The organism is Burkholderia sp. SR8, assembly GCF_052851275.1.
Window position 1 is genome coordinate 57,672 of sequence record NZ_JAULUC010000013.1, and the last position, 56,741, is coordinate 114,412.

Consider the following 56,741-nt stretch of genomic DNA (forward strand, 5'->3'; position numbering starts at 1 on the left):
CGCGCGGCGGATTGTAATGATTTTGTAGATTAACATGCTAAGAAATCCGAAAAAAATGGCGATTGATACGTTTGCGCGATATGATCGTCGCCGGCATGCCGGCCGCAACCTTTTCAGGTGTGCAAAGCGATAGATTCCCACTATTTCATACTGTTGTCATACGACGGATGACATGGAAAGGGTTTCATTACGTGTTTCAGGCTTGCGGCCGCATCACGCACATCCCGGTGACGCCACACCGGTATCGCTCGACGTACAAGAAAACCGGAGAACGACACGATGACGAGCAGGATCGCAGCAGTTCTGGATGAACCATTTGCGCGGCACGCGCTGCGCGTTGCGGTGTTCGCAACGCTCGGATGCGCGGGCCTGTCCGCAATGCCGGCCACCGCCGTTGCGGCGACGGTCGGCACGCAGTGGGGCACCGTCAACGAGCCGGTGCTGCCGACGAGCGTCTGCGCGACCGTCGCCGCGCAGCTGACGCCCGTCGGCGGCTCGGTCGACGCGCTCGACGCGACCGCGTCGAGCGCCGAGCACGACACGACGCGCATCCAGAACGCGATCGCGCAATGCGCGGCCGGCTCGGCCGTCCACCTGACGGCCGGCGCGAACGGCGAGACCGCGTTCATCAGCGGGCCGCTGACGCTCCAGTCGGGCGTGACGCTGTGGATCGACAAGGGCGTCACGCTGTTCGCGTCGCGCAATCCGGCGCTGTACGACAACGGCGTCGGCACCTGCGGCACCGCGACCTCCAGCAGCAAGAAGTCGTGCAATCCGTTCATCAGTGCATCGGGCACCGCGAACGCGGCCATCGTCGGCGACGGCGTGATCGACGGCCGCGGCGGCAGCCTGCTGACGAGCGGGCCGAACGCCGGACTGCGCACATGGTGGGACGTCGCGTACCAGAACAAGACGCAAGGGCTGAACCAGCAGAACCCGCGGCTGCTGGAAGTGAAGGGCGGCAGCAACTTCACGCTGTACCGGATCACGCTGCAGAATTCGCCGAACTTCCACGTCGTGACGAACGGCGTGACGGGCGTGACCGCGTGGGGCATCAAGATCGTCACGCCGAGCGCGGTGTATACGAAGAGCGGCTACGCATGTCCGGCCGGCACGCAGCCCAACGAGACGACGCCCGCGACCTGCTTCACGCCCGACACGGTGAAGAACACCGACGGCTTCGATCCCGGACAGTCGAGCCAGGTGCTGCTCGCGTTTTCCTACATCAGCACCGGCGACGACCACGTTGCGGTGAAGTCGAGCGCATCGCCCGGCGTGAAGCAGGTGACGATCGCGCACAACCATTTCTACTACGGCCACGGGATGTCGATCGGCAGCGAAACGAATGCGGGCGTGTCGGACGTCGACGTGCGCGACCTGACGATGGACGGCTTCGACAGCCCGAACGGCAACGGTCTGAGGATCAAGTCGGACTCGTCGCGCGGCGGGCTCGTGACCAACGTGCGGTTCCGGCAGGTGTGCATGCGCAACGTCGCGCGTCCGCTCGTGTTCGACCCGTTCTACAGTTCGTCGACCGGCACGCTGTACCCGGACTTCACGAACATCACGGTGCAGGATTTCCATTTCACCGGCAGCGCGAAGTTCGGCGGCGGCAAGGTCACGTTCTCCGGCTACGAAGCGAACGGGCAGCACTTTCCGCTCGGCATCGCGCTGAACAACGTCGTGTTCGACGGCACACAGCCGACCTTCGAAAAGGACACCGCGACGCACTACACGCTCGGGCCGGGCGCGGTGAGCTTCTCCGGCTCGATTGTCACGTCGAGCGCGAACGACGTGACGGCGACCGGCACGCCGGGCACGTCCACGCCGTACGACTGCAGCGCCGCGTTCACGACGCTGAAGTCCGTCGCGCCGACTTCGCCGATCTGAACGGCGCGGGTTGGGCGGCTTCGCGTCGCGCTGGATGCGGGTGGCGGGCGTGGTGCATTCCATGCCGCCGCCTGCGATGCATTCGACCGCAAGCCGCACGGTGAACGACCCTGGCCCGTGCGTTGCGAGCCCGCGCACGTTTGTTTTTCTAAAGACCGCGCAACGTTCGGCCGATATCATTCAGGCGCTCGAAAACGACGCTATTCATCGACGTGCACCGAATTCGTGCGCGACAGCCCCGCAAGACCGCCCAGCCCGGCAATGAAGCAAACACCGGGCACGCGGCACGACGCACGAACGCAGCACGACGGAGAGTATCGAAACGATGGGAATGGCGACAGGTTCGGTGCGGCGCGCAATCGCGCTCGCGGCCGGGGGGGCGTTGAGCGTGGCGAGCGCCGGTGGCGCGCACGCGCAGGCATCGAACGCGGCAGCGGCGCCGCCGGCCGACGCGGTGGCGCTGCTGCCGAAGATCGACGTGACGGGCCAGGCCGGCCGTGCGTCGCTCGGGCTGGTCGGGTTACGCACCGCGATCGCGACGAAGACCGACACGCCGATCGCCGAGATCCCGCAGACGACCAACGTCGTGACCGCGCAGCAGATCGAGATGACCGGCGCAACCGACCTGAACCAGGCGTTGCGCTACGTGCCGGGTTTCGCGACGTTCGGCGCCGACAGCCGGACCGACTGGTACGCGGCGCTGCGCGGCTTCACGCCGACGCTGTATGTCGACGGCGTGCCGGCGCCGAACACGGCCGTTATCGCGAACTGGCGCGTCGATCCGTACACGATCGACTCGATCGCGGTGCTGCGCGGCCCGACGTCGGTGCTGTACGGCGCGGGCGAGCCGGGCGCGATCGTCGACGCGCATACGAAACTCGCCGACGGCGAGCGTATCCGCGAAGCCGGCGTGCAGCTCGGCAGCCACGCGCGCAAGCAGACGATGCTCGACGTCGGCGACACGCTCGATCCGGACGGCCGCTATGCGTACCGCTTCGTCGGCGTCGCGCGCGACGGCAATGCGTGGACCGGCCCGAACGCCGACCGGCGCGTCGCGCTCGCGCCGTCGTTCCGCTGGCGGCCGACGGCCGACACGTCGCTGACGGTGTCGGCAACGTTCCTGCAGGACCATGGCGACATATCGTCGAACTTCCTGCCGGCGTCGGGCACGGTATTGCCCAACCCGAACGGGCGTCTGTCGCAGGACATCTACATGGGCGATCCGGCGTTCAACGACTACCGGAAGAAGCAGTGGTCGCTCGGCTACGCGCTCGAGCAGCGCGTGAATTCGATCTGGACGCTGAGCCAGGACGTGCGCTGGTCGCACCTGTCGCTCGACGATGCGACGGTGTTCGGCAACGGGCTCGTGCCCGGCAGCACGACCAACATGCTGCGCACCGCCGGGCTGTTCCAGTTGAACTACAGCCGGCTCGACATCGACAATCGCGCGCAGGCACGCTTCGCCACCGGCCCGCTCGAACACACGCTGCTGCTCGGCCTGCAGTTCGACCGGCAGACGACGACCAATAGCGTATGGCTCGCGCTCGCGCCGTCGCTGAACCTGTATCACCCCGTCTATCGTCCGGTGACCGCCGCGATCTTTTCGGGGCGCACGTCGCTCGGGCACGTCGATCAGTACACCGCGATGAATACGCTCGGTGCGTACGCGCAGGACCAGATCCGCTGGAATCGCTGGACGCTGACGCTCGGCGGCCGCGAGGATCGCGTGAACGCGCGCTACGACAACCGCGCCGTCGGCACCGGCGCGCAGCAGGACGTCAGCGCGTTCTCCGGTCGCGTCGGGCTCACTTACGAGGGCGATGCGGGGCTGTCGCCTTACGTCAGCTACTCGACGTCGTTCGATCCGGTGATCGGCGTGCGCATGTACGGCGGCGGCCTGCCGCAACCGACGCGCGGCAGACAGATCGAGGCCGGGCTGCGCTGGCAGCCGCCGGGCCGCAACCTGATGCTGGGCGCGGCCGTGTATCGAATCGACCAGACCAACGTCGTGACGCCGGCGCCGCCGAATCTCGATCCGACCGGCACGTCGTCGGTGCAGACCGGCAAGGTGCGTTCGCGCGGCATCGAACTGAGCGCGCTTGGGAAGGTGACACGCGAACTGTCGATCGTCGCGTCGTACGTCTATCAGGACGTCAAGAACGTGCAGGCAAACGATGCGTCGCTGAACAACTGGCCGGTGGCCGTGCCGCTGCCGCGGCAGATGGCATCGCTATGGACGGACTGGACCTGGCATACCGGTGCGCTGTCGGGCGTCGGGATCGGTGCGGGCGTGCGCTACCAGAGCGCGCTGGCCGGCGCGCCGGACAACCGGCTGAGCGTGCCGAGCGTCACGCTGTACGACCTGGCGCTGCACTACGACGTGCGTCGCTGGCGGTTCGCGCTGAACGCCGCGAACGTGTTCGACCGGCGTTATGTCAGCGGCTGTCAGTCGTACGCGGTATGCGTGTTCGGCAACGAGCGGACCGTACTGGCGAGCGCGAAATACAACTGGTGAGCGCGACTTCGCTGTGCTGCCGGCTGCACATGGCTACGCATCGCGCTGCGGCTTCCCGGCCGCAGCGCGCCCGGCCGCATAGCGCTGTCGCCGCCACTCGGTCGGCGTGATGCCGAAGCGTTCGCGGAACGCGGTGGCGAAATTCGCCGGCGTGGAAAAGCCGATCTCCTTCGCGATGCTCGCAATGCTGAGCGACGTCGAATCCAGCAAATCCTGCGCGATCCGCAGGCGCTCGTGCCGCAAGTACTCGAACACCGTCTGCCCGAGGTTGTCGCGAAACGCGCGCGACAGCCGCTTCTCGTGCGTGCCGACCGCGCGCGCCAGCTGCTCGACCGTCGGCGGATCGTTCAGCGAACGCGACAGATGGCGAATCGCCGCGCGCACGATGATGTCGTCGTCCTTGCCGGCCGTGAACGGCGCACGCGCATCCTGGGCATCGGCCGGCAACGGGCGTTCGGTCCGCTTCAGCTGCACGCGAATGCGTGCGATGACTTCGGCCGGCTCGAACGGTTTCACGACATAGTCGACGCCGCCGATTTCGAGCCCCTCGATCCGCTCGTGCAATTCGCCGGCCACCGTCAGGAAAATCACCGGGATCCTGCTCGTCAGCGGATCGGCGGCCAGCCGCCGGCATGCGGTGAAGCCGTCCATGCGCGGCATGCGCACGTCCATCAGGATCAGGTCGGGCACGAGCGCCTGCGCGCGCTGGCACGCCTGCACGCCGTCGAACGCGATGCTGATCCGGCACCCCGTGCCGCGCAGGATATCGATCAGCAGGCGCAACTGCTCGGGCTGATCGTCGACGATCAGGATATCGGTGTGGCTCAATGCGGAGCTCGGTGGAGGCATCGTGCACCTGTTCGGGAAAGGCTGCGGGTAGCGTTCCAGTGCGGAGGCGATTCCGGGTCGGGAAAAGCATCGGCAGCCGCGATACGACTTCGCGAAAGCGCATGGCACGCTCGCATCGACAAGCGGGGGTCGCCGGGCTGCACGGCAGGCAGGGTGTCGGCGCAATACCCGGCGTTCGTTGTTCTGATCACTGGCCGATAAAGGCGCGGATGATTGCCGGTGCCGGAATCGATGCGAGCGGAATTGTAGGGCGATATTTTGATTTCCGCCATATCGCGAGCCTCTATTCTTCCAATTTATATTTTCTCGATGATGGCGGGACGTTATCGTTTTCGGCCGATTTTTTCGTCGTTGCGATTCGCTTCGGTGCGCGAATTTCACTGCTATCCGGCGCATCTCGCAGTGCTGGAGGGTGGTCTTTGAAAAATATATTCAAATCACCCAATGGTGCGGTCCGCTTCGGCAAAGCATTTATCCGTCCAGGAAAACATTTTTATTAAGCACAAATATAGTAAATCGTTTGCGAGGACGGCCAATTTTACGCAAGCCATTGAAAATACGGGAATTTACAATCTATAAAGAATGCCGCCTTCTCTAACGCGGGAGCGTGTCTCATAATTCGCCCGAACTTTGGATGACGGGCGAATCAGGCAGGTGCAATGCACGGAACACCGTGACGGACGTTGCTGGATTCGAGTGCCGGACATCAATCGATGCATGTGTCGCCGGGTATTCGCCGCACGCAACATTGCGCCGGCATTACCGACGTAAATCACGCCGCCACGCGATGCCATCGCATCGGGCGGTGCAGGAAAGCAGCCGCTCAAGCAAACGAAAAGTGCGGTCGAGAAACAGTCCATTCAGTGACGGACATGAAATAAGAAAGACGGGGTTGGTCGCGGTCAGCGCGACAGCGAATTCGGAATGTTCAGCGTGACGGGTCGAATCGAAAGATTCGACCGGGGGCGAACTCGTCCTTGCAGTTCAATCTGCATTCCTAATGGGTTGATCGAATGAGCGGAACGGGCCGGCAATCGTGCGGGCTGCCCGATGGACGCGTGCGTCCTGTCGACCTGAGCGGTGGATCTGGATCGCCAGGGGCGTGACGCAAGCGCAGCGCAGGGACAGCACGTTCCGCACCGAAGTCGAAGTTGGAGTCGAAGCTGAAGTTGTGAATAAACGTAAGTAGTCCGTATTCAAACCAAACGCAAAAAACGGAGCAAAAAAATGAAGAGGAACCAGATTTCGGCGCTCGTCGCCGCCATGTTCGCAGGCGCAGGGGTGCTGGTCGCGGGGGCCGCACATGCGGACAACTTCGTCGATCGCGGCAACCCGGACAACGCGCTGAACGGGCAGTGCATCGACGGGACCAATCCCGCCTGTATCGCGACGAAGAGCGGCACCTTCGTCGCGACCAGCACAACGAACTTCACGTCGGGCACGAACGCGAAGGCCAGCTCGAGCGGCATCGCGATCGGCGACCAGTCGAACGCGGGCAGCCAGAGCGGCGGCAGCAGCGGCGGCGGGATCGCGATCGGCGTCGGTGCGCAGGCACTCGCGAACTCGTCGATGGCGATCGGCACGGTCGCGCTCGCGCAGGGCAATACGGCGCTCGCGATGGGTCGCCAGTCGGCCGCGATCGGCGATTTCTCGATGGCGCTCGGCAACGTCGCGGATGCCCATGGCACGAGCTCGATCGCACTCGGCCACTCGGCACTCGCAAGCGGCGATCGCTCGATCGCGATCGGCGGCGCGAATCCGACCACGAGCGACGGCGTATCGAACGGCGCATCGTACGACGCGGCCACGCAGACGCGTGCCGGCGGCACGCAGTCCGTCGCGATCGGCGCCGGTGCGCAGACGAACGACAACAACCAGGTCGCGATCGGTTCGGGCAGCGTCGGTGCGAACAACGGCGGCACGCCGGTGTTCGGCGGCACCGCGGCACCGGTCGGCGGCGCCGTGTCGTTCGGGTCACTCGGCCACGAGCGCCAGATCAGGAACGTCGCGGCCGGTGCGGCCGATACGGACGCGGTGAACGTCCAGCAGTTGAAGAACGTCAACAGCACGCTCAGCACCGGCATTGCGAACGTCGATGCACGCGTGACGTCGGTCGGCAATACGCTGTCGACGTCGATCGCGAACGTCGACCAGCGCGTGACGACCGTCGGCAACAGCCTGAGCACGAGCATCGTGACGGCGACGCAGAACGTCGTCAAATACACCGACGACACGCATGCGGCGATCGCGCTCGACGGCGCCGGCGGCACGACGATCCGCGGTGTCGCGACCGGTGTCGCCGATACCGACGCAGTCAACGTCGGGCAACTGAAGGGCAGCGTCGCACCGCTGCAGACGTCGCTGTCGACGGCCGCCGCGAACATCGCGAACCTGCAGAACAACGTGACGGGCCTGAACGCATCGCTGAGCACGGCCGCATCGAACATAGGCAGCCTGCAGGCGGCCGATGCGCGCAACGTGAAGTACGACGGCGCGAGCGGCTTCGACTCGGTCACGTTCGCCGGCCCGAACGGCACGACGCTGCACAACGTCGCGGACGGCGTCGCCGCGCACGACGCAGTGAACGTCGGTCAGCTGGGCAGCGGCCTCGCGTCGCTGAGCACGAGCGTGTCGAACAGCGTCAACACGACGATCGGCAACCTGAGCACGTCGATCGCGAACCAGATCGGCAACGCGACGAAGAATGCGGTGCAGTACGACGACGATGCGCACGGCGGCGTGACGCTCGGCGGCCAGGGCGCCGCGGCACCGGTCGGCCTGCACAACGTCGCGGACGGCGTTGCCCCGACCGACGCGGTGAACGTCGGCCAGCTCGGCAAGGCGACCGACTCGCTGAACCAGTCGATCGCGAACGTCGGCAACAGCGTGACGAAGCTTGGCGACCAGGTCACGACGAATACCGGCAACATCGCGGCGCTGCAGCAGGACGCGCTGCAATGGAACGCGAACCTCGGCACCTACGACGCGAGCCACGGCGGCAACGGTCCGCAACGCATCGGCAATCTCGCGGCCGGCCAGAACGGCACCGACGCGGTCAACGTCGACCAGCTGAATGCGGCGATCCACGACGGCACGAGCCAGCTCGACGCGCTTGCCGTGAAGTACGACGATCCGAGCAAGCGTCAGGTATCGCTCGGCGCGGGCAACGGCGGGGTGCCGGTGCGCGTGACCAACGTCGCGGAAGGCAACGTCGCGGCCGGCAGCACGGACGCGGTGAACGGCGCGCAATTGCGTCGCACGGTCGACGCGACGGCTGCCGCGCTCGGCGGCGGCGCGACCGCGAATACGGATGGCTCGATCACGGCACCGTCGTACAAGATCGGCGGCGATTCGTTCAACAACGTCGGCGACGCGCTGACGAACCTCGACGGCCGCGTCGGCAGCAACACGACGACGCTGCAGAACCACGAGACGCGGATCGGCAACGCCGAAACCAATATCGCCGTCAATACGACCGCGATCGCCGGGCTGCAGAAGGACGCGCTGCAGTTCGACCCGACGCTCGGCGCGTACAGCGCCGCACGCGGCGGCATGGCGACGAAGGTGACCAACGTCGCCGACGGCAACGTCGCGGCAGGCAGCACGGACGCCGTGAACGGCGGCCAGTTGTACGGCGTGAAGTCGGATCTCGAGCAGCAGATCACGCAGGTGTCGAACCAGACGGGCGAGGCCGTGAAGAACGTCGTCAAGTATGACGTCGACGGCAGCGGCAACCGGCTGAATTCGGTGTCGCTGGTCGGCGGCAACCCGAACGCGGCGGTCGTGCTGAAGAACGTCGCGGCCGGCACGGACGACACGGACGCGGTGAACGTGAAGCAGCTGAAGTCGGTGCAGTCGAACCTCGACCAGCTCGGCGCGCTCGCAGTGCAGTACGACGACGCGTCGAAGGGCTCGATCACGCTCGGCGGCGCGGGCGGCACGCGCATCACCAACGTGAAGGCAGGCACGCTCAGCGCAACGAGCACGGATGCCGTGAACGGCTCGCAGCTGTACGCGACGAACCAGCAGGTGGCAAAGAACACGACCGATATCTCGAACCTGCAGAGCAATGTGACTAACATCGCGAACGGCAAGGCCGGGCTCGTGCAGCAGCAGGACGCGAACGGCGCGATCACGGTCGGCAAGGACTCGGGCGGCACCAGCGTGAACTTCTCCGGCACGTCGGGCGACCGCGTGCTGACCGGTGTCGCGGCCGGCGTGAACGCCAACGACGCGGTCAACATGGCGCAGTTCAACGATGCGCTGAAGACCGCGGCGGCGAACGACAGGATCCGCACGGCGGCCACCGATGCGAACACGACATGGATCGCGCGTGCCGATGCGGGTGCGATCGGCTCGACGGCGACCGCGACCGGCAAGAACGCGGTGGCGGTCGGCGCGGGTTCGGTCGCGGATCGCGACAACTCGTTCTCGGTCGGCGCGAAGGGCAGCGAGCGGCAGATCACCAACGTCGCGGCCGGCACGGCGCCGACCGACGCGGTCAACGTGCAGCAGCTGAACGACAACATCGGTGCGGCGTCGACGCAGGCGAAGGGCTACACCGACCAGCGGATCGGTCAGGTGTACAACTCGTTCAGCGACCTGAAGAAGGACATGTACGGCGGCGTCGCGTCGGCGATGGCGGTGGCCGGCTTGCCGCAACCGACGGGCGCGGGGCGCTCGATGGTGTCGGCGGCAACGTCGAACTATCACGGCCAGCAAGGGTTCGCAGCCGGGTACTCGTACGTGACGGAGAGCAACCGCTGGGTCGTCAAGGCGTCGGTGACGGGCAATACTCGGTCGGACTTCGGTGCGGTGGTCGGTGCCGGCTATCAGTTCTGACGGTCGCTGAACGGCGTTGAAAGACGGGAGGCGGTGGGCATGCAGAGATGATCGTCGCTTCCGCTACGCTTACGGCCCGGGGTCGCCAGTCGACCTCGGGCCGCTTCGTTTTGCATGAATACGCGCATCGCTGTCGCGCGCCGTCGTCATGCACGCTACTCCACCACCGTGAACACGCGATTCTTCGCGATCACGCCGGCTTTCGGCAATTTGCCGTCGTCGTCAGCGGCGGGCCGCAGATGCCGATCGTCGAGTGTCGGCCCCGTATAGCGGCTGCGCGGCCGGATCACCTTGCCGACGCGCAGCTGTTCGATGCAATGTGCGAGCAGTCCGACGCTGCGCGCGATCGAGAACAGCCCGAACGCCGCATCGCGCGGCAACTGAAGCTGCACCGACAGCATCGCGAGCGCGACATCGATGGTCGGGCGCTGGCCGGTGAGCGTCGTGACCTTGTCGACGAAGTGCGCGAGCTCAGGAGGCGGATCGAGCCGCGCGAGCAGCGCGGCCGCGCGCGGATCACCGTCGGGATAAAGATGATGACCGAAACCGGTAATCGGGATCGCCGACTTCAGGTGATGGTCGACGACACGCTCGGCCCCCAATCGTTGCACGTCGTCGAACACCGCGCGCACGCGTCCCGACGCGTCGCCGTGCAGCGGCCCCGACAACGTCGCGAGTCCCGTCAGCAGGCAGCCTGCCAGCGACGCGCCGGTCGATGCGGTGATGCGCGCGGCGAATGCCGAACTCGTGATCTCGTGATCGGCGACCAGCACCATCGCGCGGCGCAGCAGGTCTGCGCCATGGCTGTCGAGGCCCCAACCGGCCGCGAGCCGCTGATGCGTGTGAAGCGGGCTTGCGCCGGCATCGTCGTGCGCGCCGAACGCGCGCGACACGATCGCGACGAGCTGCCCTGCCTCGGTGTGCAGCGCGCTGTCGAGCCGGCCGAGCGTCGAATGGCCATGCGCGGCCAGCGTCGCGAGCATCGTGAACGCACATTGCCGGTCGCGCTCGCCGGGCGGCAGCACGATCGCCGGCGCGTCGAACGACACCGGCGCGGTGGCCTGCCAGAGCAGCGCAGCCGTTTCCTCGAGCGTCGCGGTATCGGCGAGTTCAATGCTGTCGCGGCCGCGATACCATGCGCGGCCCTTCGAGAACGTGGTGATGCCGCTGTAGATGCACGGCTCGGCACCAAAGATCGTGCTGGCCGCGAGCGCGGCCCGCTTGCGGCCGACCTGTTTCTTGCGGCACAGCGCGACCACGTCCTCGGCGCGATACAGGCTCTTGCGCGGATCGTCGGGATCCTGCATCACGGCGATGCTGCCGCGGCTCGCGTACGCATAGACGGTCTGCGCCCGCACGCCGAGCCGCCGCGCCGCTTCCGTCAGGGTGATCCAGTTCTGCATGGGGAGTCGTGATGAGGATGCGGCCGGTGCGCAGCCGCTTGCGCCGACTATAGACCGGGTTCAGCTGAATGTCATCTCGGCCGGGCGCCGCTCGAGCACCTCGACGAGGATGTCGCCGGGCGCGCGCACGAAACAGCCGCGCACGCCGGCGCGGATCCGCGTGACGGGCTGGACGATCTCGGCGCCGTTGTCGACCAGATGCGCGTAAGCCGCATCCAGATTCTCGACCAGCACGCCGAAGTGGTCGATGCCTTGCATGCGCGTGCCCTCCGGCACGATCGCCTGACGCGCGTCCGCCAGCGCCATGATGAACAGGTTGATCGCGCCGATCCGCAGGTCGACGCGGCCGGGGCGCCGGACGATCTCGGCGTTCAGGCAGCGCGCGAACCACGCGGCGGTCGCTTCGGCATCGGCCGAGCAGAGTTGCAGGTGATCCCATTTGAATTCGATCATGATCGTGTGCGGTACGTGCAGTGGAGCGTAGAAGGGGGCGAACGGGGTCACAGCTCGATACGCGACAGCCTGCCGAGCAGCACCGAGTACGACAGCGTGCCGACGAGGCAGATCGCACCCATCAGGTTCAGCGCCCAGAAAAAGTTGCCGGTGTGCTGCGTCACGTAGCCGATCATCAGCGGCGTGGTGACGGCCGCGATATTCGCGGCAAGGCTCGTGATGCTGCTGGTGAGCCCGACATAGCGTTTCGGTGCGATCTCGGACACGGCCGCCCACGACATCGAGCCGATTCCCTGCGCGAAGAACGCGACGGTCAGGATCGCGATCACCAGCGCGTTCGACTGCACGAAGTTGACGAGCACGATCGATGCGCCGAGGAAGGTGCCGATCACGAGCGGCGCCTTGCGCGACGACGACATCGACACGCCGCGCCGGATGCAGAGATCAGACAGATAGCCGGCGATCAGGATCCCGAGCGTCGCGCCGATGAACGGCATTGCCTGGAAGAAGCCGACCTTGATCATCGACATGTGCCGTTCCTCGACCAGGTAGGTCATGAACCAGGTCGTGAAGAACACCAGCAGCGTGTTGTTGCAGAACTTGCCGAGACAGATCGCGAGGATCTGCCGATAGCCGAGCAGGCGCAGCGCCATGCGCCAGTCGAACCGATCGCGCGCGGTCACGACCGCCTGCCCCTCGGTGATGTACTGCAGCTCGGCCGCGTTGACGCGCGGGTGGCGCGACGGATCGCGATAGAGCCGGTACCAGACGACGCTGAACAGGATGCCGAACGCGCCGGTCGCGAAGAACACGCTCCGCCAGCCGAACGCCGACGAGATCCACAGCAGCAGCCCGGTGAAGAGCGGCGTGCCGATGTACTGGCCCATCACATATACGCTCGTCGCAAAGCCGCGCTCCTGGACGGGGAACCACATCGTCACCGCGCGCGCGTTCGACGGAAACGCAGGCGCTTCGAGCGCGCCCATCGCCAGCCGCGAACCGAGCAGCATGTGATAGCCGTGCGCGAGCCCTTGCGTCAGCGTCGCGAGCGACCAGCCGACGAGCGACAGCGCATACGCGACGCGCGAGCCGAGCATGTCGGCGAGCACGCCAGCCGGCAGCAGCGCGATCGAGTACGCGAGGCCGAACACCGCGAACAGCTCGCCCATCTGCACGCGGGTGAGCGCAAGATCCTTCGACAGCGCGGGCGCGACGATGCCGAGCGCCGAGCGGTCGACGTAGTTGAGGATGGTGGCCACCAGCAGCATCGACAGCACGCCATAGCGCACCCGCGATCGTGTTGCGATGCCTGCGTGCGCGTCGAACTCGCGCATGACCGAAACCTGCTCTTCTGCGGTTTTCAATGTCGTCTCCTGTCTCCTGATTGCCGGGCCGGCGCGCGGTTGTCCGCGGTTGTCTTGTACGCCGGCGCTCGTCCGGTCAGCCGCGCCCGACGAACGGCATCGCGCTCGCCATGATGGTCATGTTCAGAATGTTCGCTTCGAGCGGCAGGCTCGCCATCTGCACGATCGCGTCCGCGACGTGCGCAACGTCGACGCGCGGCTCGGGCGCGACGCGGCCGTCGGCCTGCAGTACCCCGTTGTTCATGCGCTCGGTCAGCGACGTGGCGGCGTTGCCGATGTCGATCTGGCCGCACGCGATGTTGAACGGCCGGCCATCGAGCGCGAGCGAGCGCGTGATGCCGAGGACCGCATGCTTCGTGGCCGTGTACGCGACCGTGTTCGGGCGCGGCGTGTGCGCGGAGATCGAACCGTTGTTGATGATGCGGCCGCCTTGCGGCGTCTGGCGCTTCATCTGGCGCCACGCAGCGCGGGCGCACAGGAACACGCCCGTCAGATTGGTCGCGACCACGTCGTTCCAGAACTCGAGCGAATAGTCGTCGAGCGGCACGGCGCCCGCGTTGCGGCCCGCGTTGTTGAACAACACGTCGAGGCGGCCGAAGTCGTGCGCGATCCGCGCGAAGCTCGCGTCGACCGATGCTTCGTCGGATACGTCGGTCGGCATGGCTGCGGCCACGCCGCCGGCCCGCTCGATGATTTCCCGCGTCGCGAGCAGCGGATCGATGCGCCTGCCGAGCAGCGCGACGGTGAAGCCCGCTCGCGCCAGCGCAACCGCCGCTGCCTGCCCGATTCCGGTGCCGGCGCCCGTCACTGCCGCGATTTTTCTCTCTGCCTGCATTTTCACGACCTCGTCGCCAGTCCGTTGAACATGCAAAAAGCATTGCGCGGCGGCGATTCGGCAGCAATCTTGATTCTTTCAATCAATATCAACTGCCCCGTCCAGACGGGCCGGCGTCAGGGTTTTCCTGAGCTCGTCACTGCGCCGTTCGCGCGCCGACGTGGCATCGCGCATGGCTGATGACATGACCGGAATCGTTCGGTCCTCGGGTCGTCGCGTGCTGCGAAGACATGTTGATCGAATCAATCAATATTGACCCGCGCCGACTGCGGTTCGTAGGCTGTGTTCCGTTTTCCGACCCAAGGACGAGACCATGCCTGACAACAATCGCACCCGCCTGCTGGTTGCGCGACGCGTTCCGGCCGCGGTGGCAGCACGCGCCGAAGCCGAATTCAACGCGTATGTAACGGACGCCGACATGGACGCGCCGTCCGTCGTCGAGTTCTGCAACCGCTACCACACGCCGGCGGTGCTGATCGGCAAGAAATCGGGGCTGCAGGCCGAGCACATCGCGGCATTGCCGCCGAGCGTGAAGATCATCGCGAACGCGAGTGCCGGGTACGACCACATGGATGTCGCCGCCGCACGCGCACGCGGCATCGTGGTCAGCAATGCACCCGACGCGCTGACCGACTGCACGGCCGATTTCACGATGCTGCTGATACTCGCCGCGTGCCGACGCGCATCGGAGTACGAGCGTATCGTGCGCGCCGGGTGGGGAAAGTCGTTCGGCATGACCGACATGCTCGGCACGCGCGTGAACGGCAAGACGCTGGGGATCGTCGGCTTCGGCCGAATCGGCCGGGCTGTCGCGCAGCGTGCGCGCAGCTTCGGGATGAAGATCGTCTATACCGACCGGCGGGCTGCGCCGCCTGAGATCGAGGCCGGTGCACGCTATTGCGCGGATCTCGACACGCTGCTGCCGCAGTGCGACATCCTCACGCTGCACGTGCCCGGCTGCGGCACGCCATTGATGACCCGCCGCGAATTCGGCTTGCTGCGCGACGGTGCGGTATTCGTGAATGCGGCGCGCGGCAGTCTCGTCGACGAGGATGCGCTTTACGATGCGTTGACATCGCATCGGCTGTTCGCCGCCGGGCTCGACGTTTACCGGAACGAACCCAACATCGATCCGCGCTTTGCCGCGCTCGACAATGTGTTTCTGTCGCCGCACATGGCGAGCGCGACCATCGAGACGCGCGACCAGATGGGGTTCACCGCGCTCGACAACGTCGCGGCGGTGCTTGACGGGAACGGGGCGCCGAACGCGCTGTGATGATGGCAGGCGAGCGCGCTCGCCCATGCCGGGGTGTCCGATGACGGAAACCCCGGCTTCGACCGCGTCGTTACTTCAGCGCTCCCTCCGCCACCAACACCTCATGCGCGGCCTTGAACGCGCTGAGGCCATGCGGAATACCCGAATAAGCGGTCGCATGCAGCAGCGTTGCCTTGATTTCGTCGACGCTCACGCCGTTGTTGAGCGCACCCTTCACGTGCAGCTTTAGTTCGTTCGTATGCCCGCCGGCAGTCAGCATCGCGAGGTTGAGCAGGCTGCGCGTCTTGCGGTCGAGCGTGTCGTCGCCCCAGGCCCAGCCCCACGCCCACGCGGTGGTGGCGCGCTGGAACGCCATCATGAACGCGTCGGCTTTCTCCATCGATGCATCGACATAGTCGGGGCCGAGGACTTCACGGCGAATCGGTAGACCTTTCTGAAACAGCGCGTCGTCTTCATTCATGATCGATCTCCTTCGTTAATCCAGCGCGCCGGCGCCGGCCGGGCAGCGGTCGCGCATACGCGAACCGTCCTTCGCCGCGAACAGGTAGCACACCAGCGCGGTGGCGGCGAGGCCCACCATCCACGACACGTCCGCGCCGCCGAGAATCGATGCCCATGGGCCGTGGAAGAAGCTCTCTTCCATGAACGGCACCTGCACTGCAATCCCGAACACGTAGATCGCGATGGCCTTGACGTTGAACGCGCCATACACGCCGCCATTGCTGCTGACGATCTCCGCGACCCGGTAATGCCGGTTGTTGGCGAGATAGAAGTCGATGAGGTTGATTGCGATCCACGGCGCGAGCACGATGCGCAGCGCGAAGATCGCGTTCAGGAAGATCGCGATGAAGTTGCTCGACGCCCACAGAGCGGTCGCGGTCGACGCGACCAGCAGCACCGCCGACACGGCGACGCGCACGTTGCGGCCGGGCACCCAGCGCGGCCGGAACGTCTGCGCGGCGGTGATGAACGACAGCACCGCGCCGTACAGATTCATCCCGTTGTGGCCGATGATATTGACGAGGAACAGGAAGATCAGCACGTAGCCGAACGCGCCGGTCTGCTCGCGGACCGCCTGCATCGCGTCGGTCGAACGCCCGGTGCTGACTGCAAGCACGCCGAACAGGAACGCGAAGATCGTGCCGAGAGACGTGCCGAAATACGTGTACGCGAACGTCTTGCCGAATCCGGCCGACGCGGGCAGATAGCGCGAATAGTCGGACGTATAGGGCGCGAAACTGATCTGCCACACCGCGCACAGCCCGAACATCGCGAACCAGTTCGCGAAATCGAAATGCCCGTGCTCGAAGATCCGTGCATCGAGGCTCGGCGCCATCAGCGCGATGCCGACGACGAGTGCGCCACCCATGAACCACGCGCCCACCTTGTTGAAGCGATGAATGAAGTGACAGCCGATCACGCCGACCAGCGTCGCAAGCACCGCGCCGATGACGGTGGCGACCGGCACGGGCACCGCGGGTGCGGCGGTGTGCAACGTCTTGCCCGCGAGAATGATGTTCGACACGAAGAAGCCGAGGTAGATCAGCGTGGTGAACCCCACCACGAGCAGCGACCCGTAGCGGCCGAACTGCGCGCGGCTCTGAATCATCTGCGGCACGCCGACGAGCGGCCCCTGCGCGGAAGTGAGCGCATGGAAGATCGCGCCGAAGAACTGCCCCGCCGCGATCGCGACAATCGCGCTCATCACGTCGAGGTGGAACACGAGTACCGACGTCGCGCCGGAAATCACGGCCAGCGGCGCGACGTTCGTGCAGAACCACAGGGTGAAGAGGTCGGCCGGTTTGCCGTGCCGTGCCTCCGGCGGGACATAGTCGATCGAGTTGCTTTCGATTGCGAGAACGCTGCCGTCGCTTTCCTGCTTTGTCATGCTGTCTCCATCTTTATTGCCGGGGGCCATGCATCGCCGCACGCGCTCGATGACGCGCGCGGCGGCGCACGGCCTCCGCGGGCTTGAATCGATACTGCAGGTGAATGCGTAGCTGTTCAGCGCATCACGAACGGGTCGCCGATCGGATCGTCCGACGTGCGCAGCCACACGGACTTCGTGGTCGTGTATTCGAGCGCAGCGCTCAGGCCGCCTTCGCGCCCGTGTCCGGACAGCCCGAAGCCGCCGAACGGCACGAGCGGCGATACGGCGCGATAGGTGTTGATCCATACGATGCCGGCGCGCACGCGCTTCGACACGCGATGCGCACGCGTCAGGCTGGTCGTGAAGATGCCGGCCGCGAGGCCGTAGGCGGTGCCGTTCGCCTTCTCGATCGCTTCCTGCTCGGTTTCGAACGTGTCGACCGACAACACCGGGCCGAACAGTTCGGTCGTGATGCTGTCGGCTTGCGCGACGCCGGTGCAGTCGAGGATCGTCGGTGCGTAGTAGAAGCCGTCGCGCTCCAGCTGCTTGCCGCCGGCGAGCACCTTCGCGCCCTGGCGCACCGAGTTCGCGACGACCGCCTCGATGTTGCGCAGTTGCCGCTCGGTACACAGCGGGCCGTACTCGGTTTCCCGCTCGTCGGGCGAACCCACGCGGATCCGCGACACGCGCTCGACCAGCAGCGTAAGGAACCTCTCCTTGACGGACGCCTCGATCAGCAGCCGCGAACCCGCGACGCAGCTCTGGCCGCTCGCCGCGAAGATCGCGGCGACCTGCGCATTCACCGCGCTCTGGATGTCGGTATCGGCGAACACGATGAACGGCGACTTGCCGCCAAGTTCCAGCGACACCTTCGCGAGGTTGCTGGCCGTATTGCGCACGATGTGGCGCGCGGTCTCGGGGCCGCCGGTGAACGCGACCTTGTCCACGCCTGGGTGGCTGCTCAGCACCGCGCCGCATTCCGGGCCGAAACCGGTGATCACGTTGACGACACCGGGCGGGAAGCCGGCTTCGTGCACGACGCGCGCGAACTCGAGCAACGGCCCCGGCGCTTCCTCGGACGCCTTCAGCACCACGGTGCAGCCGGCGGCGAGCGCCGGGCCGACCTTGACCGCGGACAGGAACAGCTGGCTGTTCCACGGCACGATCGCGGCGACCACGCCGACCGGCTGCCGCTCGAGCCACACCTGCATGTCGGGCTTATCGACGGGGATGCTGCTGCCCTCGAGCTTGTCGGCGATGCCGGCGTAGTAGCGGTAATACTCGGCGACGTACGCGATCTGGCTCGACGTTTCGCGGATGATCTTGCCGGTGTCGTTCGTTTCGATTTCGGCGAGCCGCGGTGCGGCTTGTTCGACGAGATCGGCGAGCCTGTACAGCAGCTTGCCGCGCGCGGAGGCGGTCAGGCCCGCCCACGCGGGGTCGGTCAGCGCGCGGCCGGCCGCGGCCACCGCGCGGTTCACTTCGTCGGTGCGGGCTTCCGGCATCTGCGCCCATACGGCGCCGGTCGCCGGATTGAGGCTGCCGAAGGTCGCGGCGCCGGGCTCGAACTGCCCGTCGATATACAGCTGAAAATGCGGATTCATGGCATCGTCCCGTTACTGGAAGGCCGGCATCACGTCGCGGATCATCCGCTCGAGCGACGCCTTCTTGCGCTCGAAGCTCATGCCAGTGTCGATCCAGAACGAATACTCGTCGAAGCCGAGCGCTTCGTACGCCTTCAGACGCTCGATGACCTCGGCGGGCGTGCCGATCACGTTGTTCCTGCGCATCGCTTCCGGCGTGTAGAACGGATGCGCGGCGATTTCGTCGCGGCTCAGCGGCTTGATCATCCCGCGGCTCACCGGGCGCTCGTTCTTGAACCACGCGCCGAAGTAGTTGTAGAACACGTTGACTTCGTCGGCGGCCAGTTGCGCATCGTCCTCGCTGCTCGCCACGTAGGTATGACGCAGCAGCATGATCTGCGGGCGCGGCACGTCGCTGAACTTCTCGCACGCGGCGTTGAAGTGGCCGACGAGCTTCTCGACTTCCTCGTCGCCGAGGTGCAGCGGCGTGACCTGCACGTTGCAGCCGTTCGCGACCGCGAATTCGTGGCTGTTCGGGTCGCGCGCGGCCACCCAGATCGGCGGGTGCGGGCGCTGCAGCGGCAGCGGCGACGACGTCGTCGACGGGAATTGCCAGAACTCGCCTTCGTGCGCGTAATCGCCTTCCCACAGCTTCTTCACGGCCGGAATCAGTTCGCGCATGCGCTGGCCCGCGCCCCATGCGTCGAGCCCCGGTGCCAGGCGCTCGTATTCGAACGAGTACGCGCCGCGCGCGATCCCGAGCTCGAGGCGGCCGCCCGAGATGATGTCGGTCATCGCCGCTTCGCCGGCGAGCTTGATCGGATGCCAGAACGGCGCGACGACCGTGCCCGTGCCGAGCCGCACGCGCTTCGTCTTGTTCGCGAGGTCGGCGAGGTTGATGAACGGGTTCGGCGCGATCGTGAAGTCCATGCCGTGGTGCTCGCCGGTCCAGACGGCGTGCATGCCGCCGCGGTCCGCGATCTGGCACAGTTCGACCATCTCGTCGTACAGCTGCTTTTGGCTGGTCTGGTCGGAGACGCGCTCCATGTGTACGAAAAGCGAAAAACGCATGATGTGACCTTTCAGGAAAGAAGCGGGCGGACGGTGCCGGTGCTGTGGTCGCCGAAGTACAGGCCGTAACTCTTCAACTGGCTCTCCTTGCGGTAGCGCTCGAGCATGCTGGCAAGCGCGCTGTCCTGGAACGCGTCGGCGTCGACGTCGTCGAGGCTCACGAATTCGCCGGCGACCGCCGCTTCGTCCGGTGCGCTGCAGAGGAACGAGATGTACTGGTAGTGGGTCTCGGTATTGTTGTAGACCGAATAGATGAAGCTTGCCGACGCGTCCGGCTGGTATTGCCGGAACAGTTCGGCGAGCGCCTTGTCGGCGCCTTCGTTGCCGATTTCGCGGCTGGGCAGCGCCCATTTGCGGTCGGCCGTCTTCACCATCAGCACCTTGTCGTCGCGCGTGATGATCGCGCTGACGATGACCTTCGGTCCGGCGATCACTTCGGCCGACAGCTTCGCCGGCGTGAAATAGCCGCCGCGGTAATAGCCGAGCCCCGCGTAGCCGGCCGAGTGGAACACCTCGACCTTGCCGACGATCAGCGCGTGATCGCCGGCGTCGATCACCGCGTGCGTCGTGCAGTCGAACCACGCGCTGACGTCGTCGATCAGCGGGTTGCGATGCGCGCTCAGGCGCCAGCCGACGTTCGCGAAGCGATCGTCGCTCGGTCGCGCGAACGTGTTCGACAGATCCTTTTGGCCTTCCGCGAGGATATTGATCGCGAAGTGGCCGGTCGTCGAAAACGTCTGGAAATTGCTCGACGTCTTCGCGATGCTGACGAGCAGCAGCGCCGGGTCCAGCGACACCGACGAGAACGAGTTCGCGGTGAAGCCGAGCGGCTGGCCGTCGTCGCGCGCGGTGGTGACGATCGTCACGCCGGTCATGAATGCGCCGAATGCATCGCGCAGCTCCCGTGTGTTGATGATCGGCGTTTCCTGGCTGATTGCTTGGCTCATGTCACACTTCCGATTTCAGGGTTTCCGGCTGCGGCACCGTCTGCAGCCACGCACGCAGCGCGCGGTTGACGGCGTCGGGCGCGGTCAGGTTCACCATGTGGCGCTCGTTCTCGATCACGACGGCCTTGCCGTGTTGCGCGGCCTGCGCCATCTGCCGCGCCATCTCGGGCGTCGAATTCGGGTCGTCGGATCCGGTGAGCACGAGTGCCGGGCACGCGATCCGGTGCCAGCCGTCCGCATAGACATCGTCGCCGTTCGCGAACGCGGTGTACGCGGTCGCGTAGCCTGCGAGGTCGACCGACTGCAGCCACGATTCCACTTTCCGCGCGGCGGCCTGCTGCGCTTCTTCCGCGTTGAACCAGCGCTTGAGCGGCGTATCGACGTCGATCGTGCCCGAGCGCAGCTCCGCGGCACGTTGGAGCACCGCTTCACGCGCCTGTTCGGTTCGGCGGTACACACCGTTCAGGACTGCGACACGCTTGACCAGGTCGGGCCGCGTCACGGCGACACCGGCGGCGATCAGCGAGCCCATCGAGTGGCCGGCCAGGTTGACGGGGCCGACCTTCAGCGCGTCGATGAACTCGATCGCCCACTGCACGAACTGCTGCAGGTCGGCGTCGGTGTCGAGCGCATCGCTCGTTCCGTGGCCCGGCATGTCGACGGAGATCACGCGGAAATCGCGCGACAGGTCGTCGATCTGCGGATACCACGCGCTCGCCTGCATGCCGACCCCGTGAATCAGCACCAGCGGTTCGCCGGCGCCCTGATCGAGATAGTGGGCGGCCCGCTTATTTGACAGCGGCAGGGTTCTTGACGTCATTTCCGAGCTCTGCGAGATCTTTGTAGCGGTCGCCGATGCGGTGATGCGGACGGCCGGCTGTGGCGGCACCGATGGCGATGACGAGTTCGTCGGCGGCCGGCGCATCCGGAATCGAGAACTGCAGCGTCAGGTAGTGCGAGCGGCGGCCTTCGTCGTTCTTGTCCATCATCGGAATCAGCAGCGGCGCATTGGCGGGGCCGCGCGTGTTGTTGAACGCGAGATATGACTTCGCGCCGACAGCCGTCCGGTACGTGTTGCCGAAATGCAGCGTGTGGATCAGCGCGGACGCATGCTCGATTTCACCGTCGAGACCGACGATCGCGCTCTTGCCGAACGCTTCGACGGCATCGCCCGAACCGGCTTCGTCGAGGATCAGCTTCGTCAGGTGTTCGCTCAGTTGCGGCGCGAGCGCGCGAATCTCCGGCGACAGGTCTTCGACGTATCCGCGGCCCGCCCACGGGTTCTTGATCACGGCGACCGCGCCGATCATCTTCAGCGGTTTCGCGGCGACCTTGTCGCCATCCACGTACAGCGTTTCTACGTGGAGGACGGATTTCCGAATCAGGCTCATGACACCTTTCCTTTCATGCGTTGATTGTGGGATTCATTGTGGTATACCATGTTACGGCATGCCATGAGTGTTAACCCGTGTCTCGAAATGGCGCGAAAGCGGAGGTGAAAAATGAGTGCGTACTGGATTGCCCACGTGCAGGTGCTGGACCCCGTGAAATACAAGGACTACACGGACCTCGCGCCGCAGGCGTTCAAGAAGTTCGGCGCCGTGTTCATGGCGCGCGGCGGCGCGTCGCAGACGCTGGAGGGCGATGCGTTCGAGCGCCACGTCGTGATCCGCTTTGCCGACATGGAGACGGCGCTCGCGTGTTATCACTCGCCCGAATACCAGGCGGCGAAGGCGAAGCGGGATGGACATTGCCGGGCGCAGGTCTCAATCGTCGAAGGCCTAGAGGGCTGATCGCTGGGGCGAGCGCGTGTGCGGCCTACGCCGGATGGAAAGCCTGCTGACAGTTAAGTCATAATATGGCATTCCATGTTTGCTGCCGGCTCTCGGCCGGCTGCAGGCCCAAACCGTTTCCAGAGTGCCGCTCATGCAAGACCTGAAAATCGACCGCAATGCCAAAACCCTGCGCGAACTGACGCTCGACAAGCTGCGTGGAGCGATCGTGCAGGGCTATTTCCGGCCGGGTGCGCGGCTCGTCGAGCGCACGCTGTGCGACGAGCTCGGCGTGAGCCGCACGGTGGTGCGCGAGGTGCTGCGCCATCTCGAGACCGAAGGGCTGGTCGAGACCGTGTCGCGGCAAGGGCCGGTGGTCGCGCGGCTCGATCCGGCGCAAGTTGGCGAAATCTACGAGTTGCGCGGCCTGCTCGAAGCCAATGCGGCGCGCGCGTGCGCGGAAGGCGCGACGCCCGAAGTCGTGCGGCAGCTGCGCGACATTCGCGCGGTGATCGAGGATGCGTTCGACAAGCAGGACCTGCCGCGCGTGCTCGAATACACCGAGCGCTTCTATGAAGCGCTGTTCGAGGCGGCCGGCAAGCAGGTGTCGCTGACGGTCGTCAAGACGCTGAACGCGCGCATCAACCGGCTGCGCGCATTGACCATCGCGATGCCGGGGCGCGGCGACGATTCCAATACCGAGATGAATCGCCTGCTCGACGCGATCGAGCGGCGCGACGGCGACGCGGCTTCGGCGGCATCCGCCGCGCACATCAAGCGTGTTTCCGAACTCGCGCTGTCCGCGCTCGCGCAGCAGCAGGACGAAGCGGTCAGCGACAGCTGACGACACGCCGGCGCGGGCGACGACACGCGCGATTCGCCCCGAGAGGCCGCCGGCGTACCTGCCGGCGGCCTTTTGTTTTGTCTGTCGATTCGGTTCGTTCGGGCTCATGGTATTCCATAATACGATGTTCATTGTTGTAGCCCATAAGATGGCATACCATAATCTCATCGACTTACGCAGCGATCACGGGAGAACGCCATGACCGAACCGAATTTCAGCCTGTCGCAGCACGCGTGGTCGGCGGCGGCGCGCGCGCAGGTCGGCGCGATTCTCGAACATCGCGACGGGCTGGTGCTCGTCGATACGCGTGACGGCCTGCGCCTGCCGACCGGCATCCGGCTCGAACCGGCGAGCGATGCGGCGAGCCTGCGCGGCGTGCTCGCGAAGCTCGGGCTCCACGCGCATCTCGACTTCCTGTTCGCCGTGTTCGAATCGGCCGGCGGACGCGAGCCGGGCGTCCATATCTATTACCGCGGCCGGGTGATGCCGACCGGTTCGCCGTGGTTCGACAGCAGCATCCGCATCGTCCCGCTCTGGCAGGTGCCGTGGGACGAGATCGCCGACACCGCCGTGCGCTCGATGCTCGAGCGCTACGTGCGCGAACGCCGGCAGGACGCGTACGGAATCTACGTCGGCGATACGGAAGCCGGCACGGTGCAGCCGCTGGCCGTCGCGTGACGGCATCGGCCGTGCGTGGCGCGCCGCGGTGACGAACGACAACATCGAGAAGTCGGCGCGACGGATGCTGCCGGCCTGAACACGCGTATTCGGATGGCTGCCGCCCCGGTGGCCGCGAGCCGCACCCGTTTCACCTGGAGAGAGACCATGAGCAGCAGAAGCATCCCGCGTTTCGCAGCATCGCGTCTGGCAACGCATCTTGCATGTATCGCACCGTTGGCTGTTGTTTGCGCCGCACCGGCGCTGGCCGCGGACCCGATCGTGTTCACGAGCTGGGGCGGCACGACGCAGTCGTCGCAGCAGAAGGACTGGGCGCAGCCGTTCACGCAGGCAAGCGGCATCAACGTGCTGATGGACGGGCCGACCGACTACGGCAAGCTCAAGGCGATGGTCGACAGCGGCAACGTCAGCTGGGACGTGGTCGACGTCGAGGGCGACTTCGCATATGCGGCGGAGAAGGCCGGGCTGATCGAGCCGATCGACTATTCGGTGGTGAAGAAGGCCGAGCTCGACCCGCGCTTCGCAACGCCTTCCGCGGTGGGCAGCTTCTATTACTCGTTCGTGCTCGGCTACAACAAGGCGAAGTACACGGGCGCTCAGCCGCAGAACTGGGCGGACCTGTTCGATACCAAGCGCTTCCCGGGCAAGCGCACGTTCTACAAGTGGTCGGCGCCGGGCGTGCTCGAGATCGCGCTGCTCGCGGACGGCGTCGCGCCGAACAAGCTGTATCCGCTCGACCTCGATCGCGCATTCAAAAAGCTCGATTCGATCAAGGGCGACATCGTCTGGTGGAGCGGCGGCGCGCAGTCGCAGCAGTTGCTCGCGTCGGGCGAAGCGCCGATCGGGATGTTCTGGAACGGTCGTCTGCATGCGCTCGCGCAGACCGGCGTGCCGGTCGGCATTTCGTGGAACCAGAACCTGACGGCCGCCGACATGCTGGTGATCCCGAAGGGCGCGAAGCACAAGGCTGAAGCGATGAAGTACCTCGCTGCCGCGACAAGCGCGCAGGCTCAGGCGAAGTTCGCCGCGGATACGGGCTATGCACCCGTCAACGTGAAGTCGGCCGCGCTGATGCCGCCGGCGATCGCGAAGACGCTGCCCGACCAGTACAAGAGTTCGCAGATCAACCTCGACATGAAGTACTGGGCCGAGAACCGCGACGCGATCGCGAAGCGGTGGTACGCGTGGCAGTCGAAGTAAGCCCGGCGCGTCTCGACGCACCGACCTGAATGCCGTTCAGCAGGCCGAACCGGATCGAACCGGCGCGGCCGAGCAACGAAACCGCATGGGGCCAGCGGCAACAGGCACTGAAGTGCCGGCGCCGGCCGACAAAGGAGACACCATGCCCAACGTATTGAGTACCGTCGCGCATCCGGGCGCGACGCCGCCGCGCAAGCGGCGTGACTGGCGGAGCATGCGGCTGCTGACGCCCGCGATGCTGCTGCTCGTGATCTTCTTCCTGCTGCCGGTGCTGTCGCTGCTGTTGCGCAGCGTGCTCGAACCGACGCCCGGGCTGCACAACTACGAGCAGCTGCTCGGCTCGACGACGTACGCGCGCGTGTTCGGCAATACGTTCCTCGTCGCGACGGTCGTGACGCTCGTCACGCTGCTGGTCGGTTTTCCGATGGCGTGGCTGCTCGCGATCGCGCCGCGCAAGCTCAGTTCGGTGCTGTTCGCGATCCTGCTGCTGTCGATGTGGACCAACCTGCTCGCCCGGACGTTCGCGTGGATGGTGCTGCTGCAGGGAACGGGGCCGATCAACCGCGCGCTGATGGCGCTCGGCGTGATTCATGAACCGCTGTCGCTGGTGAACAACCTGACCGGCGTGACGATCGGCATGACCTACATCATGCTGCCGTTCCTCGTGATGCCGCTGCATGCGACGCTGCGCGGCATCGACCCGTCGACGCTGCGCGCGGCCGCGGTATGCGGCGCGAGCCGCTGGCAGGCGTTCTGGCGCATTCTCGTGCCGCTCGCGATGCCGGGCGTGGCGTCGGGCGCGCTGATGGTGTTCGTGATGGCGCTTGGCTACTTCGTCACGCCGGCGCTGCTCGGCGGGCCGTCCTACATGATGCTTGCCGAACTCATCGCGCAGCTCGTGCAGGAACTGCTGAACTGGGGCCTTGCCGGCGCCGCGGCATTCGTGCTGCTCGCGGTGACGCTCGCGCTCTATGCGTTGCAGCTGCGCTTTACCGGCAGCGCGCACGCTACTACCGGAGGCCGCTGAGATGCTCCTCGATTTCGATCGCCTGGGCGCGCTGCGCTGGATTCTCGTGGCCGTGGGCGCGGCCGTTGCGCTGTTCCTGTTGTTGCCGATCGTGTTCATCGTCGCGCTGTCGTTCGGCGATTCGCAGTGGCTCATCTTCCCGCCGCCGGGTTGGACGCTCGAGTGGTATCGGCAGCTGTTCACCGACGCCGGCTGGATCGACTCGCTGCTGACCAGTGCGAAACTGGCGGTGATCGTCACGGTGCTGTCGGTCGCGATCGGGTTTCTCGCGTCGCTGGCGCTGGTGCGCGGCACGTTCCGCGGCCGCGAAGCCGTACGCGGCTTCTTCCTCACGCCGATGGTGCTGCCCGTCGTCGTGCTCGCGGTCGCGCTCTATGCGTTCTTCCTGCGCATCGGGCTGAACGGAACGATGACCGGCTTCGTGATCGGCCACCTGATCATCGCGCTGCCGTTCTCGATCATCTCGATCAGCAATTCGCTGGTGAGCTTCGACACGGCGCTCGAAGACGCCGCGCTCATCTGCGGCGCATCGCCGCTCACGGTGAAGCTGCGCGTCACGCTGCCGGCCATCCGGCTCGGCCTGTTTGCCGCCGCGATCTTCGCGTTCCTCGCGTCGTGGGACGAAGTCGTGGTGTCGATCTTCATGTCGAGCCCGACGCTGCAGACGCTGCCCGTACGGATCTGGGCGACGCTGCGGCAAGACCTGACTCCCGTCGTCGCGGCCGCGTCGTCGCTGCTCGTCGGACTCACGACCGTATTGATGCTGGCGGGCGCCGTGGTGCGCCGCGCACGCGCTCACTGAGGTAATACGCCATGACTGCATTCCTGCAAATCCAGCGCCTGCGCAAGACCTACGGCGACGTCGTCGCGATCGATCATGTGTCGCTCGACGTGCGCAAAGGCGAATTCATGACCTTCCTCGGGCCGTCGGGTTCGGGCAAGAGCACGACGCTCTATATCGTCGCGGGCTTCCAGGAGCCGACCGACGGCCGCGTGCTGCTCGACGGCAAGCCGCTGCTGTCGGTCGCGCCGAACCAGCGCAACATCGGGATGGTGTTTCAGCGCTATACGCTGTTCCCGCATCTGACCGTCGGCGAGAACGTCGCGTTCCCGCTGCGCGTGCGCCGCCGGCCCGACGCCGAGGTCCGCGCCAAGGTGGAGCAGATGCTGAAGCTCGTGCACCTGTCCGAATGCCGCGATCGGATGCCGGCACAGCTGTCCGGCGGCCAGCAGCAGCGCGTCGCCATCGCGCGTGCGCTGGCCTACGATCCGCCCGTGTTGCTGATGGACGAGCCGCTGTCCGCCCTCGACAAGAAGCTGCGCGAGGAGATCCAGCTGGAACTGCGCCGCATTCACCAGGAAACCGGCGTAACGATCCTGTACGTCACGCACGACCAAGAAGAGGCGCTGCGCCTGTCGGACCGCATCGCCGTGTTCAACCAGGGCCGCATCGAGCAGGTCGGCACCGGCGAGGAATTGTATGCGAACCCGGCGTCGCGCTTCGTCGCGAGTTTTATCGGCAACTCGAATTTCCTGCCGGTCAAGGTGACGAAGACAAGCGACGGCCGCATGGGCGGCGTGTTCCCGAACGGCCTCGAAATGGCGTCGGACGTGTTCCATCCGACGCTCGCCGCCGGCGACGAAGGCACGCTGATGATCCGTCCGGAACAGATGCGGATCAGCTCGCTCCAACGCGCGAGCGGCACAGCCGCTTCGACCGCCAGCAGCCTTCCGGTGACCGTGCGCGACGTCACTTATCTCGGCGATGCGATGCACTACGCGGTCGCGACGCCGTGGCAGCAGGAGATCTCGATTCGGATGCCGGCCGCCCATCGGTACGACAACGGCATCGTGATCGGTGCGCAGGCGCTCGTCGACTGGGACGCGCGCGACGTGCGCCTGTTCGCGCAAGCCTGACGGCGGCACTCATGAGTCCCGCACTGCCGTCACTGAAAGTCCAGCGGCCCACCGCCACGCTGCGGGAGCTCGCGCTCGAGAAAATGCGCACCGCGATCCTCGACGCGCATTTCCAGCCAGGCGAGCGGCTGGTCGAGCGCTCGCTGTGCGAGATCCTCGGCGTGAGCCGCACCGTCGTGCGCGAGGTCCTGCGGCATCTGGAAACGGAAGGCCTCGTCGATTCGATACCGAACCAGGGGCCGATCGTCGCGATCCTCGATTTCGACACGGCCGCCGAGATCTACGAGATCCGCGCGCTGCTCGAAGGCGAGGCCGCGATGGCCTGCGCGCAGCATGCGGACGCGGCGCTCGTCGCCGATCTGTCATCGTGCATCGACCAGATCCAGCACGCGTTCGACACGCAGGATCATCAGGCGGTGAAGGCGCTCACGTCGGCGTTCTACGAGCGCATGTTCAACGCCGGGAAAAAGCACGTCGCATGGGAAATCGTGCAGACATTGATCGCGCGCATCAACCGGCTGCGTGCGCTGACGATCGCTTCCGACGATCGCGGACACCAGGCGGTCGAGGAGATGCGCGCGATCCTCGCGAGCATCGCGGCCCGCAACGGGATGGCGGCGCGCGACGCGGCCGTCGCGCACGTCGCCCGCGTGGCCGAGATCGCGCGCAAGCTGCTGGCCCATGGCCAGGAGAACGCTTCCTGGCGGCAGGCCGGGTAGCGCAACCCGCGGCGTCGCTGCAGGCCGCCATTCGACATTCACTCTCTTCGCGGCCCGGATCGTGCCCGGGCCGCCTCATGCCTTTTTATCCCCGGAAGGAACGATCGTGGAATTGAACACACTGTTGAAGGATCCGGCGCTCTTGCGCCATCACGCCTATATCGACGGGCAATGGCGCGACGCCGATTCCGGCGAACGCTTCGACGTGCTCGACCCGGCGACGGGCGTCGCGCTGGGCACGGTGCCGCTGATGGGCGCGGCCGAGACGACGCGCGCGATCGACGCGGCGAATGCCGCATGGCCGGCGTGGCGCGCCACGACTGCGAAGGAACGCGCACGCGTGCTACGCCGCTGGTACGAGCTCGTGATCGAGAACGCCGACGATCTCGCGCTGATCCTCACGGCCGAGCAGGGCAAGCCGCTGGCCGAGGCGAAGGGTGAAATCGTCTACGGCGCGTCGTTCATCGAATGGTTCGCGGAAGAGGGCAAGCGCGTGGCCGGCGACACGCTCGCAACGCCCGCGTCGGACAAGCGCCTCGTGGTCGTGAAGGAGCCAGTCGGCGTGTGCGCGGCGATCACGCCGTGGAATTTCCCAAACGCGATGATCACGCGCAAGGTCGGCCCCGCGCTCGCGGCCGGCTGCCCGATCGTCGTGAAGCCGGCCGAAGCCACGCCGTTCTCGGCGCTCGCGCTCGCGGTGCTGGCCGAGCGTGCGGGCGTGCCGGCCGGCGTGCTGAACATCATCACCGGCGACCCGAAGGCGATCGGCGCCGCGCTGACCGGCAACCCCGTCGTGCGCAAGCTGTCGTTCACCGGATCGACCGGCGTAGGGCGTCTGCTGATGGCGCAAAGCGCACCCACCGTGAAGAAGGTGACGCTCGAACTCGGCGGGAACGCGCCGTTCATCGTGTTCGACGATGCCGACCTCGATGCCGCCGTCGATGGAGCAATTGCTTCGAAGTACCGCAACAACGGCCAGACGTGCGTGTGCACCAATCGCTTCTACGTGCATGATCGCGTGTATGACGCGTTCGCCGCGAAGCTGGTGGCCGCGGTGAAGGGTTTGAATGTCGGGCACGGCACCGAGCGCGGCGTGACGTTGGGGCCGCTGATCAACGATGCCGCGGTTCGCAAGGTCGAAGCGCACATCGCCGACGCGCTCGACAAGGGCGCGACGCTCGCTGCCGGCGGCCACCGGCATTCGCTCGGGCATGGCTTCTTCGAGCCGACGGTACTCCTGAATACCACCGCGGAGATGGACGTGGCGCGCGACGAAACCTTCGGGCCGGTCGCGCCGCTGTTCCGCTTCTCGAGCGACGACGAGGTGGTGAAGCTCGCCAACGACACCGAATTCGGGCTCGCCGCCTACTTCTACAGCCGCGATGTCGCGCGCGTATGGCGCGTGGCCGAGCAGCTCGAATACGGGATGGTCGGCATCAACACGGGCCTCATCTCGAACGAGGTCGCGCCCTTCGGCGGCGTGAAGCAGTCGGGGCTCGGCCGCGAAGGGTCGCGTTACGGCATCGACGACTACCTCGTCATCAAGTACCTGTGCATGGCGGTTTGAGCGTCGCGTCGCTCAATTCCGTCTGACATAACGGTCCGACACGACCGCGCGCCGCTGAATCCACGCGAGCGCGAGCTCCAGCGCCTGGTCGCATGCTTCGCGGGTATCGGCGAAGTCTCCATCGACGCCGAGCGTGCGTGTTTCGCCGTCGCGATCGGTCACGATCGCCGTCGCCGAGTAGCGGCCCGCTTCCGTGTCGGTGACAACGGCACGGACCTCGTATCCGCGATGTTCGATGATCTTGTCCGTTTGCATCTGGCACCTCCTGCTGCGAGTTGCTCAATGTTGCGATACGCACCGCTCGCCGCGCGTTTCGCGGGCAGTCCGTGTAGCATCAACCGTACCGCCGGCATGGGCTGCACGGCTTGCGGGCGCCGCCGCACGGGCGGGGCGCCCGGCGATCAAGCCGCGAGCCGCAGCGCGGCCTTCGCTGCGCGTTTGCCCGGCCGCCGCCCGTCGGGCATGCGCGTGGGCCGCGCGTCGCCGTCGCCCGTCGCGAGCGGAACCGCGATGAGCGGCGCGGTGTAAAAGAACGATACGTGATGCAGCACGGGTGCGGGCGTCGACGTCCGCCGGCGTGGGCGCTTCAGGCGCCCGGCTGCAGCGGCCGTCCGCGCGCCGCGCAACGCGAGGCGGTCGCCGCGGTCGCGCAGCGCGACATCGTTCGCCGCGACGCGGCCGACCCAGCGCGGCGCCGAGCGCACCACGTAGCGGCGGGCAGCGACGCCGCGCGTGCGCCGGACGCGGCGAACGCGATGCTCGCGCAGAACTGCCGCGCGCTCGCCGAGACCGCGGCCGGGTGCCGATCGCCGGCGCCGGCGATACACGCCCGCACGTGGCTTGCCAAGCGGCGCGAGCCTTGTTCGCGCCGAACTCGCGAAACGCTTCCAACGCATTCGTTCACCCCGCCGTGACCTCGATGCGTCGCGGCTTCGCTTCTTCGCGGCGCGGAATCTTCAGCTGCAACACGCCGTCGCGCAATTGCGCGTCGATCCGCGACACGTCGAAATCCGCACTCAGCGTGAAGGCGCGCGAGAAGTGCGGGTGGCGCACTTCGCCGTGCTGCAGCCGCAGGCCGGTCGGGGTCGGAATGACGGCCTGCGCTTCGATGCTGAGATTGCCGTCGTGCACGCGCACGTCGAGCTTGTCGCGCGGCACGCCGGGCAGGTCCGCATACAGCGTGATGCCGTGCGCGTCCTCGACGATGTCGACGGCCGGCGCGATACGTGTGCGCGGGGTGTCGCGCTCGGCCGGTTCGCGGTTCGTCACGGCCGTTTGCGAATCGGCCGGCCGCGTCGTCAATTCAGTGGTGTCGCTCATGATGTCCTCCGTCATGCGTTCGTGACGTTGTGCCGGTTACTGAACGGTGATCGCGCGCGGCTTCGACGCTTCGGACTTGCCGACACTGATCGTCAGGCAGCCGTTCGCATAGCGGGCCTCGATCTTGTCGGAGTCCGCCTGCTGCGGCAGCTCGATCACGCGGCGGAAAGTGCCCATGAACCGCTCGTTCGCATAGACGCGCCGCTCGCCGTCGGCCGCGCCGTCGTCCGGCGGCACGCGCTCGCCGCTGATCGTCAGCAGCCGGCGGTCGACCGAGATGTCGATCTTCGCGGGATCGAGCCCCGGCGCGAACGCGACGATCTCGACCGTGTCGTCGGTGCTGCCGATGTTGACCGGCGGGAACGCGCCCGGACGCGGCGCGCGCAGGCTGACCGGAAAGCCGGTGAACATGCCGGCCATCTGCCGTTGCAGGCGGTCGAATTCCGCCAGCAAATCGGAGGGGAAGAGGGGATCGCTCATGACTCGCTCCTGGTTACGCCTCCCGCGGAGGACGAACCGGACCACGCGCTCCCGTTCGTCGATCCGCGAGAGGCTCGCTGACAAACAAATCGAAACACGCAGCGCGGGAAGCCGCGACTGCCTTGAGCGATACATAAAATAGGTCACGCCGAACGAATTTCAAGGGGGCCGGCGCGCGGAAAATTGTCGGGTATCGACGCGGGAAATCGCCATCTTTCCGAAGCGGGCGGATCGCACGCTTGATTTGACCCTATCGGCCGGCGGCCGCCCGGCGCCCGGCCGCATACGACTCCCTCCGGAGTCGTGGTCGTGCGCACGGTGGGTCGGATCGCCTGGGTGCTCGGCTGGCCGGTGTTCGCCGGATACCGGATCGACTGCCGCGCATCGGAGGCCGCCGCAACGCGGCGGGCCGCCCGATGCGGGCAGAAGGCGGAATTTGCAACGACTCCGGAAAAGACACGGCACCGCGTGCGACCGCCGCCGCGCGGCGCCGTTTCCGGCCGCTTAGCGGGACGGGCCGGACGGCGGTTTCACTTCGGACAGGTCGTCCTCGCGAACCTCGGCCTGGCGCACGCTGGTACCGTCGTCGCCGGTCTCGGAAATATCGGTTTCGAAGGTCGACTGCCCGTCGTCGCGTTTCTCGTCGGGTTTCTTGTCACCGGTCTGTTTGCCTGGCTGTTGCTGTTGCTGTTGCTGTTGCTGTTGACTGGTCATCTTGCTCTCCTGATCGCAACGTCCGATGTTGCGCATCTTGCTCGCGAGCAAGGCGCGGGCCGCAAGCGATTCCCCCGGCGTGCAGCCGCGGCGTTACACGTCAGAATCATTTTCCGTCGATGTCCGGCGCGATTGTCGCGCGCCGGCGTATGCCGGCGACGATCGCGCGGGTCGAACGCGACGCCGCACCGCACGAAACAGCATCGCATCGTTCCGCGAGTCGGTTCCCGCCTGCTGCCTCCCATGCGCCACACGTCACGCCGTATCGGCGCTGCAACGTTTTTGGCGCGATTTCCACGTGCCGGGCGCTTGCCGCGGCCGGCGGCCGTCCCGGCAACGCCGTCCCGCGACTGGCACGTTGCTCGCTTGATCGATTGCGGTGAAAACGATGGTTGCCGCGCGTTCGGGAAGGTCCGACGAATCGACGCACATGCGTCGCCGGGCGCGCCCGGAACGCGGCCCGTTCGCTCTCCGCCGCCAGCTGACGGCGCCGCACGGCGCGGATGCCGGCCGCTCAATCACGATGTGGGGAGCGCCGGCCGCAATGTGTTGGCCATCGGCTGCCATCCCCCCTTCGACGGGAGAGCAAAAATGTTGGCCAACTCAAGCCGGATCCTGCGAGCCTTTCTGATCGTCTTCTCCGTTTGCCTGATGACGTTTGCGCCCGGACGGGCGAACGCACTGTCGAACCAGTTGCTGTTGCTGCTGCCGGACAATTTCACGCTGCCGGACCCGCGTGTGTCCGCGTGGCTCGATTCGGCGGCGGAGGAGGGATTGCAGATCTCGCTCATCAGCGACACGCAATTCAAGCAGGGCGGCACGTCGCTGCAGCAGTACCAAGGACTCATCCTGCCCGACCAGGTGCATACGGTTGCCGACGATACGCTCGTGAGCGCGATCCAGACCTACGCGCTGAACGGCGGGCGCGTGATGCTCGTCTATGACTTCGGCGTACTGAATGCGGCGGGATTCTATCCGCCCGGGCAATCGCGATTCAGCTCGATGGCCGGCGTCAACTACGTGCTTTACGACACGCTCGGCGGAAGCATGATCGGCCTCGGTCCGGTGACCGGGATGGGCAGCACGTTGCGCGCGCTGCAGATCCCGCCCGGGAAGTCCATGACGTGGACCGGCACGACGACGACCGCAACGGCGTTGGCCGCCACTCCGTCGACGACGTCGACGACTTCGTCCGGCGCGACCGCGAATCAGCACCTGTTCCTGCAGCCGAGCACGTCGAACCCGGGCGGGCTTGCCGGCTACAACCATCAGGCGTATTTCACGTACAAGTCGGAAGGCGGGCGCATCGCGGGCGTGCCGCTGAATCTCGGGCACGTGCGCAAGGGCGCGAAGGTCAGATCCGGATCGTATTCGCCGACGTCGACGCTGCTGTCGTCGACCTCGTTCAATCGCGCGACGTCGTTCGCCACTGCGTCGCCGTCCACGACGACCGACGTGCTCGAAGGAATTTCCGGCTACGTGTACGGCTTCCTTAGCTACCCGAGCTACGTCACGCAAGGCACGTACACCGGCACGACGCTGCTGACGTCGCCGAACTTCGGTCTCGTCGCCGGCTATCAGGCGTACGGAAACGGCGGCGTGATGTTCGTGAACCTGCCGCTCGCGTATCTCGACGGGCAAACCGACGGCATGCCGATCCACGGTTTCCTGCATTACTTCACGACCAACATCCTGTCGATGCCGCACCTGTCGCTGCAGCCGCGCGCACAGGCCGGAATGGTGCTGAACTGGCACTTCTGCGCGGAGGACCAGATCCAGCCGGCACAGTATCTGAAGAATTACGGCATCTGGAACAGCGGCCCGTATTCGATCGTGATGACGGCCGGCCCGGACGACGTGACGATCGGCGACGGTCTCGGCATCAACCTGACGAACAACACGCAGGCGAAGCAACTCGTCGCGTTCCTGCTCAAGCGCGGCCACAACGTCGGCAGCCACGGCGGCTGGGCGCACGACTACTGGGGGGCGAACGCCAGCGAAACCAACGCGAGCACGTTTACGCAGTATCTCGTGCTGAACCGCAATGCCGTGCAGTCGGTGACGGGCAAGCCGGACGTCGAATGGGCGGCGCCGGAAGGCAATACGCCGACGTGGGCGGTGACGTGGCTCGAATCGAACGGGTACTCCGGCTATTACTTCACCGGCCATACCGGCAATGCGCAAACGCGCGCGTATCGCAACGGTTCGCTGCTGAACCCGGGCATCTGGGCGTTCCCGGTGATGCCGTTCGGCAAGTACGCGACGTTCGAGGAGTTCCAGGAGTTCGCGGTGCCGACGGCGGACGTGCAGAACTGGTATCTGTCGCTGATGGATTTCGTCGTCGCGAACCGCACGAGCCGGCTGATCTACATGCATCCGCTCGGCGCGTCGTGGTATCCGAACGTCGTCACGACATTCCTGAGCCATGCCGCGTCGCTCGCGAGCGCCGGCCAGTTCAAGTGGTTCACGATGGACCAGCTCACGCAGTTCGACCGGCGCCGTCTGCTCGTGAACTGGACGGCCACCGATACCGGCACGAGCTGGACGTTCAGCGCGACGCATCCGGCGAGCCTGCAGGACATGACCTGGCTGTTGCCGAAGAGCACGTACCAGTTGCCGAGCGTGAAAAGCGGCAGCGCGACGGTCGTGAGCACCGACCCGGTCAACTGGCTGGTCATCGCCGGTACGGGCAAGTCGCTGTCGTTCACCAGTGCGAAGGTGCATTGACGCGCGTCGGCCCGGTGGCCAACGGGGGAACATCATGAAGCGAGCTTCGTTTGCGCGCGCGCTGCGCATGTTGATCGTATCGGCGAGCGTCGCGCTGATGTGCGGCGGGTCGTTCGCGCAGTCCGCGTCGCGCGCGCCGCGCGGGTTCGCGCGGCCGCCGCTCCATCTGCACGGCGGCGCGAAACGAAGCCCGGTCGGCGTGTCGCCGCAGCAGATCCGCCGCTTCTACGGGTTCGACCAATTGCCGGCGCGCGGCTACGGCGGCGACGATCAGGTCATCGCGATCGTCGATGCGTACGACAACCCGAACGTCGAAGCGGATCTGCGCTCGTTCGGCAACACGTTCGGCCTGCCGCCGTGCGCGTCGCCGCGCTGCTTCACGAAGGTATACGCGACTGCCGACAAGCGCCCGCCGCCGCCGGACGCATTGTGGGCACTCGAGAGTTCGCTCGACGTGCAGTGGGCGCACGCGATCGCACCGAATGCACGGATCGTGCTGGTCGAAGCCGCATCGAGTTCGCTCGACGACCTGATGAGCGCGATTGCGCTCGCGACGAGTCCGGCACCCGGCGGAGTCGGCGCGAAGGTCGTATCGATCAGCTGGGGCAGCGCCGAATTCCTCGCCGAAACGCAATTCGACGGACAGTTCGCCAGCGCGAACGGCGTGTCGTTCGTCGCCGCGTCCGGCGACGGCGGCAATGGAATCGACTACCCGGCCGCGTCGCCGTATGTGCTGAGCGTCGGCGGCACGTTGATCGCGATCGATGCGAGCGGTGCATACACCGGAGAAACGGCGTGGGCCGGCAGCGGCGGCGGACAGAGCGCCGTCGAGCCCGAGCCGACGTATCAGTCGAACTTCGGCGTGCCATCGGATACGCTCGGGCTGCGTGGCGTGCCCGACGTCGCCTATGATGCCGATCCGGCGTCCGGCTTCGCCGTCTACGATTCGTACGGCTATGCGGGGCAGAGCGGCTGGTTCGTCGTCGGCGGCACGAGTGCGGGCGCACCGCAATGGTCCGCGCTGATCGCGATCGCGAACAGCTTGCGTGTCGCGCGCGGCAAGACGACGCTGAACGCGGTGGGCGCGCTCCAGACCGCGCTGTACGGGCTCGCATCGAGCGCCTACGCGGCGAACTTCCGCGACATAGTCAGCGGCTCGAACGGCACGTGCGGCACGCTGTGCAATGCGTCGGCCGGCTACGACTACGTGACCGGCCTCGGCCGGCCGATGGCCGCCAGTCTGGTGCAGGCGTTGATTGCCGCGCCTTGACCCGGGCACAGCTGCGGAAGAGAGCGGGCTGGCTCCATGATCCGAGCCCACCTATAATCGCCATCAGCTTGTCCGGGAAATCGCGGTTATCAAGGCGAGGGAGGGCAAATGGGACAGTGCCGTCGCATCTATTCGCGCTTCATCCTCACGAGCTCGATCGCCGGTCTGGCAATTCTTGCCGGCACGGGCAACGCGCATGCGCAGGACAGTGCGTCGAGCTTACCGATCGACTCCAAGCCGTCGGAAAGAGCGCTCAACGCCTATGCGGTGTTTGGCGACGGGCGCGCGACCAACGGTGGCGACATGCATTGGCGCGCGTACGAAGTCGGCTTCGGCGACGTCCTGAACGACTACCTGTCGGTCTACCTCGCGTACGTGAACGAGGGACATCCGGTCGATCACCACCGTGACGGCTTCGCTGCGCTCGGCTCGTTTCGCTGGCCGGTCGGCAGCCGCCTGGCGCTCGAATTGTCGGCCGGCCCGTATTTCAGCATGGACACCACGCATGTCGACAACCAGGTGCGTAACGACAAGCGATGGGGCGTGCGTGCGTCGGCAGCGGTACGGTATTACGTCGTTCCGAATCGCTTCTTCCTCAAGGTTCAGTACAACCACGTCCAGATGTTCGGCGGCTTCAATTCCGACGCGGTGCTGTTCGGCATCGGCTCGGATTTCGGCGGCGATCCCGGCCCGGCGTTGTCGGACGGCAAGACGCAGGTGAGCGTGTGGGCCGGCACGTCGCAGACGAACCGCCCGCAGGTGCCGATCGAAAAGGGATACATGCTCGAAGTCAAACGGCCGCTCGGCAATGCGTGGGCCTATTCGGCGAGCTTCGTCTACGAAGGCAACAACGGCGTCGCCGGCAGACGAGGCATCGCAGCGCAATTCTGGTACGTCGCGCCGATCAGGAGCAAATGGACGCTGTCGGCCGGTGTCGGTCCGTATCTGTCGCACGATCGGGACGAGACCTCGAGCAGGATACGGCTCAACGCGTTGCTCAGCGCGCAGGTGACCTACCAGGTGACGAACCATTGGGCGGCGAGCTTGCGCTTCAATCGCGTCGCGACCCGCAACGACAAGGACCAGGACATGTTCATGGTCGGTCTGGCGCGGAATTTCTAGGGCTTGTCGTTGTGCGCGGGTTCATTCCGTGAGGAGACGGCGGGATAGGCGGCCCCGCTCTTGAACCGCGCGACGCTGCCGTCGGCTTCCGTTCCGAATGCGCTTTACGCGTCATTCAGCCAGGGCATTTCCACGGGCGAGACGATCAGTTGCCGGAATTCGCGTTTCAGATCGAAGATGAATCCGACCAGGATCATTGACTCGGCGTAAGGAATCGGAAAGACCAGCGGATTTTCCGGAGTACGCAGCGGGCGCTCGGGCGTGTCCGCTGCCGCCGCGGCGTTCTCGCGCACGCTTTCGAGTTCGTCGGCCATGGCCGGGCCATTGAGTTTCAGCACACGGCTGCGCAGGTCGCTCAACGGCTCGATGCGCGCAGCGTCTTCGTGGTATTCGGGCACTTCGTAGATGAACCAGGACATTTTCGTCTCCTGTCGGAAGGGGCGCCATTCTAACGCTGCGGAAGGATCGGCCGGGAATTGACCGTGCTCGGCGATCGTCGGGACGGACGCCGGTGCGATTGGCGCGCGGTGCAAACGCTAGCTGTGATTGCGCAAGAGGCTTATTGCGGAGTCTAAGCGTCGGGGGCGGCTGGTGTGGTTTCGGAAATTTGGTTCGACCCTATTTGATCGATAATACGCATTATGTAAAGTGCGATTTGCACGATGCGCGACCCGGCGCACCCGCGTACCGGAAACCCTTCACGCAAACAGGCTTCGAGGTTCCGGATGCTGCCGAAAGACCTCGGATCGACTCGCACGACAGCGCCGGCAGAACAGGATGGCTGAATGATCATACGGAGTCACGTCCGTGAACCCGTGCGCTGACGACTTCTTTTCCCGCAAGCGGAGTCCCGCGCCGAAATCGCGCATCGGGCTGTCGCGCATTTCCGGAAAACTCGTGCGGATCGGATCGGCATGCTGCTGCGGCCAATGCTCCATATGTAAGCACCATTGGTCGCCGGTCGAACTGGACGACCACGTGCGCGCGCCGATCTACGTCCGTTTCACCGGCATTGCGTTCGGCGACTCGCCCGGCCCGCTGCGGGTCAGTGCTGGATGCCCCAGCGGCGCACCGTCACGCGCTCGAGCGTATCGAACACGAGATGCTCGACCAGCAGCCCGATCACGATGACGGCCGCGAGGCCCGCGAACACGCGGTCGGTATACAGCTCGTTGCGGTTCTGGAAGATGTACCAGCCGAGCCCGCCCTGCCCGGCGCTCGCGCCGAACACGAGTTCCGCCGCGATCAGCGTGCGCCAGGCGAATGCCCAGCCGACGCGCAGCCCCGACAGGATCGACGGCAGCGCGGCCGGCACGAGAATCAGCGCGATCTGCCGCAAGCCGGTCAGGCCATAGTTGCGGCCCGCCATCTTCAGCGTGGCCGGCACGCCGGCAAAACCCGTATACATGCTGAGCGCGAGCGGCCACAGCACCGCGTGCACGAGCACGAACAGCAGGCTGCCGGTGCCGAGCCCGAACCACAACAGCGCGATCGGCAGCAATGCGATCGACGGCAACGGATTGAACATCGACGTGAGCATCGACAGCACGTCGCGGCCGATGCGCGTCGATACCGCGAGCGACGTCAGCACGAATGCGAACAGCACGCCGAGCGCATAACCGCGCAACAGCACGGACATCGAGATGCCGGTCTTCACCAGCAGTTCGCCCGACGCAATGCCCTGCACGAACGCGACCAGCGTCGCGCCGAAGGTCGGCACGAGCAGATCGTTCGCGACGATACGCGCAACGATTTCCCACGCGGCGATCAGCACCAGCGCGACGATCGCGCGGCGAAACCCGCTCGCACCGACGATGCGGCGCAACAGCGGCGCGGGTGCCGCACGCTCGACCTCGGGCGGCGCATCGAGCGTGTGTACGTATTCGGTTCGAACGGGCGGCAGCGGCGGGAGCACGCGGTCGATCGTGCTCATGATGCGGTTGCCTCCGTGGCCGGCACTCGATCCGTTTCGTTCGCGACGCCGGTATCGAACAGCAGATGATGGATGCGGGCGACACGCGCGCGGAAGTCGCCGCTGCCGACGCTGTCGAGCGAATAGTCGTGGCTGTTGAGCTCCGCGCGCACGCGGCCCGGATGCGGCGACAGCAGCAGGATCCGGTTACCGACCACGAGCGCCTCCTCGATCGAATGCGTGACGAACAGCAGCGTGAAGCGGAATTCGTCCCACAGGCGCAGCAGTTCTTCCTGCATCTTGCGGCGCGTGAGCGCGTCGAGCGCGGCGAACGGCTCATCCATCAGCAGCACGCGCGGCTGCATCGCCAGCGCACGCGCGATCGCGACGCGCTGCTTCATGCCGCCGGACAACGTATGCGGATACGCATCGGCGAATGCGGCGAGCCCCACCTTGTCGAGATAGTGCAGCGCGCGCTCGCGCGCGTCGGCGCGCGACAGCTTCGCGGCCGCGCGCAGCGGAAACGCGACGTTCTCGACAACCGTCTTCCACGGCGGCAACTGGTCGAACTCCTGGAACACGACGATGCGGTCGGGGCCCGGGCCGTGCACGGGCCGGCCGTCGAGCGCGATCGATCCCGACACGGGCTCGATGAAGCCGGCGATCGCCTTCAGCAACGTGGACTTGCCGCAACCGGACGGGCCGAGCAGCACGAAGCGGTCGCTGCCGTACACGTCGAAGCTGACCTGATGGGTTGCGCGAACGATCCGTGCGCCGGTCCGGTATTCGAGGCTCACGCGATCGAGCGCCAGCAGGCGCTCGCTGGGCGCGCCGGCCGCGGCGGCCTGCGGCGCCGACGCGGCGCGTGCGTCGGGCACGGGATGGGCGGCCGGCGCAGCCGTGCCGCGCATGGAGTACGGCGGCAAGCCGATGCGGGGAGAAGTGGCGTTCACGATCGAAACTCTTGCAGGTAAAACATCAACATACGGCGACGCGGCGCGTGACCCAACCAACGATTGCGCATATCGAAACCGCGCCGACGCATAAGCGTCGATCGCGACGCGGGAACGCCGCTGCCAGCGCCGCTCAACTGCCGCCGGCCGTCGCCGGGTCGTCGAAGAAGTAGTCGCGCCACGACTTCGGCTCGTTGCGGATCGCGCCAGTGCGATACATGAACTGCGCGAGCGCCAGCGTGTTCTGCGGCGCCGTCTTGAACTGCACCTGCGGATTGCGCAGGATCTTCACCAGCAACGCACGATCGATCTTCGAACCGTTCACGCGAATGTACGTATCGGCCGCGCGCTCGGGATCGGCCGCGATCTGGCGCGCGGCGTCGGCGAGTGCGGCGACGAACGCACGGTACGTCTTCGGATTCTCGTCACGGAATTTTTCCGTTGCGTACAGCACCGTCGCGGAGCTCGGGCCGCCGAGCACGTCGTACGAGTTCAGCACGATGTGCGCGTTCGGATTGCCCGCGAGTTCCTGGTCCTGGAACGGCGGATTGCCGAAGTGGCCGGTGATCACGTTGCTGTTCGCGAGGATCGCGGCGGTCGCATCCGGATGCGGGATCGCCTGCGTCAACGCATCGAGCTTGTCGAACTGCTTGTCGCCCCACTGCTTCGCGGCCGCGTACTGCAGCACGCGCGACTGCACCGACACGCCGACGGCCGGCACCGCGATGCGGTCCTTCGCGCTCAGGTCGGCGATCGTCTTCACGTTCGGGTTGCTGCTGACGAGGTAGTACGGAAAGTTGCCGAGCGACGCGACGCCCTTCACGTTCTGGCGGCCGCGCGTGCGGTCCCATACGGTCAACAGCGGCCCGACGCCCGCGCCCGCGATATCGACCGCGCCCGACAGCAGCGCGTCGTTGACGGCCGCGCCGCCGGACAGCCGCACCCAGTCGACCTTGATGTCGACGCCGGCCTTGCGGCCTTCCTTCTCGATCAGCTGCTGGTCGCGCGCGACGTTCAGCATCAGGTAGACGACGCCGAACTGCTCCGCGACGCGGATGCGGCCTTCCGCATGCGCGGCTTGCGGCGTGCCGGCGGCGGCGAAGGCCAGCGCGGCGGTGAGCGTAGCGGCCAATACGCGGCGCGCGGACAGGGTCGTGCGGCGTAGCGCCGGTGAAAGCGGAAACGACATCGGAACTCCAGTGGAAATGAGTCTGCGGAACGAGGACGTGGTGACGCTCAGAACGGCGCGTCGCCTTCGATCGTCGTGCGGTACAACTTGCGGCGCAGGTGGTCGGGCGTGCCGGCCGCGAGATGCATCAGCGAGCGGTTGTCCCAGAACACGAGATCGTGCTCGCGCCACCGATGGCGATACAGGTGCTCAGCGCGCACGCTGTGCGCGAACAGTTCGTCGAGCAGCGCGCGGCTTTCGTCGTCGGGCAGGTCGACGATGCGCGTCGTGAAATGCTCGCTCACGAACAGCGCCTTGCGGCCCGTTTCCGGATGCGTGCGCACGACCGGATGCACGACCGCGTCCACCTGCGCGATCTGCTCGGCCGACAGGTTCGGCCGCCACGGGCTGCGCGCCTGCAGCTCCGCATAGCGCGCGAGGTACGTATGTTCGGCGCGCCGCCCTTCGACCGCACGGCGCAGGTGCGCGGGCAGCGTGTCCCAGGCGAGATGCATGTTCGCGAACAGCGTGTCGCCGCCTTCGGCCGGCAGCTCCTGCGCATGCAGCAGCGAGCCGAGGCTCGGCTTTTCCTTGTACGACAGGTCGGAATGCCAGAAATGGCCGGCATCGCCAAGCCCGATCGGCTTGCCGTTCTCGACGATGTTCGACACGATCAGCACTTCCGGATGCCCGGCGAGCGCGAACTGGTGCAGCACGTGGATCTGCAGCGGCCCGAAGCGGCGGCTGAACGCGATGTGCTGTTCCGGCGTGATGCGCTGGTCGCGGAACACCAGCACGTGATGGTCGAGATGCGCGCGATGGATGCACGCGAAACCGGCCGCATCGAGCGGCTGCGACAGATCGAGTCCGACGACCTCGGCGCCGAGCGGCGCATCGAACGGGACGATGTCGAACCGTTGCGCGCCGGGTTCCGGCAGCAGCGCGGGCCGATGGCCGGCGGACGCCGATGCAGCGGCGTGGATGGCGGGAGTCGTCACGGTACAGCCCCTGATTCGGTAAAGATGCGAATCTACGAGCGCGCGCCGGACGGCGTCAACGAAGCGATTCCGATACGTTTATCTGCTGCAGCGATAAAGATCGCTGCTCGGGCGGCGGGCCCGCCGGACAGGCCGTTCGCGGTCCGTGACGCCAGTCGCCCGCGCGCGTCGCGCTAAGGCTGCCCGCCGCCGCCCGACGCGCCGTAGATCTGTCCGGTCACGTAACTCGCCCGCGACGACGCCAGCTCGACGTAGATCCAAGCGAGTTCGGCCGGCTGTCCGGGCCGCCCCATCGGCACCTGCTGGCCGAACGTCTCGACGTTCTTTTCGGTCTGGCCGCCGCTCACCTGCAACGGCGTCCAGAACGGCCCGGGCGCGACGCCGTTCACGCGAATGCCGCGCTGGATCATCTGCTTCGCGAGCCCCTTCGTGAAGTTCGCGATCGCGGCCTTCGTCATCGCGTAGTCGAGCAGGTTCACGGACGGCTCGTACGCATTCACCGACGTCGTGTTGACGATCGCGGAGCCGGGCGGCATGTGCGGAATCGCCGCGCGCGTGATCCAGAACAGCGCGTACAGGTTGGTGCGCAGCGTCCAGTCGAAATCCTCGGTGCTGATGTCGAGAATCGAATCGTGGCTGTGCTGGCGCGCCGCGTTGTTCACGAGGATGTCAAGTCCGCCCAGGCCCGCGACCGCGTGCTCGACGAGCCCGTTGCACGCGCCTTCGGTGCGGATGTCGACCGGCAGCGGCACGGCCTTGCGGCCCGCGCTGCGAATGTATTGCACGACTTCGCGCGCGTCGGGTTCCTCGTCCGGCAGATAGGCGATTGCGACGTCCGCGCCCTCGCGCGCGAACGCGATCGCGGCCGCGCGGCCGATGCCGGAATCGCCGCCGGTGACGAGCGCCTTGCGGCCGTCGAGACGGCCGCTGCCGCGGTAGCTGCGCTCGCCGTGATCGGGACGCGGCGTCATGCGGCCCGCGAGACCCGGCCACGGCTGGTGCTGCTCGGGAAACGGCGCGTGCGGATACAGCGTGCGCGGATCGTGCGGTGCGGTGTCGGCGGCATCGGATACGCCGCCGCCTTGGGCGACCGCCGGAATCGCCACGCCGGCGACGAGGCTCGCCGTCGTGCCCTGCATCCACTTGCGGCGGGATTCGGATACTTCGTCTGACGACATGAAAGGCTCCAGTGCGTGCGTGAACCCGGCGATGCCCGGTTCTACGCGTACGGATGAAGACGAACGGCCGGCACGCGGCTAAAGCGGCCGCGGCCGGTTGCCCGAATCGTCGGGCGCGTCATGCCCGTCGGGCCACGGTCTACCGGCCGGATCGCGCGCCTCGGTCTGGCGCGGATCGTCGGGCACGACCTTGCGCGCCTGGTCGTCCGGAATCGAATCGAGTTCGCCGCCGCCCGGCGCGTGACCCGGGTGCCCGGGCGGCTCGCCCGGTACCGGGCCGCGCCGCTCAGGCGAATCGGCGGATTCCCGCGGCTCGACGTGCGGTGCGGTGTGCTTCGGTTGACGGGTTTTCGTCATGGTGAACTCCCTGCGCTGCGGTTTGGCTGCGTGGCTGAAGGCGGGCGCGACGCGCGTCGAAGCGGCCGCGGCGAACCCGGATTCCAGCAAGCGACATGCCGTCGGTGGCGCGCGGCGAACATGCCCCCATCCGACCAATCCGCTGCAGAATTTACAAATTCGGCGCCAACCGGCACCGCCAGCGTCCGCCGGGCCCGCGCCACAAGGCCGCCACGGCGACCAACGAACGCGGCACGGTACTTGCTGCTCTCGGCCCGGATATGGCGGTGGCCCCGACTCGACGGCCGCCGGCGGCACCGTATGGTCGTGAGCCCTATGAAACCTGCCTCTCCCCTGCTGGAATCGGCGCCGCTCCGGGCCGATCACTTCGTGCAGTTCTACGAGTCCGGCGAGCAGCTCGTGTCGGAGGTCGCGTCGTTCGCGACCGATGCGCTGTGCGCGGGCGGCAGCGCGATCGTGATCGCGCGGCCCGACCGGCTTGCGGCAGTGCACGAACACCTGGGCGCGTCGATCGACGACGCGGCCCGCAGCCGCATCTTCATGTCGAGCGCGCAGACGCTGCTCGACAGTTTCATGGACCGCGACCTGCCCGACCCCGTGCGCTTTCACCGGTCGATCGGCACGATCGTCGAAACGGCGGTCCGCGCCGGGCGGCCCGTGCACGCATTCGGCGAAATGGTCGCGCTGCTGTGCGCGCAGGACCGCTACGCCGGCGCGCTGCGGCTCGAAGCGCTGTGGAACGAATTGATCGAGCGGTATCGCTTCTCGCTGTACTGCGGCTATCCGCACGATGCGTTTCCGAGCGCCGAACAGTCGGAGATGTTTCGCCATGTGTGTGCGCTGCACCGCCGCATCCTGCCTGCCGCGTCGCTGCGCAGCGACGAAAACGAACTGCACCTGACACTCGCGCTGTCGCAGCAGCGTTCGCGCGCGCTGACCGACGAAATCCGCCGCCGCGAGGCCGCCGAGCAGCAGCGCAACGGCGTGCTGATGCACGCGCCGTTGCCGATCGCGCTGTTGTCGGGCCCGGCGCACCGGATCGTGCTCGCGAATCATCGCTTCTCCGCGCTGTGCGGCCGCACCGACATCGTCGACCAGCCGTTGACGTCGGTGCTGCCCGGCGGCGATACGCCGGCGATCCTGCGGGCGCTCGAGGCCGCCCGCGTGCACGGCCGCTCGACGACGATCGGCGAGCACCGCGACCGGCCCGGACCGGACGGCGCAGACCGCGCCGACAGCGCGCGCGTGTACCGGCTGCATTTCAATCCGCAGCCGCTCACGGACGGGCTCGGCGTGATCGTCAGCGCGGTCGAGGTGACCGAGCACGTCGCCGCGCGCGAAAAGCTCGTCGCCGCGAACACCGAGCGCGACCGGCTGCTCGGCGAATTGCGCGACGCGAACCAGGCGAAGGACCAGTTTCTCGCGGTGCTCGGCCACGAGCTGCGCAATCCGCTCACGCCGATCTCGCTCGCGCTGGAGCTGATCCGCAACCGCGATGGACAGGCGACGCCGAACGAGATCGCGATCATCCAGCGGCAGCTCGATCACATGGTCCGGCTGATCGACGACCTGCTCGACGTGTCGCGCATCACGCGCGGCAAGATCACGCTGAAGAAGGAAGCCGTGCGGCTCGCGGACATCGTCGACCGTGCGGTCGAGGTCGCAAGCCCGCTGCTCGAGCAGCGCCGTCATCGGCTGCACGTCGATACCGACCCGGACGCGCGCTGCCATGGCGACCCGGTGCGGTTGTCGCAGGTCGTCGCGAATCTGCTGACCAACGCGGCGAAATACACGACGCCCGGCGGCGACATCACGGTGCGCGCGACGCGCGGCGCGGACGGCACGGCGCTCATCGAAGTCTGCGACAACGGTGCGGGCATCCCGCCCGATCGCCTCGACAGCATCTTCGAGCCGTTCTACCGGATCGACGGCGAAGCGAAGCAGGCGCACGGCGGCCTCGGCATCGGCCTCGCGCTCGTGCGCAGCCTGGTGAACCTGCACGGCGGCACGGTGCGCGCGGACAGCGCCGGACCCGGCTGCGGCAGCACGTTCACGATCGCGCTGCCCGAGTACCGGCCGAAACCGGTCGCGGTCGCCGCGCCGCAGACGCCGCCCGGCATCCGCGACATGGCACCGGGCACCGGCCGGCGCGTGATGCTGGTCGACGACAACGAGGATGCCGCGTCGACGCTCGCGCAATGGCTGCGCGACGCCGGTCACGACGTTGCGGTCGTGCACGATCCCGTGACCGCGCTGGCCGCCTACCGCGCATATCGCCCCGACGTCGCGATCCTCGATATCGGGCTGCCGGTGATGGACGGGTACGAACTGCTGCGGCGGCTGAAGGCGATCAACGAAGTCACGCCGTGCATGTTTCTCGCGCTGACCGGTTACGGCCGCAGCGCGGATCGCGAACGCTGTCTCGCGACCGGGTTCCTGCAGCACTTCGTGAAGCCGGTCGATCCGGCCGCGCTGCATCTCGCGATGAGCCGGCCGGCGCCCACCGGCGATGCGCACGACGGCGCGGGCGCGGAAGCCGGACGCTGAGCGCGGCACGCGCGATGCTCGAAAAGCGGTATGCCGGCCGTGCGCCGGCGCCCTTTCGACACCGAGGAGCATGCCCATGAGCCCGACGAATACGACCAACCCGACGCCGAACCCGGACGCGGACGACCAGCCGGACACGCCGGACATCCCGCAGACCCCGGAGCGCGAACACCTGCCCGACCTGCCCGATCCGACCGAAGTCGGCGAGGACGGATAGCCCGGTTGCAGTCGTCGCGCGCGCCACCGTCGCGGGGGCCGCGCGCTTCGTTCACGCTTCTTTCGAATCCGCCGCGCGGGCGGTCCCGCCGCCGCCGGCTGCCGTTGCAGCATTCGACGCGGGGGAAGCGAGCGCGGGCACTTGCGGCTCGAATTGCACGCGCCGCTCGACCGGATCGAACCGGCACAGCACGCGCATCCCTTCGGCGACCTTCCCGTCGAGCATCGCCTTCGCGAGCTCGTTCTCGATCGACTGACGGATCTGCCGCCGCAGTTCGCGCGCGCCGAACTCGGGGCGGTACCCTTCGCGCGCGAGATACTCGACCACCGATTCGTCGAACACCAGGTCGACGTCCTGGCTGCCCGCCAGCCGCCGCACCGCATCGAGCTGCAGCCGCACGATGCGCGCGGTTTCTTCACGGCCGAGCGCCTTGAACAGGATGATGTCGTCGATCCGGTTCAGGAACTCGGGCCGGAAATGCTGGCGCAGCACGTTCATCACGCCGGATTCGACCGTCGCGCTCGCGGTGCTGCTCGTGAAGCCGGGCGCGGCACGCGCCTGGCCGGCGATGACGTCCGCCGCGAGGTTGCTCGTCGCGATGATCAGCGTATTGCTGAAGTCGACCACGCGCCCCTTGCCGTCGGTCAGCCGGCCGTCGTCGAACACCTGCAGCAGCACGTTGTACACGTCCGGGTGCGCCTTCTCGATCTCGTCGAGCAGGATCACGCTGTACGGCCGCCTGCGCACACGTTCGGTCAGCTGGCCGCCCTCCTCGTAGCCGACGTAGCCCGGCGGCGAGCCGATCAGCCGCGCGACCGCGTGGCGCTCCATGTACTCGCTCATGTCGATCCGCACGATCGCTTCCTCGTCGCCGAACACGACTTCGGCCAGCGCCTTCGCGAGCTCGGTCTTGCCGACGCCGGTCGGCCCGAGGAACAGGAACACGGCCGTCGGCCGGCGGCGCGCCTGCAGGCCCGCACGCGCGCGGCGCACCGCATCGCTGACGGCCTTCACCGCTTCGTCCTGGCCGATCACGCGCTCGCCCAGACGCGCCTCCATGTTCAGCAGGCGCGCCTTCTCCTCGGCGGTGAGCTGCGCGACCGGGATGCCGGTCAGCTTCGCGACGATCTCGGCGACGATCGACGCGTCGACCAGCGACGTGCTGCTGCCGATCCGCTGTTTCCATGCGTCGGTGGTGTCGTGCAGCGCGCGCTCCTTCGCAGCCATCTCCTCGCCGAGCGCATGCGCGCGATCGAATTGCCGGCGCGACGCCGCATAGTCCTGTTCGCGGCGCAGCTGCGCGAGCTCCGATTCGAGCTCGAGGATGCCGGACGGGCGCGACGTCGACTGCAGGTTCACGCGCGCGGCCGCCTGGTCGATCAGGTCGATCGCCTTGTCGGGCAGGAAGCGGCCGGTCACGTAGCGGTCCGACAGTTCGGCGGCCGCGACGATCGCGTCGTCGGCGATCGTCACGCGATGGTGCGCCTCGAGGCCGTCGCGCAGCCCGCGCAGGATGTTGATGCTCTGCGCGACGCTCGGCTCGGCGACGAACACCGGCTGGAAGCGCCGCTCGAGCGCCGCGTCCTTCTCGATGTACTTCTGGTATTCGGCGAGCGTCGTCGCGCCGATCAGGTTCAGTTCGCCGCGCGCCATCGCCGGCTTGAACACGTTCGCGATGTCGAGGCCGCCCTCGCCGCCGCCCTGGCCCGCCCCGACGATCGTGTGGATCTCGTCGACGAACAGCACGACCGAATCGCGGTTCGCGGTGATTTCATCGACGAGCTGCTTCGTGCGCTCCTCGAATTCGCCGCGATACTTCGCGCCGGCGACGACCGCGTTCACGTTGAATTCGACGAGCCGTTTCGCGCGCAACGATTCGGGCACGTCGCCGCTGACGATCCGCTGCGCGAGCCCTTCGACGACCGCCGTCTTGCCGACGCCCGGCTCGCCGATCAGCACCGGATTGTTCTTGCGCCGCCGCGCGAGCACCTCGACCATCGTCTCGATCTCGCCCGAGCGGCCGATCACCGGATCGAGCCGCCCTTCGCGGGCAAGCGCGGTGAGGTCGCGGCTGTAGCGGTCGAGCTGCGGCGTGCGCGACGGTTGCGCCGCGCCGTCCTGGCGCGGCCGCGCGCCCACGGCCGCGATCGTGCGCCGGCGCAGCGCATCGGCGTCGACGCCGGCGCGCACGAGCAGTTGTCCGGCGAAGCTGTCCGGCACTTCGGCGAGGCCGATCAGCAGGTGCTCGGGCCCGACGTAACGGTGGCCGAGCTGGCGGGACGCGATGAACGCGCGTTCGAGCGCGCCTTTCAGCCGCGGCGACACGGAGATGTCGGGCGACGTGTACGCCGGCGTGCCTTCCGCGTGCGGCAGCTGCGCGTCGATCCGGCTGCGCAGCCCGGCCGCGTCGACGCCGAACCCGGCGAGCAATTCCGCGACGGTCGGGTTGTCCGCCAGCTCGTACAGCAGGTGTTCGGTATCGACTTCGTGGCGGCCCGCGCGCGCCGCACGTTCGGCCGAACGCTGCAGCAGGTCGCGCGCGAGATCGCTGAAGAACTGCACGATGCCCGCGTGCTCGGCGCTCTCGACGGCCGACGCGTCGGGCCACGGCACGCCGCCGGCCGGCGGCGCGTCGCTGCGCGCGGTGCCGAGCCCGAACAGCGATTCGAGCGGCGAGAACGCGCGCTGATGGCGGGTCAGTTGCGCATAGTGGTAGTCGCATACGTCGAGCGCGCGGCGGCGCCCGTTCTGCAGCATCTCGAGCCGGATCGTCGCCGGGCGCACGCCGCAGATTTCACAGGCCAGTCTTGCCATGATCGTGTCGGTTCGCGAGTGACAGGAACGCAACGCGCCGCAGTGCGCGTGCCTGCTCGACCGCGGCGCATCCCGCCCGCACCGGCATGCGGCCCGACGCGCAGCCGGCACGATGCCGCCCCACACGCTCGGGGCGGCATCGCCATGCGCGCGAAACGTGACGCACGTGAAGCTAGTGCTTGTTGCCCGGTTCGCGCACGCGCTCGCCGTACGTATCGTTGCCGCAATGCGGGCACTTCGGAATCGGATGGCCCGCTTGTACGTGTGTCGACCGGTGGCATTTGTCGCAGCGGAAATCGCCGGTCTTTTCCGCCTTTTCGCCTGCATGCGCGGTCATCTCGATCCTCCTTGCCGGCTTGCCGGCCGGCACGCGTCGCCCGGGCGCGTCGCGCATTCATCCGCCGCTGCGATTCACCGCGTGCGGCGCTTTTCGTGCGCAATCTCGCTCGGCGGTATCGCGTCCGTGTCCTGAAGCGGCTCGCCCAGGATGCGCCGCTTCGCGGACTGTTCGATCGGCAAATCCGCCGCCGGCTCGTCGCTGTCCTCCGCGCTACCGGTCGCGCCACCGGCCGCGCTGCCGCCCTCGGCATCGAGCTGCTGCTCGGCCTGCCGCCAGTATTCGTCGGCACGGCCTTCCGGCGAACCGTCTGCCTGCCACAGCCGGTACGCGCGCTCCCTGATCTGCGTTTCCCTGTCTTCGTTCATGTCGTTCTCCTTATCCGCTCGCGGCGATTACCGGTCCGGGCGCGACGGCGCCGACACCGCGCCGAGCGTCGACGAGATACCGCCGTCGGCCGACGTGGCCAGATCGCCGAGCGCGACGATGCCCACGAGCCGTTTCTCGCGGTCGACCACCGGCACGCGGCGGATCTGCGCGTCTTCCATCTTCTTCTGCACCGCCGAGATGTCGTCGTCCTCGTAACACCAGTTCGCCGGTCCGCTGACCACGCCCTCGACCGGCTCGTCGGGCCGCACGCCCATCGACACCGCACGCACGACGATATCGCGGTCCGTCAGCATGCCGATGAGCCGCGTGCCGTCGCATACGGGCAGCGAACCGACGTTCAGTTCGTCCATCAGCTTCGCCGCTTCGCGCAGGCTCTGCGTCGGCGCGATGGTTGCAGCGTCGCGTGTCATCACTTCAGATACACATGTCATGTTTCGCTCCTGGATAAGCCGCCGGGGGCGGCCTGCTGCACGAGCATCGCGCGTTCCGCGGACGCGCCGTCAGTTCTCCGCCGAGCAGCGCACCGACGTCAGCCCGGCCGTTTCGACGATCCGCATCAGCTGCTTCAGCATCGCGTCGGCGGTGGCGGCTTCGCGCCATTGCACGAACAGTTCTTCCTCGTGCAGCGCGAGCGCGGCCGTTTCGCGAAAACCGCGCGTGCGGCACGTGAAACCTGCGTCGCGCAGCGTGTCGGCCAGCTGTTCGCGCACCGCCGAGCCGCGCGGATACTCGACCGTGATCAGCGCATTCCGCGTGCGCCGCAAGCGTTGCTCGACGTACCGCAGCGGCCAGACGACCAGCAGCGCGAGCACCAGCCCGAGGCCGCCGAGCAGCAGCTGGCCGCCGCCGATGGACAACCCGATGACCGTCACGAACCACAGCGTCGCGGCCGTGGTCACGCCCGACACCAGCCCGTCGCGATGCAGGATCGCGCCGCCGCCGATGAAGCCCATGCCGGTCAGGATGCCGAGCGGCAACCGCATCAGGTCGAGCTGGGCGAATCCGCCCTCCGGCTTGCCGGCCTGCAGCAGCAGCGCGTTGACCTGCAGCATCGCCAGGCACGCAGCAAGACAGACGAGAATCGTCGTGCGCAGCCCGGCCGTCTTGCCGGACTCGCTGCGATCCAGGCCGACGAGCCCGCCGGCAACCAGCGCCAGCACGATCCGGATGACAACCTCGTGCCACTGAAGGATGAGCGGCATCGGCTCCATATGCGCCTCCCATGCAAATCGCCATGCGCGATGCATCGCGGCAAGGCCGCGGACGATGCTGCGCGACGCAAGGTTCGGGCCTGCTCCGCGCATGCGGTGCGCGGCACCCGTGCCGGGACTGGCGGCACCGTGTAGCGGTGGCCGCACGGATTGTAGAAAGGTCGCAGTCGCGCGGACGCGGCTCGCTACGCCGTTGCGTCGCCCGTTTTCGCGATGCGGGTCGCGCATGTACGACCTCGCGCACGGGAGCGTCATCGGCCAGCAGCATTATTTGCTGTCGTGACGGCGGCCGCGGATCGCTGCGAACGCGCGGCCGGTGCGCGGTGCGCAGTGCGCGCGTTGACCGCCTGTTCGGGCCGCGGACAATGGAGCGTCGGCACGGTGCGCCGCACGGGTTCGAATCCTGCACCGGCATCCCGCACCATTGGCGCACCCGCGCGGCCCCGCCCGTCGCGCGGCGCGCGCCGCATCCGGCGTCCCCGTCACGAAGGAGTTCGACCATGCTCACGCAGAAAACCAAAGATATCGTCAAGGCCACGGCCCCCGTCCTCGCGCAACACGGCTACGACATCATCAAATGCTTCTATACGAAGCTGTTCGATGCGCATCCCGAACTGAAGAACGTCTTCAACATGGCGCACCAGGAACAGGGCCAGCAGCAGCAGGCGCTCGCGCGTGCCGTCTATGCGTATGCGGAGAACATCGAGGACCCGAGCAGCCTCGCCGCGGTACTGAAGAACATCGCGAACAAGCACGCGAGCCTCGGCGTGCGGCCCGAGCACTATCCGATCGTCGGCGAGCACCTGCTCGCCGCGATCAAGGACACGCTCGGCGACGCGGCCACCGACGACATCATCTCCGCGTGGGCGCAGGCGTACGGCAATCTCGCCGACGTGCTGATGGGGATGGAAAGCAGCCTGTACGAACAGTCGTCCGAGCGACTCGGCGGCTGGACCGGCTGGCGCACCTTCGTCGTGCGCGAGAAGCGGCCCGAAAGCAGCGTGATCACGTCGTTCATCCTCGAGCCGGCCGACGGCAAGCCGGTCGCGAACTTCGAACCGGGCCAGTACATCAGCGTCGCGGTCGACGTGCCCGACCTCGGGCTGCAGCAGATCCGCCAGTACAGCCTGTCCGACATGCCGAACGGGCGCACGTACCGGATCTCGGTGAAGCGCGAAAGCGGCGGCAACTACCCGCCGGGCTACGTGTCGTGCCTGCTGCACGATCATGTGAACGTGGGCGACCAGATCCGGGTGGCCGCGCCGTACGGCAACTTCCACATCGACGTCCATGCGAAGACGCCGATCGTGCTGATCAGCGGCGGCGTCGGGCTGACGCCGATGATCAGCATGCTGAAGCGCGCGATCCAGGATCCGCAGCGGCAGGTCGTGTTCGTGCACGGCGCGCGCAACAGCGGCGTACATGCGATGCGCGACCGGCTGCGCGAAACCGCGAACACGTATGCGAACTTCAATCTCCTCGTGTTCTACGACGATCCGCTGCCGCAGGACGTAGAAGGCGCGGATTACGACATGAAGGGCCTCGTCGACGTGAACGCGATCAAGGGCGCCATTCTGCTGCCCGACGCCGATTACTACATCTGCGGCCCGGTGCCGTTCATGCGGATCCAGCACGACGCGCTGAAGAATCTCGGCATCCACGAGACGCGGATTCATTACGAGGTGTTCGGGCCGGACCTGTTTGCCGAATGACCGACGCGCGCTCCGCGTCGCCCGGCGGCGTGCGATACGTGTCCGCAGGCGGCGACGCGAGCGACGTACCGATCGCCGCCGGGTGATGACCGCCGTCAACCGCCGCCCCAGGTATCGCGGTGCGCGTCGGCTGCCGGGCGGAGCGCCCGGGCGTGCACGTGCGCATGCTCGGCACGTGCCGGACACCCCTCGTTCCGTATCCGACCGGATACGAATCGATTCTCCACGACGATTTTCCGACTACCGGTTCCCGCTCGGGTACGAACGGCCGCAACCGGCCGTCGCCATCGCCGATTCGTTCCTGTACGGATACGAAATAATTCCCGGGCCGGCGAAGTGTGCAATACTGTTCCCGATCAGATACGAAGCACGGAGAACATCATGTCGGAGCCGCAGTCCGTCGACACGATCGGCGCGCTCGCCCACCTCATCCGCGCGGCGCGGCTCCAGCAGGGGTTCACGCGCGACGAACTCGCGAATGCGACCGGGCTGTCGCCGAAATTCATCAGCCAGGTGGAAGCCGGCAAACCGACCGCGCAGATCGGCAAGGTGATGCTGCTGCTCGGCGAACTGGGCGTGCGGCTGTACGCCGAGTCGACGGTCGAGATTTCGGAAGCCACCGCGCTGAAGGCCGCGCAACGCCGCAGGAGCAGCCATGGCGGCTAGAACGCTGATCGCGTCCGCGAACGGCGTGCGCATGGGTACGCTGACCGACGACAAAGGGATCTGGTCGTTCGCGTACGACCCGCAATGGCTCGCGTCGCCGGCCGCGTATCCGCTGTCGCCGGCCTTCGCGCTGCGGGCCGGCCCGTTCACCGACACGTCGACCGATCGCCCGGTCCAGTGGTTCTTCGACAACCTGCTGCCCGAGGAAGGCATGCGCACGTCGCTCGCACGCGAGGCGAAGGTCGACGCCGCCGATGCATGGGGCCTGCTCGCGTACTTCGGGCGCGAATCGGCCGGTGCGCTGACGCTGCTGGCCGACGGCGAGCGGGAAGCGCCGGGCGGCCTGCAGCCGCTGCCGCTCGACGAGCTCGAACGGCGGATCCAGGCGATGCCCGAGCGCGCGCTGACGGCCACCGCGCCCAAGCGCATGTCGGCGGCCGGCGCGCAGCAGAAGCTGCTGCTGGTGCTGCGCGGCGACGCGCCCGACTACGCGCTGTACGAGCCGGTCGGCAGCGAGCCGTCGATGCACCTGCTCAAGCCCGACATGCGCGCGGCCGGCTATCCGCATTCGGCGATCAACGAATTCTTCTGCATGACGCTCGCGAAGAAGATGGGGCTCGACGTGCCGGACGTGCATTTCCTGCGTGCGCCGTCAGCGTGCTACGTGATCGACCGGTTCGACCGCGACGTCGCGTCGGAACCGGCCGGCCGCCTTCATACGATCGACGCGATGCAGCTGCTCAACTACGATCGCGGCTTCAAGTACCAGCGCGCGAACGCGCAGGAACTCGCGCGCGCGATCGAGCGCACCAGCACGCGCGCGCTGGCGCGCCTGGCGGTGTTCCGCTGGACCGTATTCAACGTGGTGGTCGGCAATGCCGACGCGCATCTGAAGAACCTGTCGTTCTTCGTCGATGCGCGCAGTTACCGGCTCGCGCCGTTCTACGACATCGTCAGCACGGTCGTCTATCACACGCCGACGCACCGGCCCGACCATCGCGGCGATCACTGGCCGCACTGCGAGCTGACGATGCCGCTCGGCACCGCGACGCGCTTTGCCGAGATCGACGTGAATGCGCTCGTTGCGTTCGGTCAGGCGCTCGGGCTCAGGGAGAAGGCGGCCGCCAGCGAACTGCAGCGCTTTCTCGAACCGCTCGATCGGCACGTCGCGCAGACGCTCGACGATGTGCGTCAGATCGCGCGGCCGGACGCCGGCGAAATGCGGCTGCTGAATTCGATCGTCGCGATGCCGATCGCGGAGATGGGGCGCGCGCTGCGGGCGACGCGGGGCTGAGCGGTCACCCGCGGGCGAGCGCCGCCGGTCCACTCTTCTGCCGCGGTTTTGTCGCCGGCCGCGCCGCCCTCCCTGTGCGCGAAGCACGTCAGCAGCGCAGCGTGGCGCTCTCTTGATGGACGTTCCAGATGGCGGTTACGACGGCGACCTTCATTCGCATCACCATTATCGGGATAAGTATTCTTATCACAATAGCCCGATCAACGAATGAAACCCGAACGCATCGAAAAACGCCGCGCGAGGACGGCGCGCACGCGCGTCACCGCCCGATCGGCAGCCCGGTCGGTTCGATCCATCCGAGCTTGTACGCGATCAGCAGCGACAGGAACAGCGTGATCGACAACCCGACGCGCGCCGCGAGCGACCATGCCATCCGCTTGCTCCTGCCGCGGTCGTGATTCATGAAATACAGCGCGAAAATCAGGCTTCCGATGATCAGTACGAAAGCCGCCGAAACCAGCGCAATCTTCATTGTTGATGCTCCTCCAGGCCCGCATCGGCCTTCAGCAGTTCGGCCAGTTTCCGCCGCTCGGCAGCGACGTCGGCGACGCCCGATGCCGGCCAGTCCAGCGCGACGCCATTGCCGAGCGAATCGCGCACGAGCGCCTGGTAACGGCGGTCGCTGATCCGCCCCTCGTCCATCGCGTCCGAGATCTCATGTCTGAACGGTAGCGGAAAGCTCGCGTATCCGCGCGACAGCGCCGCATATTGCCGCGCGTCGATTTCCTTCGA

Annotated in this window: 52 protein-coding genes and 1 pseudogene (1 of these 53 only partly in view); 22 read left to right on the plus strand and 31 right to left on the minus strand. The window is 66.9% G+C overall.

The window, feature by feature from the left end; translation table 11 throughout:
* Positions 1–279: 279 nt before the first annotated feature.
* Together Q3A80_RS17975 and Q3A80_RS17980 are read left to right on the plus strand one after the other, a co-directional pair.
* On the plus strand, positions 280–1,890 hold the full coding sequence (locus Q3A80_RS17975) for a glycoside hydrolase family 28 protein (RefSeq protein ID WP_446330272.1): 1,611 nt from the start codon (positions 280–282) through the stop codon (positions 1,888–1,890).
* 325 nt (positions 1,891–2,215) lie between these two features.
* Positions 2,216–4,405: a TonB-dependent siderophore receptor gene (locus Q3A80_RS17980; RefSeq protein WP_446330273.1), complete on the plus strand. Its 2,190-nt coding sequence runs from the start codon at positions 2,216–2,218 to the stop codon at positions 4,403–4,405.
* Positions 4,406–4,438: 33 nt separating this feature from the next.
* On the opposite strand, the gene Q3A80_RS17985 is transcribed toward Q3A80_RS17980, so the two are convergent.
* Positions 4,439–5,254 (minus strand): response regulator transcription factor, encoded by an 816-nt coding sequence (locus Q3A80_RS17985; RefSeq protein ID WP_446330274.1) that lies wholly within the window; start codon positions 5,252–5,254, stop codon positions 4,439–4,441.
* A gap of 101 nt (positions 5,255–5,355) precedes the next feature.
* On the opposite strand from Q3A80_RS17985, the gene Q3A80_RS17990 reads away from it, so the two are divergent.
* Both Q3A80_RS17990 and Q3A80_RS17995 read left to right on the plus strand, forming a co-directional pair.
* A complete protein-coding gene (locus Q3A80_RS17990) occupies positions 5,356–5,754 on the plus strand; it encodes a hypothetical protein (RefSeq protein WP_446330275.1) in 399 nt (132 codons plus the stop codon).
* A 727-nt stretch (positions 5,755–6,481) separates the two neighbouring features.
* Positions 6,482–10,096: a YadA-like family protein gene (locus tag Q3A80_RS17995; protein ID WP_446330276.1), complete on the plus strand. Its 3,615-nt coding sequence runs from the start codon at positions 6,482–6,484 to the stop codon at positions 10,094–10,096.
* A 155-nt stretch (positions 10,097–10,251) separates the two neighbouring features.
* On the opposite strand, the gene Q3A80_RS18000 is transcribed toward Q3A80_RS17995, so the two are convergent.
* The 4 genes from Q3A80_RS18000 to Q3A80_RS18015 form a co-directional block, all read right to left on the minus strand.
* A complete protein-coding gene (locus tag Q3A80_RS18000; RefSeq protein ID WP_446330277.1) occupies positions 10,252–11,499 on the minus strand; it encodes a citrate synthase family protein in 1,248 nt (415 codons plus the stop codon).
* A gap of 60 nt (positions 11,500–11,559) precedes the next feature.
* Positions 11,560–11,952 (minus strand): VOC family protein, encoded by a 393-nt coding sequence (locus Q3A80_RS18005; protein WP_446330278.1) that lies wholly within the window; start codon positions 11,950–11,952, stop codon positions 11,560–11,562.
* A 47-nt stretch (positions 11,953–11,999) separates the two neighbouring features.
* Positions 12,000–13,286, minus strand: a complete 1,287-nt coding sequence (locus Q3A80_RS18010) for an MFS transporter (protein ID WP_446330386.1) — start codon at positions 13,284–13,286, stop codon at positions 12,000–12,002.
* Positions 13,287–13,392: 106 nt separating this feature from the next.
* Entirely contained in the window at positions 13,393–14,151 is a 759-nt protein-coding gene (locus Q3A80_RS18015) for an SDR family oxidoreductase (protein WP_446330387.1), read from the minus strand.
* Positions 14,152–14,464: 313 nt separating this feature from the next.
* Here Q3A80_RS18015 and Q3A80_RS18020 point away from each other — a divergent pair, with 313 nt between their 5' ends.
* A complete protein-coding gene (locus Q3A80_RS18020) occupies positions 14,465–15,427 on the plus strand; it encodes a 2-hydroxyacid dehydrogenase (RefSeq protein WP_446330279.1) in 963 nt (320 codons plus the stop codon).
* Between the two features lie 70 nt (positions 15,428–15,497).
* Here the strand turns inward: Q3A80_RS18020 and Q3A80_RS18025 are convergent, their stop codons facing one another.
* The 7 genes from Q3A80_RS18025 to Q3A80_RS18055 all read right to left on the minus strand — a co-directional run bounded on the left by Q3A80_RS18025 (position 15,498) and on the right by Q3A80_RS18055 (position 22,289).
* Entirely contained in the window at positions 15,498–15,887 is a 390-nt protein-coding gene (locus Q3A80_RS18025) for a carboxymuconolactone decarboxylase family protein (RefSeq protein ID WP_446330280.1), read from the minus strand.
* A 15-nt stretch (positions 15,888–15,902) separates the two neighbouring features.
* Positions 15,903–17,315, minus strand: coding sequence for a purine-cytosine permease family protein (locus tag Q3A80_RS18030; RefSeq protein ID WP_446330281.1), 1,413 nt, complete (start codon positions 17,313–17,315; stop codon positions 15,903–15,905).
* A gap of 116 nt (positions 17,316–17,431) precedes the next feature.
* Positions 17,432–18,901 (minus strand): aldehyde dehydrogenase, encoded by a 1,470-nt coding sequence (locus Q3A80_RS18035; protein ID WP_446330282.1) that lies wholly within the window; start codon positions 18,899–18,901, stop codon positions 17,432–17,434.
* Between the two features lie 12 nt (positions 18,902–18,913).
* A complete protein-coding gene (locus tag Q3A80_RS18040) occupies positions 18,914–19,951 on the minus strand; it encodes an LLM class flavin-dependent oxidoreductase (protein ID WP_446330283.1) in 1,038 nt (345 codons plus the stop codon).
* A gap of 11 nt (positions 19,952–19,962) precedes the next feature.
* A complete protein-coding gene (locus Q3A80_RS18045) occupies positions 19,963–20,898 on the minus strand; it encodes a flavin reductase (protein ID WP_446330284.1) in 936 nt (311 codons plus the stop codon).
* 1 nt (position 20,899) lies between these two features.
* Entirely contained in the window at positions 20,900–21,718 is an 819-nt protein-coding gene (locus tag Q3A80_RS18050; protein WP_446330285.1) for an alpha/beta fold hydrolase, read from the minus strand.
* The gene (locus Q3A80_RS18055) at positions 21,687–22,289 is read right to left on the minus strand and encodes an amino acid synthesis family protein (protein ID WP_071335971.1); all 603 of its coding nucleotides are present in this window, start codon (positions 22,287–22,289) and stop codon (positions 21,687–21,689) included. The genes Q3A80_RS18050 and Q3A80_RS18055 overlap by 32 nt, the downstream gene beginning before the upstream one ends.
* A 111-nt stretch (positions 22,290–22,400) precedes the next feature.
* On the opposite strand from Q3A80_RS18055, the gene Q3A80_RS18060 reads away from it, so the two are divergent.
* The 9 genes and pseudogenes from Q3A80_RS18060 to Q3A80_RS18100 all read left to right on the plus strand — a co-directional run bounded on the left by Q3A80_RS18060 (position 22,401) and on the right by Q3A80_RS18100 (position 30,622).
* Positions 22,401–22,691 (plus strand): DUF1330 domain-containing protein, encoded by a 291-nt coding sequence (locus Q3A80_RS18060; protein WP_446330286.1) that lies wholly within the window; start codon positions 22,401–22,403, stop codon positions 22,689–22,691.
* Positions 22,692–22,824: 133 nt separating this feature from the next.
* Positions 22,825–23,514, plus strand: a complete 690-nt coding sequence (locus tag Q3A80_RS18065; RefSeq protein ID WP_446330287.1) for a GntR family transcriptional regulator — start codon at positions 22,825–22,827, stop codon at positions 23,512–23,514.
* Between the two features lie 210 nt (positions 23,515–23,724).
* A pseudogene (locus tag Q3A80_RS18070) lies at positions 23,725–24,192 on the plus strand (flavin reductase); the annotation flags it as partial.
* A gap of 147 nt (positions 24,193–24,339) precedes the next feature.
* Positions 24,340–25,392, plus strand: a complete 1,053-nt coding sequence (locus Q3A80_RS18075; protein WP_446330288.1) for an ABC transporter substrate-binding protein — start codon at positions 24,340–24,342, stop codon at positions 25,390–25,392.
* A 142-nt stretch (positions 25,393–25,534) separates the two neighbouring features.
* Positions 25,535–26,419, plus strand: coding sequence for an ABC transporter permease (locus tag Q3A80_RS18080; protein WP_446330289.1), 885 nt, complete (start codon positions 25,535–25,537; stop codon positions 26,417–26,419).
* Between the two features lies 1 nt (position 26,420).
* Complete coding sequence (locus Q3A80_RS18085) at positions 26,421–27,221, plus strand: ABC transporter permease (RefSeq protein ID WP_446330290.1); 801 nt, start codon at positions 26,421–26,423, stop codon at positions 27,219–27,221.
* Positions 27,222–27,232: 11 nt separating this feature from the next.
* Positions 27,233–28,336 (plus strand): ABC transporter ATP-binding protein, encoded by a 1,104-nt coding sequence (locus Q3A80_RS18090; RefSeq protein WP_446330291.1) that lies wholly within the window; start codon positions 27,233–27,235, stop codon positions 28,334–28,336.
* Between the two features lie 11 nt (positions 28,337–28,347).
* The gene (locus tag Q3A80_RS18095) at positions 28,348–29,055 is read left to right on the plus strand and encodes a GntR family transcriptional regulator (protein ID WP_446330292.1); all 708 of its coding nucleotides are present in this window, start codon (positions 28,348–28,350) and stop codon (positions 29,053–29,055) included.
* Between the two features lie 112 nt (positions 29,056–29,167).
* Complete coding sequence (locus Q3A80_RS18100) at positions 29,168–30,622, plus strand: NAD-dependent succinate-semialdehyde dehydrogenase (protein WP_446330388.1); 1,455 nt, start codon at positions 29,168–29,170, stop codon at positions 30,620–30,622.
* A gap of 12 nt (positions 30,623–30,634) precedes the next feature.
* Here Q3A80_RS18100 and Q3A80_RS18105 read toward each other — a convergent pair whose 3' ends face one another.
* From Q3A80_RS18105 to Q3A80_RS18125, 5 genes are all read right to left on the minus strand, one after another.
* Positions 30,635–30,877: a hypothetical protein gene (locus Q3A80_RS18105; protein ID WP_446330293.1), complete on the minus strand. Its 243-nt coding sequence runs from the start codon at positions 30,875–30,877 to the stop codon at positions 30,635–30,637.
* Between the two features lie 146 nt (positions 30,878–31,023).
* Positions 31,024–31,518, minus strand: a complete 495-nt coding sequence (locus tag Q3A80_RS18110) for a hypothetical protein (RefSeq protein WP_446330294.1) — start codon at positions 31,516–31,518, stop codon at positions 31,024–31,026.
* A gap of 4 nt (positions 31,519–31,522) precedes the next feature.
* Positions 31,523–31,942: an Hsp20/alpha crystallin family protein gene (locus tag Q3A80_RS18115; protein WP_446330295.1), complete on the minus strand. Its 420-nt coding sequence runs from the start codon at positions 31,940–31,942 to the stop codon at positions 31,523–31,525.
* Positions 31,943–31,978: 36 nt separating this feature from the next.
* The gene (locus tag Q3A80_RS18120; RefSeq protein WP_446330296.1) at positions 31,979–32,422 is read right to left on the minus strand and encodes an Hsp20/alpha crystallin family protein; all 444 of its coding nucleotides are present in this window, start codon (positions 32,420–32,422) and stop codon (positions 31,979–31,981) included.
* Between the two features lie 504 nt (positions 32,423–32,926).
* Positions 32,927–33,136 carry a hypothetical protein gene (locus Q3A80_RS18125; protein WP_446330297.1) on the minus strand — a complete coding sequence of 70 codons (210 nt, stop codon included), beginning with the start codon at positions 33,134–33,136 and terminating at the stop codon, positions 32,927–32,929.
* A 591-nt stretch (positions 33,137–33,727) separates the two neighbouring features.
* Here Q3A80_RS18125 and Q3A80_RS18130 point away from each other — a divergent pair.
* From Q3A80_RS18130 to Q3A80_RS18140, 3 genes are all read left to right on the plus strand, one after another.
* On the plus strand, positions 33,728–35,863 hold the full coding sequence (locus Q3A80_RS18130; RefSeq protein WP_446330298.1) for a hypothetical protein: 2,136 nt from the start codon (positions 33,728–33,730) through the stop codon (positions 35,861–35,863).
* Positions 35,864–35,897: 34 nt separating this feature from the next.
* On the plus strand, positions 35,898–37,133 hold the full coding sequence (locus tag Q3A80_RS18135; protein WP_446330299.1) for a S53 family peptidase: 1,236 nt from the start codon (positions 35,898–35,900) through the stop codon (positions 37,131–37,133).
* Positions 37,134–37,241: 108 nt separating this feature from the next.
* Positions 37,242–38,255: a hypothetical protein gene (locus Q3A80_RS18140; RefSeq protein ID WP_446330300.1), complete on the plus strand. Its 1,014-nt coding sequence runs from the start codon at positions 37,242–37,244 to the stop codon at positions 38,253–38,255.
* A gap of 104 nt (positions 38,256–38,359) precedes the next feature.
* Here the strand turns inward: Q3A80_RS18140 and Q3A80_RS18145 are convergent, their stop codons facing one another.
* The 7 genes from Q3A80_RS18145 to Q3A80_RS18175 all read right to left on the minus strand — a co-directional run bounded on the left by Q3A80_RS18145 (position 38,360) and on the right by Q3A80_RS18175 (position 44,821).
* Complete coding sequence (locus Q3A80_RS18145; protein WP_446330301.1) at positions 38,360–38,674, minus strand: helicase; 315 nt, start codon at positions 38,672–38,674, stop codon at positions 38,360–38,362.
* A gap of 626 nt (positions 38,675–39,300) precedes the next feature.
* Positions 39,301–40,188: an ABC transporter permease gene (locus Q3A80_RS18150; RefSeq protein WP_446330302.1), complete on the minus strand. Its 888-nt coding sequence runs from the start codon at positions 40,186–40,188 to the stop codon at positions 39,301–39,303.
* Positions 40,185–41,180 (minus strand): ABC transporter ATP-binding protein, encoded by a 996-nt coding sequence (locus Q3A80_RS18155; protein WP_446330303.1) that lies wholly within the window; start codon positions 41,178–41,180, stop codon positions 40,185–40,187. The genes Q3A80_RS18150 and Q3A80_RS18155 overlap by 4 nt, the downstream gene beginning before the upstream one ends.
* A gap of 73 nt (positions 41,181–41,253) precedes the next feature.
* Positions 41,254–42,309, minus strand: coding sequence for an ABC transporter substrate-binding protein (locus Q3A80_RS18160; protein ID WP_446330304.1), 1,056 nt, complete (start codon positions 42,307–42,309; stop codon positions 41,254–41,256).
* A 47-nt stretch (positions 42,310–42,356) separates the two neighbouring features.
* Positions 42,357–43,286: a TauD/TfdA dioxygenase family protein gene (locus tag Q3A80_RS18165; protein ID WP_446330305.1), complete on the minus strand. Its 930-nt coding sequence runs from the start codon at positions 43,284–43,286 to the stop codon at positions 42,357–42,359.
* A 173-nt stretch (positions 43,287–43,459) separates the two neighbouring features.
* Entirely contained in the window at positions 43,460–44,464 is a 1,005-nt protein-coding gene (locus tag Q3A80_RS18170) for an SDR family oxidoreductase (RefSeq protein WP_446330306.1), read from the minus strand.
* A gap of 78 nt (positions 44,465–44,542) precedes the next feature.
* Complete coding sequence (locus tag Q3A80_RS18175; RefSeq protein WP_446330307.1) at positions 44,543–44,821, minus strand: hypothetical protein; 279 nt, start codon at positions 44,819–44,821, stop codon at positions 44,543–44,545.
* Positions 44,822–45,136: 315 nt separating this feature from the next.
* Here Q3A80_RS18175 and Q3A80_RS18180 point away from each other — a divergent pair, with 315 nt between their 5' ends.
* Together Q3A80_RS18180 and Q3A80_RS18185 are read left to right on the plus strand one after the other, a co-directional pair.
* On the plus strand, positions 45,137–47,368 hold the full coding sequence (locus Q3A80_RS18180) for an ATP-binding protein (RefSeq protein WP_446330308.1): 2,232 nt from the start codon (positions 45,137–45,139) through the stop codon (positions 47,366–47,368).
* A 76-nt stretch (positions 47,369–47,444) separates the two neighbouring features.
* The gene (locus tag Q3A80_RS18185; protein ID WP_446330309.1) at positions 47,445–47,585 is read left to right on the plus strand and encodes a hypothetical protein; all 141 of its coding nucleotides are present in this window, start codon (positions 47,445–47,447) and stop codon (positions 47,583–47,585) included.
* 51 nt (positions 47,586–47,636) lie between these two features.
* On the opposite strand, the gene Q3A80_RS18190 is transcribed toward Q3A80_RS18185, so the two are convergent.
* From Q3A80_RS18190 to Q3A80_RS18210, 5 genes are all read right to left on the minus strand, one after another.
* Positions 47,637–50,399 (minus strand): ATP-dependent Clp protease ATP-binding subunit, encoded by a 2,763-nt coding sequence (locus Q3A80_RS18190; RefSeq protein WP_446330310.1) that lies wholly within the window; start codon positions 50,397–50,399, stop codon positions 47,637–47,639.
* Positions 50,400–50,571: 172 nt separating this feature from the next.
* A complete protein-coding gene (locus Q3A80_RS18195) occupies positions 50,572–50,736 on the minus strand; it encodes a zinc ribbon-containing protein (protein ID WP_446330311.1) in 165 nt (54 codons plus the stop codon).
* A gap of 74 nt (positions 50,737–50,810) precedes the next feature.
* Complete coding sequence (locus Q3A80_RS18200; RefSeq protein WP_446330312.1) at positions 50,811–51,104, minus strand: DUF2934 domain-containing protein; 294 nt, start codon at positions 51,102–51,104, stop codon at positions 50,811–50,813.
* Positions 51,105–51,131: 27 nt separating this feature from the next.
* Positions 51,132–51,557, minus strand: coding sequence for a CBS domain-containing protein (locus tag Q3A80_RS18205; RefSeq protein WP_446330313.1), 426 nt, complete (start codon positions 51,555–51,557; stop codon positions 51,132–51,134).
* A gap of 69 nt (positions 51,558–51,626) precedes the next feature.
* Positions 51,627–52,337, minus strand: coding sequence for an MgtC/SapB family protein (locus Q3A80_RS18210; protein WP_446330314.1), 711 nt, complete (start codon positions 52,335–52,337; stop codon positions 51,627–51,629).
* Between the two features lie 500 nt (positions 52,338–52,837).
* Between Q3A80_RS18210 and hmpA the strand changes: the two genes are divergently transcribed.
* The 3 genes from hmpA to Q3A80_RS18225 all read left to right on the plus strand — a co-directional run bounded on the left by hmpA (position 52,838) and on the right by Q3A80_RS18225 (position 56,009).
* A complete protein-coding gene (gene hmpA / locus Q3A80_RS18215; protein ID WP_446330315.1) occupies positions 52,838–54,049 on the plus strand; it encodes an NO-inducible flavohemoprotein in 1,212 nt (403 codons plus the stop codon).
* 381 nt (positions 54,050–54,430) lie between these two features.
* Positions 54,431–54,715, plus strand: coding sequence for a helix-turn-helix domain-containing protein (locus tag Q3A80_RS18220; protein WP_446330316.1), 285 nt, complete (start codon positions 54,431–54,433; stop codon positions 54,713–54,715).
* Positions 54,705–56,009, plus strand: a complete 1,305-nt coding sequence (locus Q3A80_RS18225; RefSeq protein ID WP_446330317.1) for a HipA domain-containing protein — start codon at positions 54,705–54,707, stop codon at positions 56,007–56,009. Before Q3A80_RS18220 ends, Q3A80_RS18225 begins: the two co-directional genes overlap by 11 nt.
* Positions 56,010–56,268: 259 nt before the next feature.
* On the opposite strand, the gene Q3A80_RS18230 is transcribed toward Q3A80_RS18225, so the two are convergent.
* Positions 56,269–56,481 carry a twin transmembrane helix small protein gene (locus Q3A80_RS18230; protein ID WP_151068086.1) on the minus strand — a complete coding sequence of 71 codons (213 nt, stop codon included), beginning with the start codon at positions 56,479–56,481 and terminating at the stop codon, positions 56,269–56,271.
* Positions 56,478–56,741: the 3' portion of a hypothetical protein gene (locus Q3A80_RS18235; protein ID WP_446330389.1), read on the minus strand. The gene runs 87 nt beyond the window's last position; only the last 264 of its 351 coding nucleotides appear in the window; its start codon lies off the right edge, out of view; it ends in the stop codon at positions 56,478–56,480. Before Q3A80_RS18235 ends, Q3A80_RS18230 begins: the two co-directional genes overlap by 4 nt.

What these genes read in the sequence shown, in the direction of transcription:
- Q3A80_RS17990 (WP_446330275.1), top strand. Translation starts at nt 5,356, where the DNA reads ATGGCACGCTCGCATCGACAAGCGGGGGTCGCCGGGCTGCACGGCAGG.
- Q3A80_RS18080 (WP_446330289.1), top strand. Translation starts at nt 25,535, where the DNA reads ATGCCCAACGTATTGAGTACCGTCGCGCATCCGGGCGCGACGCCGCCG.
- Q3A80_RS17975 (WP_446330272.1), top strand. Translation starts at nt 280, where the DNA reads ATGACGAGCAGGATCGCAGCAGTTCTGGATGAACCATTTGCGCGGCAC.
- Q3A80_RS18205 (WP_446330313.1), bottom strand. Translation starts at nt 51,557, where the DNA reads ATGACATGTGTATCTGAAGTGATGACACGCGACGCTGCAACCATCGCG.
- Q3A80_RS18065 (WP_446330287.1), top strand. Translation starts at nt 22,825, where the DNA reads ATGCAAGACCTGAAAATCGACCGCAATGCCAAAACCCTGCGCGAACTG.
- Q3A80_RS17995 (WP_446330276.1), top strand. Translation starts at nt 6,482, where the DNA reads ATGAAGAGGAACCAGATTTCGGCGCTCGTCGCCGCCATGTTCGCAGGC.
- Q3A80_RS18075 (WP_446330288.1), top strand. Translation starts at nt 24,340, where the DNA reads ATGAGCAGCAGAAGCATCCCGCGTTTCGCAGCATCGCGTCTGGCAACG.
- hmpA (WP_446330315.1), top strand. Translation starts at nt 52,838, where the DNA reads ATGCTCACGCAGAAAACCAAAGATATCGTCAAGGCCACGGCCCCCGTC.
- Q3A80_RS18175 (WP_446330307.1), bottom strand. Translation starts at nt 44,821, where the DNA reads ATGACGAAAACCCGTCAACCGAAGCACACCGCACCGCACGTCGAGCCG.
- Q3A80_RS18200 (WP_446330312.1), bottom strand. Translation starts at nt 51,104, where the DNA reads ATGAACGAAGACAGGGAAACGCAGATCAGGGAGCGCGCGTACCGGCTG.
- Q3A80_RS18140 (WP_446330300.1), top strand. Translation starts at nt 37,242, where the DNA reads ATGGGACAGTGCCGTCGCATCTATTCGCGCTTCATCCTCACGAGCTCG.
- Q3A80_RS18130 (WP_446330298.1), top strand. Translation starts at nt 33,728, where the DNA reads ATGTTGGCCAACTCAAGCCGGATCCTGCGAGCCTTTCTGATCGTCTTC.
- Q3A80_RS18055 (WP_071335971.1), bottom strand. Translation starts at nt 22,289, where the DNA reads ATGAGCCTGATTCGGAAATCCGTCCTCCACGTAGAAACGCTGTACGTG.
- Q3A80_RS18040 (WP_446330283.1), bottom strand. Translation starts at nt 19,951, where the DNA reads ATGCGTTTTTCGCTTTTCGTACACATGGAGCGCGTCTCCGACCAGACC.
- Q3A80_RS18030 (WP_446330281.1), bottom strand. Translation starts at nt 17,315, where the DNA reads ATGACAAAGCAGGAAAGCGACGGCAGCGTTCTCGCAATCGAAAGCAAC.
- Q3A80_RS18150 (WP_446330302.1), bottom strand. Translation starts at nt 40,188, where the DNA reads ATGAGCACGATCGACCGCGTGCTCCCGCCGCTGCCGCCCGTTCGAACC.
- Q3A80_RS18105 (WP_446330293.1), bottom strand. Translation starts at nt 30,877, where the DNA reads ATGCAAACGGACAAGATCATCGAACATCGCGGATACGAGGTCCGTGCC.
- Q3A80_RS18050 (WP_446330285.1), bottom strand. Translation starts at nt 21,718, where the DNA reads ATGACGTCAAGAACCCTGCCGCTGTCAAATAAGCGGGCCGCCCACTAT.
- Q3A80_RS18210 (WP_446330314.1), bottom strand. Translation starts at nt 52,337, where the DNA reads ATGGAGCCGATGCCGCTCATCCTTCAGTGGCACGAGGTTGTCATCCGG.
- Q3A80_RS18220 (WP_446330316.1), top strand. Translation starts at nt 54,431, where the DNA reads ATGTCGGAGCCGCAGTCCGTCGACACGATCGGCGCGCTCGCCCACCTC.
- Q3A80_RS18170 (WP_446330306.1), bottom strand. Translation starts at nt 44,464, where the DNA reads ATGTCGTCAGACGAAGTATCCGAATCCCGCCGCAAGTGGATGCAGGGC.
- Q3A80_RS18115 (WP_446330295.1), bottom strand. Translation starts at nt 31,942, where the DNA reads ATGAGCGACACCACTGAATTGACGACGCGGCCGGCCGATTCGCAAACG.
- Q3A80_RS18060 (WP_446330286.1), top strand. Translation starts at nt 22,401, where the DNA reads ATGAGTGCGTACTGGATTGCCCACGTGCAGGTGCTGGACCCCGTGAAA.
- Q3A80_RS18110 (WP_446330294.1), bottom strand. Translation starts at nt 31,518, where the DNA reads ATGCGTTGGAAGCGTTTCGCGAGTTCGGCGCGAACAAGGCTCGCGCCG.
- Q3A80_RS18025 (WP_446330280.1), bottom strand. Translation starts at nt 15,887, where the DNA reads ATGAATGAAGACGACGCGCTGTTTCAGAAAGGTCTACCGATTCGCCGT.
- Q3A80_RS18185 (WP_446330309.1), top strand. Translation starts at nt 47,445, where the DNA reads ATGAGCCCGACGAATACGACCAACCCGACGCCGAACCCGGACGCGGAC.
- Q3A80_RS17985 (WP_446330274.1), bottom strand. Translation starts at nt 5,254, where the DNA reads ATGCCTCCACCGAGCTCCGCATTGAGCCACACCGATATCCTGATCGTC.
- Q3A80_RS18230 (WP_151068086.1), bottom strand. Translation starts at nt 56,481, where the DNA reads ATGAAGATTGCGCTGGTTTCGGCGGCTTTCGTACTGATCATCGGAAGC.
- Q3A80_RS18120 (WP_446330296.1), bottom strand. Translation starts at nt 32,422, where the DNA reads ATGAGCGATCCCCTCTTCCCCTCCGATTTGCTGGCGGAATTCGACCGC.
- Q3A80_RS18000 (WP_446330277.1), bottom strand. Translation starts at nt 11,499, where the DNA reads ATGCAGAACTGGATCACCCTGACGGAAGCGGCGCGGCGGCTCGGCGTG.
- Q3A80_RS18085 (WP_446330290.1), top strand. Translation starts at nt 26,421, where the DNA reads ATGCTCCTCGATTTCGATCGCCTGGGCGCGCTGCGCTGGATTCTCGTG.
- Q3A80_RS18225 (WP_446330317.1), top strand. Translation starts at nt 54,705, where the DNA reads ATGGCGGCTAGAACGCTGATCGCGTCCGCGAACGGCGTGCGCATGGGT.
- Q3A80_RS18125 (WP_446330297.1), bottom strand. Translation starts at nt 33,136, where the DNA reads ATGACCAGTCAACAGCAACAGCAACAGCAACAGCAACAGCCAGGCAAA.
- Q3A80_RS18045 (WP_446330284.1), bottom strand. Translation starts at nt 20,898, where the DNA reads ATGAGCCAAGCAATCAGCCAGGAAACGCCGATCATCAACACACGGGAG.
- Q3A80_RS18160 (WP_446330304.1), bottom strand. Translation starts at nt 42,309, where the DNA reads ATGTCGTTTCCGCTTTCACCGGCGCTACGCCGCACGACCCTGTCCGCG.
- Q3A80_RS18035 (WP_446330282.1), bottom strand. Translation starts at nt 18,901, where the DNA reads ATGAATCCGCATTTTCAGCTGTATATCGACGGGCAGTTCGAGCCCGGC.
- Q3A80_RS18090 (WP_446330291.1), top strand. Translation starts at nt 27,233, where the DNA reads ATGACTGCATTCCTGCAAATCCAGCGCCTGCGCAAGACCTACGGCGAC.
- Q3A80_RS18095 (WP_446330292.1), top strand. Translation starts at nt 28,348, where the DNA reads ATGAGTCCCGCACTGCCGTCACTGAAAGTCCAGCGGCCCACCGCCACG.
- Q3A80_RS18015 (WP_446330387.1), bottom strand. Translation starts at nt 14,151, where the DNA reads ATGCAGGCAGAGAGAAAAATCGCGGCAGTGACGGGCGCCGGCACCGGA.
- Q3A80_RS17980 (WP_446330273.1), top strand. Translation starts at nt 2,216, where the DNA reads ATGGGAATGGCGACAGGTTCGGTGCGGCGCGCAATCGCGCTCGCGGCC.
- Q3A80_RS18195 (WP_446330311.1), bottom strand. Translation starts at nt 50,736, where the DNA reads ATGACCGCGCATGCAGGCGAAAAGGCGGAAAAGACCGGCGATTTCCGC.
- Q3A80_RS18180 (WP_446330308.1), top strand. Translation starts at nt 45,137, where the DNA reads ATGAAACCTGCCTCTCCCCTGCTGGAATCGGCGCCGCTCCGGGCCGAT.
- Q3A80_RS18190 (WP_446330310.1), bottom strand. Translation starts at nt 50,399, where the DNA reads ATGGCAAGACTGGCCTGTGAAATCTGCGGCGTGCGCCCGGCGACGATC.
- Q3A80_RS18010 (WP_446330386.1), bottom strand. Translation starts at nt 13,286, where the DNA reads ATGCGCGAGTTCGACGCGCACGCAGGCATCGCAACACGATCGCGGGTG.
- Q3A80_RS18135 (WP_446330299.1), top strand. Translation starts at nt 35,898, where the DNA reads ATGAAGCGAGCTTCGTTTGCGCGCGCGCTGCGCATGTTGATCGTATCG.
- Q3A80_RS18005 (WP_446330278.1), bottom strand. Translation starts at nt 11,952, where the DNA reads ATGATCGAATTCAAATGGGATCACCTGCAACTCTGCTCGGCCGATGCC.
- Q3A80_RS18145 (WP_446330301.1), bottom strand. Translation starts at nt 38,674, where the DNA reads ATGTCCTGGTTCATCTACGAAGTGCCCGAATACCACGAAGACGCTGCG.
- Q3A80_RS18020 (WP_446330279.1), top strand. Translation starts at nt 14,465, where the DNA reads ATGCCTGACAACAATCGCACCCGCCTGCTGGTTGCGCGACGCGTTCCG.